46 protein-coding genes and 3 pseudogenes (2 of these 49 running past the window's edge) are annotated in these 57,671 nt (G+C 47.2%); 38 read left to right on the top strand and 11 right to left on the bottom strand.

Features of this window, described 5'->3' with window-relative positions:
* The 21 genes and pseudogenes from WH43_RS07685 to pssA all read left to right on the top strand — a co-directional run.
* On the top strand, window positions 1-914 hold the 3' portion of the coding sequence (locus tag WH43_RS07685; protein ID WP_286049565.1) for an ExeA family protein. 19 nt of this gene lie to the left of the window's left edge; the window shows 914 of its 933 coding nt (coding positions 20-933); its start codon lies off the left edge, out of view; its stop codon occupies window positions 912-914.
* Window positions 911-2,155 (top strand): tetratricopeptide repeat protein, encoded by a 1,245-nt coding sequence (locus tag WH43_RS07690; protein ID WP_053424054.1) that lies wholly within the window; start codon window positions 911-913, stop codon window positions 2,153-2,155. Before WH43_RS07685 ends, WH43_RS07690 begins: the two co-directional genes overlap by 4 nt.
* 4 nt (window positions 2,156-2,159) lie before the next feature.
* Window positions 2,160-3,905, top strand: a complete 1,746-nt coding sequence (locus WH43_RS07695; protein WP_053424055.1) for a GspE/PulE family protein — start codon at window positions 2,160-2,162, stop codon at window positions 3,903-3,905.
* On the top strand, window positions 3,905-5,122 hold the full coding sequence (locus WH43_RS07700; RefSeq protein WP_053424056.1) for a type II secretion system F family protein: 1,218 nt from the start codon (window positions 3,905-3,907) through the stop codon (window positions 5,120-5,122). Before WH43_RS07695 ends, WH43_RS07700 begins: the two co-directional genes overlap by 1 nt.
* Window positions 5,123-5,227: 105 nt before the next feature.
* The gene (locus WH43_RS07705; RefSeq protein WP_053424057.1) at window positions 5,228-5,881 is read left to right on the top strand and encodes a prepilin-type N-terminal cleavage/methylation domain-containing protein; all 654 of its coding nucleotides are present in this window, start codon (window positions 5,228-5,230) and stop codon (window positions 5,879-5,881) included.
* A gap of 37 nt (window positions 5,882-5,918) precedes the next feature.
* Complete coding sequence (locus WH43_RS07710; protein ID WP_053424058.1) at window positions 5,919-6,461, top strand: prepilin-type N-terminal cleavage/methylation domain-containing protein; 543 nt, start codon at window positions 5,919-5,921, stop codon at window positions 6,459-6,461.
* 10 nt (window positions 6,462-6,471) lie between these two features.
* On the top strand, window positions 6,472-7,005 hold the full coding sequence (locus tag WH43_RS07715) for a pilus assembly FimT family protein (protein WP_082335716.1): 534 nt from the start codon (window positions 6,472-6,474) through the stop codon (window positions 7,003-7,005).
* The gene (locus WH43_RS07720; protein WP_053424060.1) at window positions 6,996-7,625 is read left to right on the top strand and encodes a type IV pilus modification PilV family protein; all 630 of its coding nucleotides are present in this window, start codon (window positions 6,996-6,998) and stop codon (window positions 7,623-7,625) included. The genes WH43_RS07715 and WH43_RS07720 overlap by 10 nt, the downstream gene beginning before the upstream one ends.
* Window positions 7,625-7,699, top strand: a pseudogene (locus WH43_RS21060) (prepilin-type N-terminal cleavage/methylation domain-containing protein); the annotation flags it as partial. The gene WH43_RS07720 and the pseudogene WH43_RS21060, both read left to right, overlap by 1 nt.
* A gap of 33 nt (window positions 7,700-7,732) precedes the next feature.
* Window positions 7,733-8,485: a hypothetical protein gene (locus WH43_RS07725; protein ID WP_053424061.1), complete on the top strand. Its 753-nt coding sequence runs from the start codon at window positions 7,733-7,735 to the stop codon at window positions 8,483-8,485.
* Window positions 8,475-8,927, top strand: coding sequence for a pilus assembly PilX family protein (locus WH43_RS07730; RefSeq protein WP_053424062.1), 453 nt, complete (start codon window positions 8,475-8,477; stop codon window positions 8,925-8,927). Before WH43_RS07725 ends, WH43_RS07730 begins: the two co-directional genes overlap by 11 nt.
* Before the next feature lie 24 nt (window positions 8,928-8,951).
* Window positions 8,952-13,520 (top strand): DUF6701 domain-containing protein, encoded by a 4,569-nt coding sequence (locus WH43_RS07735; RefSeq protein WP_053424063.1) that lies wholly within the window; start codon window positions 8,952-8,954, stop codon window positions 13,518-13,520.
* A gap of 203 nt (window positions 13,521-13,723) precedes the next feature.
* A pseudogene (locus WH43_RS07740) lies at window positions 13,724-14,766 on the top strand (rod shape-determining protein).
* 14 nt (window positions 14,767-14,780) lie between these two features.
* Window positions 14,781-15,668: a rod shape-determining protein MreC gene (gene mreC / locus WH43_RS07745; RefSeq protein ID WP_053424064.1), complete on the top strand. Its 888-nt coding sequence runs from the start codon at window positions 14,781-14,783 to the stop codon at window positions 15,666-15,668.
* Window positions 15,668-16,150, top strand: coding sequence for a rod shape-determining protein MreD (mreD, locus tag WH43_RS07750; RefSeq protein WP_053424065.1), 483 nt, complete (start codon window positions 15,668-15,670; stop codon window positions 16,148-16,150). The genes mreC and mreD overlap by 1 nt, the downstream gene beginning before the upstream one ends.
* Window positions 16,151-16,158: 8 nt before the next feature.
* Window positions 16,159-16,722, top strand: a complete 564-nt coding sequence (locus tag WH43_RS07755) for a Maf family protein (RefSeq protein WP_053424098.1) — start codon at window positions 16,159-16,161, stop codon at window positions 16,720-16,722.
* On the top strand, window positions 16,719-18,188 hold the full coding sequence (gene rng, locus WH43_RS07760) for a ribonuclease G (protein ID WP_053424066.1): 1,470 nt from the start codon (window positions 16,719-16,721) through the stop codon (window positions 18,186-18,188). The genes WH43_RS07755 and rng overlap by 4 nt, the downstream gene beginning before the upstream one ends.
* Window positions 18,188-22,162 (top strand): YhdP family protein, encoded by a 3,975-nt coding sequence (locus WH43_RS07765; protein WP_053424067.1) that lies wholly within the window; start codon window positions 18,188-18,190, stop codon window positions 22,160-22,162. Before rng ends, WH43_RS07765 begins: the two co-directional genes overlap by 1 nt.
* The gene (locus tag WH43_RS07770) at window positions 22,155-22,994 is read left to right on the top strand and encodes a carbon-nitrogen hydrolase family protein (RefSeq protein WP_053424068.1); all 840 of its coding nucleotides are present in this window, start codon (window positions 22,155-22,157) and stop codon (window positions 22,992-22,994) included. Before WH43_RS07765 ends, WH43_RS07770 begins: the two co-directional genes overlap by 8 nt.
* A complete protein-coding gene (gene tldD, locus WH43_RS07775; RefSeq protein ID WP_053424069.1) occupies window positions 22,991-24,430 on the top strand; it encodes a metalloprotease TldD in 1,440 nt (479 codons plus the stop codon). Before WH43_RS07770 ends, tldD begins: the two co-directional genes overlap by 4 nt.
* Window positions 24,431-24,523: 93 nt before the next feature.
* Window positions 24,524-25,867 carry a CDP-diacylglycerol--serine O-phosphatidyltransferase gene (gene pssA / locus WH43_RS07780; protein WP_053424070.1) on the top strand — a complete coding sequence of 448 codons (1,344 nt, stop codon included), beginning with the start codon at window positions 24,524-24,526 and terminating at the stop codon, window positions 25,865-25,867.
* 27 nt (window positions 25,868-25,894) lie between these two features.
* Here pssA and yjgA read toward each other — a convergent pair.
* A pseudogene (gene yjgA / locus WH43_RS07785) lies at window positions 25,895-26,421 on the bottom strand (ribosome biogenesis factor YjgA).
* Window positions 26,422-26,708: 287 nt separating this feature from the next.
* Here yjgA and pmbA point away from each other — a divergent pair.
* Window positions 26,709-28,055 (top strand): metalloprotease PmbA, encoded by a 1,347-nt coding sequence (pmbA, locus tag WH43_RS07795; protein ID WP_053424072.1) that lies wholly within the window; start codon window positions 26,709-26,711, stop codon window positions 28,053-28,055.
* 234 nt (window positions 28,056-28,289) lie between these two features.
* Entirely contained in the window at window positions 28,290-28,820 is a 531-nt protein-coding gene (locus WH43_RS07800; protein ID WP_053424073.1) for a hypothetical protein, read from the top strand.
* 176 nt (window positions 28,821-28,996) lie between these two features.
* On the opposite strand, the gene WH43_RS20470 is transcribed toward WH43_RS07800, so the two are convergent.
* The 3 genes from WH43_RS20470 to WH43_RS07810 form a co-directional block, all read right to left on the bottom strand.
* Window positions 28,997-29,509 (bottom strand): M3 family metallopeptidase, encoded by a 513-nt coding sequence (locus tag WH43_RS20470; protein WP_353504798.1) that lies wholly within the window; start codon window positions 29,507-29,509, stop codon window positions 28,997-28,999.
* Window positions 29,509-31,179: a M3 family metallopeptidase gene (locus tag WH43_RS07805; protein WP_286049568.1), complete on the bottom strand. Its 1,671-nt coding sequence runs from the start codon at window positions 31,177-31,179 to the stop codon at window positions 29,509-29,511. The genes WH43_RS20470 and WH43_RS07805 overlap by 1 nt, the downstream gene beginning before the upstream one ends.
* A gap of 216 nt (window positions 31,180-31,395) precedes the next feature.
* Entirely contained in the window at window positions 31,396-34,632 is a 3,237-nt protein-coding gene (locus WH43_RS07810) for a bifunctional diguanylate cyclase/phosphodiesterase (protein ID WP_053424074.1), read from the bottom strand.
* 408 nt (window positions 34,633-35,040) lie between these two features.
* Between WH43_RS07810 and rnk the strand changes: the two genes are divergently transcribed.
* From rnk to WH43_RS07845, 6 genes are all read left to right on the top strand, one after another.
* Window positions 35,041-35,910, top strand: coding sequence for a nucleoside diphosphate kinase regulator (rnk, locus tag WH43_RS21065; protein WP_082335718.1), 870 nt, complete (start codon window positions 35,041-35,043; stop codon window positions 35,908-35,910).
* A 109-nt stretch (window positions 35,911-36,019) separates the two neighbouring features.
* Window positions 36,020-37,048 (top strand): FAD:protein FMN transferase, encoded by a 1,029-nt coding sequence (locus WH43_RS07825; protein ID WP_286049569.1) that lies wholly within the window; start codon window positions 36,020-36,022, stop codon window positions 37,046-37,048.
* 40 nt (window positions 37,049-37,088) lie between these two features.
* Window positions 37,089-37,478, top strand: coding sequence for a hypothetical protein (locus WH43_RS07830; protein ID WP_053424076.1), 390 nt, complete (start codon window positions 37,089-37,091; stop codon window positions 37,476-37,478).
* 45 nt (window positions 37,479-37,523) lie between these two features.
* The gene (locus WH43_RS07835; protein WP_053424077.1) at window positions 37,524-38,837 is read left to right on the top strand and encodes a TolC family protein; all 1,314 of its coding nucleotides are present in this window, start codon (window positions 37,524-37,526) and stop codon (window positions 38,835-38,837) included.
* Window positions 38,834-40,075: an efflux RND transporter periplasmic adaptor subunit gene (locus WH43_RS07840; RefSeq protein ID WP_053424078.1), complete on the top strand. Its 1,242-nt coding sequence runs from the start codon at window positions 38,834-38,836 to the stop codon at window positions 40,073-40,075. The genes WH43_RS07835 and WH43_RS07840 overlap by 4 nt, the downstream gene beginning before the upstream one ends.
* A 9-nt stretch (window positions 40,076-40,084) precedes the next feature.
* A complete protein-coding gene (locus tag WH43_RS07845; RefSeq protein ID WP_053424079.1) occupies window positions 40,085-43,204 on the top strand; it encodes an efflux RND transporter permease subunit in 3,120 nt (1,039 codons plus the stop codon).
* An 83-nt stretch (window positions 43,205-43,287) separates the two neighbouring features.
* Here WH43_RS07845 and WH43_RS07850 read toward each other — a convergent pair whose 3' ends face one another.
* Entirely contained in the window at window positions 43,288-44,355 is a 1,068-nt protein-coding gene (locus WH43_RS07850) for a pectate lyase (RefSeq protein WP_053424080.1), read from the bottom strand.
* Between the two features lie 264 nt (window positions 44,356-44,619).
* Here WH43_RS07850 and WH43_RS20485 point away from each other — a divergent pair, with 264 nt between their 5' ends.
* The 4 genes from WH43_RS20485 (at window position 44,620) to WH43_RS07860 (ending at window position 46,925) form a co-directional block, all read left to right on the top strand.
* Complete coding sequence (locus WH43_RS20485; protein WP_286049570.1) at window positions 44,620-44,871, top strand: hypothetical protein; 252 nt, start codon at window positions 44,620-44,622, stop codon at window positions 44,869-44,871.
* Window positions 44,862-44,996 carry a hypothetical protein gene (locus WH43_RS20490; RefSeq protein WP_286049571.1) on the top strand — a complete coding sequence of 45 codons (135 nt, stop codon included), beginning with the start codon at window positions 44,862-44,864 and terminating at the stop codon, window positions 44,994-44,996. The genes WH43_RS20485 and WH43_RS20490 overlap by 10 nt, the downstream gene beginning before the upstream one ends.
* 60 nt (window positions 44,997-45,056) lie before the next feature.
* On the top strand, window positions 45,057-45,971 hold the full coding sequence (locus WH43_RS07855; RefSeq protein WP_286049572.1) for a GGDEF domain-containing protein: 915 nt from the start codon (window positions 45,057-45,059) through the stop codon (window positions 45,969-45,971).
* A gap of 87 nt (window positions 45,972-46,058) precedes the next feature.
* Window positions 46,059-46,925, top strand: coding sequence for a hypothetical protein (locus tag WH43_RS07860; RefSeq protein ID WP_053424081.1), 867 nt, complete (start codon window positions 46,059-46,061; stop codon window positions 46,923-46,925).
* A 5-nt stretch (window positions 46,926-46,930) separates the two neighbouring features.
* Here the strand turns inward: WH43_RS07860 and WH43_RS07865 are convergent, their stop codons facing one another.
* A complete protein-coding gene (locus tag WH43_RS07865) occupies window positions 46,931-47,809 on the bottom strand; it encodes an SMP-30/gluconolactonase/LRE family protein (protein ID WP_053424082.1) in 879 nt (292 codons plus the stop codon).
* 156 nt (window positions 47,810-47,965) lie between these two features.
* Window positions 47,966-48,841, bottom strand: coding sequence for a dioxygenase family protein (locus WH43_RS07870; RefSeq protein WP_053424101.1), 876 nt, complete (start codon window positions 48,839-48,841; stop codon window positions 47,966-47,968).
* A 199-nt stretch (window positions 48,842-49,040) separates the two neighbouring features.
* Between WH43_RS07870 and WH43_RS07875 the strand changes: the two genes are divergently transcribed.
* Window positions 49,041-50,561, top strand: coding sequence for a S41 family peptidase (locus tag WH43_RS07875; protein WP_053424083.1), 1,521 nt, complete (start codon window positions 49,041-49,043; stop codon window positions 50,559-50,561).
* A gap of 39 nt (window positions 50,562-50,600) precedes the next feature.
* Here the strand turns inward: WH43_RS07875 and WH43_RS07880 are convergent, their stop codons facing one another.
* The 4 genes from WH43_RS07880 to WH43_RS07895 all read right to left on the bottom strand — a co-directional run bounded on the left by WH43_RS07880 (window position 50,601) and on the right by WH43_RS07895 (window position 53,038).
* Window positions 50,601-51,086, bottom strand: a complete 486-nt coding sequence (locus WH43_RS07880) for an arsinothricin resistance N-acetyltransferase ArsN1 family B (RefSeq protein ID WP_053424102.1) — start codon at window positions 51,084-51,086, stop codon at window positions 50,601-50,603.
* Between the two features lie 216 nt (window positions 51,087-51,302).
* Window positions 51,303-52,409, bottom strand: coding sequence for a phosphoribosylaminoimidazolesuccinocarboxamide synthase (locus tag WH43_RS07885; RefSeq protein WP_053424084.1), 1,107 nt, complete (start codon window positions 52,407-52,409; stop codon window positions 51,303-51,305).
* A gap of 100 nt (window positions 52,410-52,509) precedes the next feature.
* Entirely contained in the window at window positions 52,510-52,803 is a 294-nt protein-coding gene (locus WH43_RS07890; protein ID WP_053424085.1) for a type II toxin-antitoxin system RelE/ParE family toxin, read from the bottom strand.
* A complete protein-coding gene (locus WH43_RS07895; protein WP_053424086.1) occupies window positions 52,796-53,038 on the bottom strand; it encodes a type II toxin-antitoxin system ParD family antitoxin in 243 nt (80 codons plus the stop codon). Before WH43_RS07895 ends, WH43_RS07890 begins: the two co-directional genes overlap by 8 nt.
* 429 nt (window positions 53,039-53,467) lie before the next feature.
* Between WH43_RS07895 and WH43_RS07900 the strand changes: the two genes are divergently transcribed.
* The 4 genes from WH43_RS07900 to WH43_RS07915 form a co-directional block, all read left to right on the top strand.
* Window positions 53,468-54,301, top strand: coding sequence for an alpha/beta fold hydrolase (locus WH43_RS07900; RefSeq protein WP_053424103.1), 834 nt, complete (start codon window positions 53,468-53,470; stop codon window positions 54,299-54,301).
* Window positions 54,298-55,191: a diguanylate cyclase gene (locus tag WH43_RS07905; RefSeq protein WP_053424087.1), complete on the top strand. Its 894-nt coding sequence runs from the start codon at window positions 54,298-54,300 to the stop codon at window positions 55,189-55,191. The genes WH43_RS07900 and WH43_RS07905 overlap by 4 nt, the downstream gene beginning before the upstream one ends.
* A gap of 105 nt (window positions 55,192-55,296) precedes the next feature.
* Entirely contained in the window at window positions 55,297-57,012 is a 1,716-nt protein-coding gene (locus tag WH43_RS07910) for a class I SAM-dependent methyltransferase (RefSeq protein WP_053424088.1), read from the top strand.
* Window positions 57,013-57,101: 89 nt separating this feature from the next.
* Window positions 57,102-57,671: the 5' portion of a nuclease-related domain-containing protein gene (locus WH43_RS07915; RefSeq protein WP_053424089.1), read on the top strand. Its footprint extends 456 nt past the window's final position; the window shows 570 of its 1,026 coding nt (coding positions 1-570); its start codon is at window positions 57,102-57,104; its stop codon lies beyond the right edge, outside the window.

Genomic DNA, 57,671 nt, shown 5'->3' on the forward strand with positions numbered 1-57,671 from the left:
TTATGTTGTATTTACGCCACTTTGGTTTACAGCAGACCCCATTCAGCCTGACGCCTAACACGGCGTTTTATGTCGATTTGCCTCAGCATCATGAAGCGTTAGAGGTACTGACTACAGCCTTGGATGTAGGGGAAGGGTTTATCAAGGTGACGGGTGAGGTTGGCACGGGCAAAACTATGCTCTGCCGCAAGCTGATGAATGAAGCTGCAGACGATTGGGTGATTGCTTACATTCCCGACCCTTATTTGTCTCCACTGGAGTTACGCTGGGCTTTTGCCGCAGAGCTTGGATTAAAGCAGGCTGATATGATAGATAATCAGCAGTTAGTTCAATTACTACAGCATCGTTTAGTAGCGCTGGCTGCTGAAGGCAAAAGAGTGGTACTTATTATTGATGAAGCGCAAGCTTTACCTGACGATACACTGGAAGCCCTGCGTTTGTTAACGAATCTGGAAACTGAGCAGCGTAAATTACTGCAGGTCGTATTGTTTGGCCAGCCAGAGCTGGACAAACGCTTAGCCAGTTATAAATTTCGCCAATTACGCCAGCGCGTCAGTTTTTCCTATTTACTGCGAGGCATGACCTATGACGAGGTGCAGGCTTATGTCAGCACTCGTAGTGAGATAGCGGGTGTCCGCCATCCGCTGTTTTCACCCGGAGCATTAAAAGCTATCTGGAAATACAGCAGAGGGATCCCACGTTTAGTGAATGTATTAAGTCATAAAGGCCTGATGTTGGCTTTTGGCGAAAATAAGCTGCAGGTCGATACCAAACACTTACGTTATGCCGCAAAAGATACGGAAGATGTGCAACAGCACAGCTACGTTTTAAGTGATGTACTGCGTGGACTTTTAGTCTCAGTGCTAGTGGGCGCTGCCGCTGCTGCCTGGTATTTCAGGGAGTTGTGGATATGAGCGTGATCAATAAGATGCTGCGTGATTTAGATAAACAACAGCAGCAACAACAGCACAACGGTTTTAGCCGTGTTAAAGCTCAACGAAAATCTCAGTGGCTTGTATGGGTTGCGGTTCCTTTGGCTTTATTGGCAGGCTGGTGTGGCCAGGCCTGGTATATGGAACGTTTCTCCATTGATACTGAATTAGCTCCCACAGCTTCTGATCTGCAAAAAGGTCAGGTTCATCCGCTTGCTGCTGGTACTGAGGCAGTGCCACAGACGAACAGTCTGGCGGATGTGACCGATGTCTCCGCTGCTGCTACAGAGCAAGCGGTCAGCCTGCAGGATGTGGTGGCCGAGCGTATCTCACCAGAAGCCGCTGCTCAGCTTGCGAAGACTACAGTCGCTGCGCCTGACGCCGCAGCTGAAGCCGCATTACAGCCTTTTGTGAATCAGCCTGTCGCTGAAGAACGAGTCGTAGAAGTGGTTTTGGCTGAACCTGTTCCTGCGGCCAGCAATGAAACTTCGTTGGCCTATACAGAGGCAACAGACGAAGTGCAGGTCAACGAATTCGACCAAAGCGGAGACTTTACCTCAGAGTCTGAAACTGCTATCGAACCTGACTGGAACTATATGCCACAAGCTTCAGATAAACCCCGCTCTCTGGCGATTGAAAAAGTACAATTAAGCCCAGAACAGCAAAAAGACTTACTGAAAGATAAAGCGCAAAAAGCTGAAGCTATTGGCAAGCTCACTCAGGCAACGGAGTTGTGGCAGCAGATACGCCAGCTTGAACCTTCCCGCAGCGAAGCTTATTTCGAGTTATCCCGTCTGGCGCAAGTTCAGCGCAATGATGTTGCCGCTGTGCAGGTTCTGGAGCAGGCTCTGGCTTCTGGCATACAGGATCCAAAACTCTCTATGGCGTTGGCGGCGTTAGCGCTAAAGCAACAGGACTGGGCCAAAGCTTTAAGTTATTTGCAATATGAACCTGATATTTTTAATTACACTGACTTTTATGCATTAAAAGCCGCTGCCTTGCAAAAAACCAGTCAACATCCTCAGGCTGTGCAGGTGTTTCAGCAATTGGCTCGTCAGCAACCTGAACAGGCACGTTGGTGGTTGGGAATGGCACTAAGTTACGATGCGATGTCACACTCTGAACAGGCATTGCATGCGTACCGTCAGGTGGCTGTAAATGGTGTCGGTTTATCGGCCCAGAGCCTGGACTATGTTAAAAAACGCATCGCGGCGTTAGAGTGATTTTATGTTAAAACCCAGACTGAAAATGCGGCTTGGCGATTTGTTGGTGCATGAACATATCATCACCGAACAGCAATTACAGCAAGCTTTAGCGCAGCAGCAAAAAACAGGCCGTAAGCTGGGTAGCAGCCTGATTGATATGCAGTTTTTAACTGAAGATCAGTTGCTGCAGTTTTTATCCCAGCAACTCAAAGTGGACTTGTTGGATATTAACCAGCAGCAAATTGACCCCAAAGCTGTGGCTTTGCTGCCCGAGGTGCATGCCCGTCGTTTCCGCGCTTTAGTGTTGGAAGACCGGGGCAGTTCTGTGTTGTTGGGTATGAGCGATCCGGCCGATTTGTCTGTACTTGATCAGATTGCGCCTATGCTGGCGCCAAAAGACATTTCTATCGCCATAGTGCGGGAAAGTCAGCTGATCAGTGCTTTTGATCGTTTGTACCGCCGTACCAAACAAATTGAAAGTTTTGCCACTCAGCTCAAAGAGGAATATGCCGAAACCGATATTCTGGATTTTGGTGCCTCAAGCGATCCAACAGACAACGACAACACTATTGTTAAACTGCTGCAATCTATTTTCGAAGATGCAGTGCAGGTAAGGGCCTCGGATATTCATATCGAACCGGATGAAAAGCTGCTGCGCATTCGCCAGCGGGTAGACGGTGTGTTGCAGGAAAACGTCTTAAAAGAAGTCAGCATAGTGCCGGCTTTGGTTTTGCGTTTAAAGCTGATGGCGCAGCTGGATATTTCTGAGAAACGCTTGCCGCAGGATGGCCGTTTTCAAATCAAGATTAAAGGCCGCACTATAGATGTGCGGATGTCGACTATGCCTGTGCAATATGGTGAGTCGGTGGTGATGCGTTTGCTGGATCAGTCGGCAGGTTTACTGACGATGGAGCAAACCGGTATGCCGGATGCACTGCTTAAACGTTTGCGCCGTATACTAAAAACCCCTCACGGCATGATTTTGGTCACAGGCCCTACTGGCTCGGGTAAAACCACCAGCTTGTACGGCATGCTCAGCGAACTGAACAAAGAAGGTAATAAAATTATTACCGTAGAAGACCCGGTGGAATACCGTCTGCCCCGTATCAATCAGGTTCAGGTCAATCACAAAATTGGCCTGACCTTTAGCAATGTATTAAGAACCAGCTTACGCCAGGATCCCGATATCATCATGGTCGGTGAGATGCGTGATCAGGAAACGGCGGAAATTGGCTTACGAGGTGCCTTAACAGGTCACTTAGTGTTATCCACTTTACACACCAACGATGCCATCAGTAGTACCTTACGTTTAATCGATATGGGGGCTGCTGAATATTTAGTAGCCAGCGCTTTGCGGGCTATTCTGGCGCAGCGGCTGGTGCGACGTTTATGTTCTCATTGTAAAAAAAACTACACACCGGATTCTTCTGAAATCAGTTGGTTACAGCATAAACATATCACACCGAACCAGCAGTTCTGGCGTGGTGAAGGCTGTCAGAACTGCAACTACACGGGGTATTCAGGCCGTATCGGCGTATTTGAGTTACTGGTGATGAACCGTGAATTGGCGGATGCATTGCGTCGCAGTGATGCCGAAGGTTTTGCCATCGCTGCCCGCAACAACGAAGGCTTCCGGCCTTTGGGGGATATGGCGCTGGATTATGCCATGCAGGGCCTGACAAGTATTGAAGAAGTGATTAAAGTCTCTGAATACCTGGAACTGGAAGAGCCTCTTGTTACGGATGTTGCAGAATGGGACGCTAACTAATGGCCACCTTCAGCTACACAGCCAGAGACAGGCAAGGCCAGTCTGTCAACGGTAGTATTGAAGCCAGTAGTGAAGCCGCTGTGGCTGATCTGTTGTTACAACGTAGCCAGATCCCTATCAAAATACAACTACAGGAAGAGAAACAGGCCGGTACAGCTATTGTCTGGCCCTGGCAGCTGGTCAGTATGACCGAGCTGATTATTTTCTCGCGTCAGATGTACTCGCTGATGAAAGCTGGTATTCCTATTATCCGCGCTATTGTTGGTTTGGCCGAAAGCACCAGTTCTGCCGCGTTGAATAAGGTGTTGTTCGATTTAGCCGAGCAGTTAGAAAAAGGCCGCACTTTATCTGCGGCTATGGCGCAGCACCCGAAAATATTCAGTCGTTTGGTGGTGTCCATTGTGCATGTGGGTGAAAATACCGGTCGTTTAGACGAATCCTTTTTGCAACTTTCCAGCTATTTTGAGCAGGAGATGGAAACTAAAAAGCAAATTAAACAAGCCACCCGCTATCCAACTTTTGTGCTTTTTGCTATTGCTGTTGCCATGGTGCTGATGAATATGTTGGTGATACCACAATTCGCCACCATGTTTGCCAAATTTAATACGGAGTTACCATGGGCGACTAAGGTGCTTCTGGCCAGTTCTAATCTTTTTGTCAATTACTGGCAATGGATGCTGGCTGTGCTGATAGGCCTGGTGTGGGCGCTGAAACTTTACTTGCAGACGGAGAAAGGCAGCTATCAGTGGAGTTACTGGAAACTAAAAACGCCTTTGATGGGGTCTATTATTGTCAGGGCCACATTAGGACGCTTCAGCCGTAGCTTTTCTATGATGCTCAGAGCCGGTGTACCTTTAACTTCAGCTTTAACGCTGGTCGCCGAAGCGGTAGATAATGATTATATGGCAGAAAAAATCCGCGAGATGCGGAAAAATATTGAGCGTGGCGAAAGCTTGTTGCGGGTGGCGGTACAAAGTGAATTATTTACGCCTTTAGTGCTGCAAATGTTAGCGGTAGGCGAGGAAACAGGCCAGGTTGACGATATGTTGACTGAAGTCGCATCTTTTTACGAAAGAGAAGTGGCGTACGATCTAAAGTCACTGACGGCAAAAATTGAGCCTATTTTAATTTGTATCGTCTCGGGTATGGTGCTGATTTTAGCTTTAGGCATTTTTACCCCGATGTGGGATATGCTCAACGCATACAAGGGTAGTTAGTAAATAATCGGTAAAAATGAAAAAAATGTAAGACAAGTTCATAATAGTGAGTAAAATAGACGCAATTAGCGATAAACTAACAAATAAAGATATGGAGTTAATAAAATGAGACGACAGAGCGGTTTCACTATTATCGAAATTATCATTGTAGTGATAATTCTGGGATTATTGGCAGCAACAGCATTGCCACGTTTTTTGGATGTTACTGAGCAGGCTGAACAGGCATCCATTGATGGTATCGCAGGCGGCTTCGCATCTGCTGTTGGCTTAGTGCGTGGCCAATGGGAAGTAGAGGGCCGTCCTTCTGCTAATGGTTCTACTGGCGCGGGAAATGACCCTGATACAACTAGCGTGTCTATTGATAACGTGCGTATTTTGGTTGATGGTACCAGTACTGCTGCAGGTATTAGCCGGGGTTACCCGACTGGGGCCGCAGATGATGATAACGGTAGCGAGATTACCGATATTACTAATGCGCGTTGTCAGGAAATACTGAATGTCATTTTACAAAACGGACCAGCTTCTGTAGTGGCAACCAGTGCTACAGCCCCGACTCTTCAGGCGATTCGTGATTCTGCGGCTACCTTGTTTGTACAGGAAGGCGCTGCAAGCACATCTCCTAGCTCTGCAAATGTGTGTTTTTACTACCAGGTGGCAGGTATTAATGCGAGACCGGCTCCTGGTGACGAAGCTAATCTGAATGGCTTTAAATATAATCCAGCGACGGGCAGCGTCGTTGTATTCAAGAACAAAGCTTAATTTATAAATTTTAATTACTAAATTATAGGGAAGAAGTATGAAATCTATCAATAAAACTCAACAAGGTTTTACCTTAGTTGAACTGATTATCGTAATCGTCATTTTGGGTATTTTGGCGGTGACTGCAGCACCAAGGTTTTTGAATTTCCAAGGTGATGCGAAAGCGTCAGTGCTGGATGGCGTTGCAGGTAGTTTGAAGTCTGGTTTAAAGATAGTGGAAGGCAAAGCTATTATTGCTGGTTTAAATAAAGCTGTTTTAGCTTGTCTTGATGCTAATAGTAATGTCGTTATAGCGGATGCCGGCACAAGCAATGATGAATGCGATACTAACGAATTCAAGCTCACCTACGGCTCTCCAGCACTTGATACAGCGAGCGTAACAGCTATTGCCGAGTTCAGTGATGGTATTGCAGTTGCTCTTGAGCCTTCGACTGGCGGCGCAACGCCTGTGGCGGGAACCAAAGTTTTTATTGCTAATAATGCTGCAGATCTGGCTAACTCAGATTGTCGTGTCGAGTATACGCCGGCAACGAGCACTGAAGCTGCCTTAGTGGAGGTCAAGAACTCTGGTTGTAACTAAGACATAAGCGATGAAGTATTCAATGCAACGCGGCTTTACATTGATTGAGCTGATTGTTGTGATGATACTGATTGCCATTCTCTCGGTCACAGCTTTACCTAAGTTTTTGGGTAAAGCTGGCACCGAGGAAATTACAGTTCAGGATCAATTAATAGCTGTGCTGCGTTTGATGCAAAATCGGGCCATGCAAAATACCGATCCTAATGCCTGCCATCAGGTACTTTTTACTGCTTCGCAGTTAGGTTCCGCAGCACTAAATCCTTGTAGCACCACATCTTCTTTTAGTCTTCAGCAGCAAAACGATGCCGATCAACTGCTTCTTTCAGGCAGTGACATTAGGTTAAGTTTATTTAACGCCAGTAATGGTGGTGCAGAACTTAGTCCTCCTTTGCGTTTTCGTTTTAATTCACTTGGCAAACCTGTGGAAGATACTAATTTATCTCAGGCTTTGTTTAACGGTAATGGTGTCCGTTTTGTTATTCGGGGCGTTACTAATGCCGCAGTATGTATTGAATCTGAAGGCTTTATTCACACATGCACCTAAAGCCCTTTTCTTTACCCAAAGGTTTTACTCTGATTGAAATCATTGTGGGTATAGTGGTGCTCGCTATTGCCTTGCTGGTGATTACAGCGAGCTTGGGGCCTCTCTATAAGCAAAGCGCAGATCCCTGGCACAGAGTCCGGGCCGCCGAGCTGGGTCATAGCTTTTTAAATGAAATTCTGGCTCGCTCTTTTGATGAGAATTCAGACCGGGCTGGTGGTGAATATCGTTGTGATGCCAGCGCAGAGCAGGGCTCTGTATCTTGTACTACACCAGTGCTTGCTGCGGGCTCATTAGTTTTCCCAGCAGATTGTAGTGGAAGCAGTTGTGAAGACCGTCAGAGTTTTGATGATGTCGATGATTTTGATGGCTTTAGTTCTGATGGCGCTGCTATCGCAAATATTATTGATAATTCACTGTTGGCCAGTTACCGCAATTATGGAGTCGCTGTCAGAGTGGGCTATGACGGTGACAGGGATGGCATCATCAATAACCAAAACTGCACTCTAGCTCCTGATCCTTATCAGTTTTGTCTGGAGCGACAACTCAAACTTATAGTGGTAAGTATTACAACACCCTCTGGTGAAACCATAGATTTTTCTGCCTACAGGGGGAACTGGTGATGGTGAGCGCTTCGCGGGGTTTTAGTTTAGTTGAGCTGATATTGGTCATTATTCTTTTGGGGATAGTTTCTACGCTCAGCCTGGGATTTCTGCGAAACGGAGCACAGATGTATGCGCAATCTGCCGACCGCGAGCGTTTATTAAGTCAGAGCAGGTTTGTGATCGAACGTTTAACCCGTGAGCTACGTAATGCGTTACCCAATAGTGTCCGTATTTCCAGCGATGGACGTTGTGTTGAGTTTATTCCGCTGAAGTTTGCCGGACGTTATACAGAGCTACCAGGTGTTAACGCCGCAACAGCTTTAGACATGACGTTTTTTAGTGGCCAAAGTAACAGTGTGACGAATTTTTCCTCTTTGATTGCTGAAGGTGATTTCATCACTGTGTATCCCACACAGCCTGAGCATTATTACAGTAAAAACAGAACATTAGAGCTCAAAGCTGCAACAGCTGTAGATGAAAGCTCAGGTCAAAGAGTTAAACTGGAATTTAACTCGGCAACTCTAATAGGTTTTCCTCAGGCTTCACCTAATCAGCGCTTTTTTGTCTGGGACTTTCCTGTTCGTTATTGTTTAGTGGCTAAACCTGCAGCTACTAATATCTATCTACATGATGTGTATAGATTTGATGATTACGGGCTTCTACAGCAGTTGCCACAAGTGAGTGATTTGGATAGTGCAGCAGGCTCTTTGATGGCCACTGATGTTTTTTTCAATCCGAACCAGGGCCTTAAGCCATTTTCCTATGAAGATGGAGTACTAAAGCGCTCTTCGGTTGTCCATGTGGTTTTAAGCTTTAGCAGTAATTTTGCGGATGATCTGTTTTTTAATCAGGAGATCCATATTCCCAATGTGCCCTAATCACCTGGCTTCTTCATTAAAAAAACAACAAGGATCCATGCTGATGGTCGCCTTGTTTATTGTGGTGGTTATGGGGCTACTTGTCGCTGCATTAAGTCGGTTAGTTATTAGCAGTTCAAGCATGGTCTCAACTGAAGTTTTAGGCATCAGGGCTTTCTTTGCCGCTCAAAGTGGTTTAGAACTGGGTTTAGCTGAGCTTTATCCCTTACAGCGAAAAACGTCAGCTTCTGATGACACAGCGATAAGTGAACCTCTGGTTTGTCTGGACAAAGAGTATAATTTTTTTGTTCTAGGTTTAGCTCAATGTAAAGCAGAAGTCAGCTGCGTGGAAAGTAATGATACAAACGCAGGCCGCAGGCATTATTACCTGACCAGTATCAGTCGTTGCGGTGAGGGCAGTTATACAAGTTCAAGAACTCTGGAAATGGAAGTGTGGCAGTGATGTGTTGTTTCAGGGCAGTGAATTATGAAATGTAATGCAGTAGCGACTTCTGTCCACCTGTTTTTTCTGCTGATTGTTTTAACAATGCTAAGCATGTCGCAGGCGAGTGCGGCGACCTATAACCTTACTCCTCCAAACCGGCCGGCATTGTGCAGTGGTAATCAGGGTAGTTGGAATGGCACTACTTATACATGTACCTGGAATCAGCCTTTTTCTTTGCTGCAGGGTGATGTAATTACATCCAGTACAGCAATAACCATTCATTCTAACAATGGAGTGAATCTGACTGGTGTTACTTTAGGTAACAGCACTAACCCTATAACTCTGACTGCCGAGAGTGGCAGGACTATTCAGCTGAATAACTCCGTTTTATATAGCTCAATTGGTGGTGGTAGCACTCAGAATGTTGTTTTAACAAATAATACCATTGTGCATGGTAGTATCAGTGTCAGTGGGACAGTTCAATCCACTAATTCAACAGTGATGGGCACTGTTACCTCAAGCAACGGCGCTGTAACTTTTTCCGGTGGTCAGGCATTTGGCCATATAAATGTGCAATGCTGTAAGGTTACAGTCTCAGGCGGCGCTGTTATCCATGCCGGGATCCTGGCGGGTAACAACGGTATCAATATAAGTGATAGTACGGTAACAGGTGACTTAAGCGCAGGGAACAACGAAATTATTCTGACCAATGTCACTATGCTGTCAGGTAATATCAGCGCTGGCTCAAACAATGTCACTATTAACGGTGGTGATATCACGGCCAATGTCACTAACTCCAATAGAGTATTTGTCAATAATGGCGCTGAAGTGCATGGGAATTTGCAGGCTCGTTATCTGGTGGAAGTCAATGACAGTACAATCTACGGTGATATTGAAACCACGGATAATTTCCCTGAAGGGTTACACCATGTAAAACTAACAGATTCAATTGTCTACGGTAATGTCACAGTAAGAACTGACTGGGGAACCATTACAGGGAACTGGCCAGATAGTGCTATCTACGGTGATTGTGATTATAAATCTGTTACACCCTCCCTGTGCCAGACAGCACCGCCGCCAGCTGCAGATGCGTATTGGAAGTTCGATGAAGCGCAATGGACAGGCGCATCGAATCAGGTGCTTGATTCCTCAGTCAACCTTAGGCATGGTACTGCGCGTTATGGTGCTGCCACTTCTGTGATTGATCCCTCACCTGCATCTTGTACCTTTGGTTCTTTCCTGCGCGGATCGTCGTCGTCGAATAACCCCCATGTTTATGTTGAGCGGAATGCTTATTTTCATAACGCCGATGATTTTGGTTTTGCCTTGTGGCTAAAAATGAATGCGTCTCAGCAGTCGGGTAGCCGGCAGGTGATTCTGGCTTATGGAGATGAAGACGGCGTAGAGGACGACGATGACGGACGTTTTGAGCTATTACGCACTTCTGCAGGACGGTTACGTTTTGCCGTGCGGATGCAAAGCGAAGACTTACGTTATGTAGAAGTGAATGGCTCAGGCATATTCGACGGGCAATGGAAACATATTGCTGTAAGTTACAGTAAACAAAATAAGCGGCTGCGTTTGTATGTCAACAATGTATTAGTTAGCAATACGCCCAATGCAACTATAGGTAATGGCAACAGCGATCGCACGCCTAATGATGGGGATACCGGCTTATCTATTGGCGCTTTGCCAGACGGAGACAATGGCATTCGTGGTCAGATTGATGAGGTAAAGTTTTTTGCTCATGAGCCTACTGCGGCAGAAATTCAAGCCATGTACCAACAAACTGCCAGCTGCACTAACGAATGCTTCAATGAAAACTTCACCAGCGATACCAACTGGTACCTGACTCAACGCAACAGTACCTCCCCTTCACTCAGAACATCGCCCAGTCGGTTGCGGTTAACTGAAAACATAAAAAATCAATCGACCTCTATTACCTTTAAACGCAGTTTTCCTGCTGCTGGTAATAAAATGACCATAGAATTTGACCACTATGCTTATGGTGGTGGTACGAATGGCGCTGATGGTATTGCGTTGGTTTTATCTGACGCTTCAGTCACTCCGATTCCTGGTAGTTATGGTGGCAGTTTGGGCTATGCGCAGCGCACTAATGTCAGCCCAAGTCAAAGTGGTTTCGCTGGCGGCTGGCTGGGGATAGGCTTTGATGAATACGGTAGCTTCTCTCAGGCAACAGAAGGGCGGGTTGGCGGCACTTCGGCCCGACCTAATGCTATAGGAGTAAGGGCTGCGAGCAGCACCAGTTACGGCTGGCTGGGTGGTACTACGACATTGTCTCCGGCACTCAGTGCATCGGGCAGCAGCCTGGGCCGTGGTGACAGATACAGAATTACTATAGATTCCACAGCCTCAAGTTCAACCGCTGTTGCCTTTCAGCTAGAGCGTCGTCTTGCTGGCGGAACTACTTACAGTACTTTATTAACTTCTACAAATTTATTAGCCTTAGGCCAGCCAGTTCCACCTGCCAATTTATTGCTGTCTTACACTGGTTCGACGGGCGATAATACCAACTTCCACGAAATTACCAATATCCAGGTTTGTACTCAGAAACCTTCTACGCCTATAGAGTTAGGCAATCAAGTACATCACTTTGAATTAGTGTATGCGAATAAAGGCCTGACTTGCGAAGCCGAAACTATTGAAATTAAGGCCTGCGCTAATAGTTCTTGTAGCGTATTGGCAGCAGGCCCGGTGAGCACTACGATCAGCGCAAGTAACGGCGGTACTTTTGTTGGGGGAAATAATCTTACATTTACAGCTAGTACTACAGTTTATTTACGCCAGACTAATCCAGGTGACACCACACTGTCACTGACTGGAGCGCCTAATCCTGCGGTGTGCAGCACCTCTGGCTGTAAAATTAACTTCAGTAATGCAGGATTTAAGTTTTATCGGGATAAAACATCAACGGCAGGCATAGCAAATCAGATTGCAGCTGTTCAAGGCGGCGGCTATTTACGAGCGGTTAAAACTAATACTGATACTATGACTTGTGAAGCCAGAACTACAGGAACCCGCAATGTAGCTATGTCTTTTGACTGCAGTAATCCGATAAGTTGTGTTCCTGGCCAGACTCTTACACTCATAGATAATACTACTTCGGCAACGACCAGCACGATCTTCAATGGTTCTGAAGAAGGGAACACTAAAAACGTTAGTCTTACCTTTGATAATCAGGGTTTTGCCCCCCTGGGTATTGAGTACAGTGATGTAGGGCAATTAAGGTTATCTGCATCTCTGTCGTTACCTGCAGCAGGTAATAATCCTGCTGTTACTTTGAGTGGTTTTAGCGATTTTGTGGTTCGTCCTTATCGTATTAATGTCACTAACGCTTTATTTTCAGATACTTCTGACCCTACAAATCCTGTTAATACAATAAATCCGCAAAGCCTGGATACTGGGCCAGGCTTTATTGCAGCGGGAGAACCTTTCCAGCTTGATGTTTCTGCTGTGAATGCACTGGGAGCCGTCACTCCTAACTATGGTAATGAGACTACCGCTCCCGAAACTGTTGCCGTAGAATTTGGCCAATTGGTGCACCCTGCCGGAGGCGTCGATGGAACTTTCACTCAAGGCGCTACTTTTACCAAAATAACAAACGGAATGTTCAATAGTTCCGGTTTCGGTTGGAATGAAGCAGGTAGTTTCAGTGTGTTGGCCAGAGTTGCGGATAATGATTATTTAGGCACAGGTTCAGGTGCTGCTTTTAGCAGTGTTCCTTACATAGTGGGGCGTTTCTATCCGAAGCATTACAGCTTGGCCAGTTCCACCCTTGAGAATAGCTGTGCAGCGTTCACTTACATGGGACAACCTGCGATAAAACTGGCTTACGAACTTCAGGCCAGAAATTCTGCTGGTGAAATTACTCAGAACTACGGTCCAGCTTATGGCGTGCTCGCTGTGCCTTCTGTGGTGCTGGAAAATGCTGACAACGGTACAAGCCTCAGTAGCAGAATTAATGTTCCGGCGTCGAGTTGGGTAGCCGGGGAATATAAGTTGATGCATACCGATCTGAGCTTTAGCAAGCCAGCTCTACCCGACGGCCCTTACTCGTCGTTAAAAGCTGGTATTCAGATTACTGATGCTCTGGATGGTAGGAGCTTAGAGGTAAAAGATATGGACCCGACCAGTGCAGGGGCCTGTGGCAGTAGCTGTGTTGCTGAGGCTCTCAGTGGGACTCTGGATATGCGTTATGGCCGTTTTGCACTGTTAAACGCTTCAGGCCCTGAAGACGAAGACTTGCCTATCGTGTTGCAAAGCCAGTATTGGAATGGCAGCCGGTTTGAGCGCAATTTAGATGATAATTGCTCCCTCTATGCAGCAAGTAACTTAAATGTAACAGGCATTACCACCTTAAAAGGCGGCACGTCCGGAACTTTGGTCACAGGACAAAATCCGTTTTCTGGTATTTTCATTCCAGCGCCAGGAGTGCCCGGTACTGCCACTATGCAATACCAGATCCCACCAGCGCTCAATTATCTGCAGTTCCCGTGGAATGGCGGTACGGTACTCACAAACCCTGCAGCAGAAGCTCAGTTTGGTCGGTATCAGGCAATAAACGCCAAATCTTCTGGCAGGAGCGACTGAACTAAAACTAATTCAGTGCTGACAAAACTTAAATTCATCTGCCTTGTCTGATGACGAAACAATTGGCTTTTCAATAGCTTTGGTTTAATTTGGTAAAAACTAAAGATAAAGCTATTTTCTTGGCGTTTTGTTACTTAAAATAAGCACCATTTCGTCGGGCACCTTGTGTCACCACCTCTTAGTTAAAAGGATTAGTCTGTTCCATGTTAAATAAATTGCGTGGTCTGTTTTCAAATGATCTGTCGATCGACTGGGGACAGCCAATACACTCATTTACGTAAAAGATCAGGGTATCGTATTAAACGAGCCTTCAGTAGTTGCTATTCGTCAGGAAAGAACTGGCGGACCAAAGAGTGTTGCGGCCGTTGGCCACGCCGCCAAGCGTATGCTTGGCCGTACTCCTGGCAATATCAAAGCCATTCGTCCTATGAAAGACGGTGTAATTGCCGACTTCTATGTGACTGAAAAAATGCTGCAGCATTTTATCAAACAAGCACACAGCAACAGTTTTCTGCGTCCAAGCCCACGTGTACTGGTGTGTGTGCCTTGTGGTTCTACCCAGGTTGAACGCCGTGCTATCCGTGAATCTGCTCAGGGTGCTGGTGCACGCGAAGTCTACTTAATTGACGAGCCAATGGCTGCTGCAATAGGTGCAGGTTTACCTGTATCTGAAGCGACTGGTTCTATGGTGGTCGACATTGGTGGTGGTACTACTGAAGTTGCTATTATCTCTTTGAACGGTGTGGTGTATTCCTCATCAGTTCGTATTGGTGGTGACAAGTTTGACGACGCCATCATCAACTATATTCGTCGTAACTACGGCATTCTGATTGGTGAAGCCACAGCTGAGCGTATCAAAACAGAAATTGGTTCAGCTTACCCAAGCGACGAAATTCTGGAAATTGAAGTCCGTGGCCGTAATCTGGCTGAAGGTGTGCCTCGCAGTTTCACTATGACCAGCAACGAAATTTTAGAAGCTTTACAAGAGCCTTTAGCTGGTATCGTTTCTGCCGTTATGGTGGCTTTAGAACAGTCTCCACCAGAGCTGGCTTCTGATATTTCAGAGCGCGGCATGGTGTTAACAGGTGGTGGCGCATTATTGCGTGATTTAGACCGTCTGTTGATGGAAGAAACCGGTATTCCTGTGGTTGTAGCTGACGACCCGCTGACCTGCGTTGCTCGTGGTGGTGGTAAAGCTTTAGAAATGATCGACATGCATGGCGGTGATGTGTTTAGTTACGACTAACAAGTCAGTCCTGAATGAAACCTATCTTTGAGCGTGGCCCATCTCTGCCATTACGACTGTTTCTTGCAGTCTTGTGTAGTGTTGGGCTAATGACGCTGGACAGATTTACCGATAGTTCCACACAGTTGCGTAGTTATTTAACCGCAACTGTGAGTCCTTTGTATTATCTGGCCAATTTACCTCAAGCCATGTTGTCTGATGCCTCCGAGCAATTTATGTCTCACCAGCGTTTACTGGAGCAAAACCAGAAGCTGCGTGAAACTTTGCTGCGGCAAAATACCCAGATGCAGCGCCTGCAATTTTTACAGCAGGAAAATGACAAACTGCGTTCACTGTTAGGCTCAGTGCCTGTGGCTGATAGCAAACGTCTGGTTGCCGAAGTGCTGGCTGTGTACAGTCATCCGTTCAGTAACCAGATTGTGATCAACAAAGGCAGCAACGACGGCGTAGTGGCACAGCAACCTTTAATCGATGATTTAGGGGTTCTGGGACAAATTGTCAGTGTGGGGCCTACCAGCAGCCGTGCTTTACTGATTTCTGATACTACTCATGCTATCTCTTTGCGGGTCGAGCGGAATGGCGATCACGTAGTGGCTGAAGGTTTGGGCCAGTCGGATGAAGTAAAGCTGATGCATATTCCGCACAGCGCAGATATTCAGCAAGGCGACAAGCTGATCACCTCGGGTTTGGACGGTATTTTCCCCGAAGGCTATCCGGTGGCTGAAGTCGTACGAATTAGCCGTAATGCGCAGCAGCCGTTTTTGCAGGTATATGCCCGGCCTTATGCTCAGCTTGATCGTATTCGTTATGTGTTATTAGTCTGGCCTAAAGCTAAACCGGAAATTGACGAGCAAATCGCCCCGCCTGATGCTGAAGCGTCCGCTGTGGCAGGAGATTTCTGATGGAAAAGTCACATCGTTTGTATCTGGTGTATTTATCTCTGATGTTTTCGCTGGTATTGGCTGTGGTGCCTTTACCCGCTATGGTGAAACTATTCCGCCCCGACTGGCCTTTATTGGTATTGTTTTACTGGGCTTTGGCTTTGCCATTTCGAGTCAGTATAGGTACTGCTTTTGTCGTTGGTTTTTTATTGGATGTGCTGGTCGGTACTGTGCTTGGCGTCAACGCTTTAGCTTACTCTGTCATTATTTATTTCTGTTCTGCACACCATTTGAAAATCCGTAATTTCTCCATTTTGCAGCAAAGTTTAGTTATAGCGCTGTTTTTAGCGTTTTATCATTATTTTATCTTTTGGCTCAGTCATTTCTTAACTGGCGTGGTCTTTACTATGGCCTATTTATGGCCTGTAGTGACTGGTGCTGCGGTCTGGCCTTGGATCTTCTGGTTATTACGCCGTATCCGTCGCCAGTTTAAAATTCATTGAGTGTCTTTATGATAGCCCTTGCTTCCGCTTCCCCCCGTCGCCGCGAATTATTAGGCCAGTTGCAGCAGGATTTTGTGCTGGTCAGTGGCACTATTGATGAAACTCAATTAATGGGCGAAACCGCCGATCAGTACGTACTGCGTTTAGCGGAGCAAAAAGCTCTGGCTGGCTATCAGAGTCAACAGCTACCGCTGCCGACTCTGGGTGCAGATACTATAGTGCAGGTCGATGACTTAGTTTTAGGTAAACCTGTGGACGAGGCTGATTTTCAGCGCATGATGAGATTATTGTCAGGTCGTAGTCATTGGGTAAAAACTGCTGTTGCTATTGCGACAGAGCAGGGAGTCATCAGCACGACAGTCGCGACTAAAGTCTGGTTTAAACAGCTGTCCGAACAGGAAATACTCTGGTATTGGAATACAGGCGAGCCGGCTGATAAAGCCGGTGGTTATGGTATTCAGGGACTGGCTGGTCAATTTGTACAACGCATCGATGGCAGTTACTTTGCCGTAGTCGGTTTGCCTTTGTATGAAACAGCCCAGTTGCTGCAGGCTCTGAAGGAGCAGCGATGAGCGCAGAATTATTGATCAACGTCACCCCAAGTGAAACCCGGGTTGCTTTGATTGAAAACGGTGTCTTGCAGGAAGTGCATATTGAGCGTCAGGCCAAACATGGTCTGGTCGGCAACATTTATATGGGCAAAATCAGTCGCGTTTTGCCTGGTATGCAGGCCGCTTTTGTCGACATAGGCCTGGATAAAGCCGCCTTTTTACATGCCTCAGATATTGTCACTGCAGGTTTAAACATAGCGGACGCTGAACTCAAAGCGGGTCCGGTAAAAGATATCCGTTTGCTGGTGCACGAAGGCCAGTATTTGCTGGTGCAGGTGGTGAAAGATCCTCTCGGCACCAAAGGCGCCCGTTTAACCACTGATATCACTTTACCCAGTCGTCATCTGGTGTTTATGCCTGGTTCGGCTCATGTTGGTGTTTCTCAGCGTATTGAAAGTGAAGTTGAGCGTCAGCGTTTGAAAGATATTGTCAGCACTTGTCTGGATGAAACTGGTGGCTACATAGTTCGTACTGCAGCTGAAGGGGCAGGTGAAGATGAACTGCTGCACGATGGTAAGTTTTTACAAAAGTTATGGGCCAAAGTTTTAAAACGTAAGAAAAATGCCCGCAAAGAAACCATGTTGTACGAAGAGCTGACGCTGGCTTATCGTATTTTGCGTGACTTTGTCGGCTCTGATCTGGAGCGGGTGCGAATCGACAGTAAGCTGACTTATCAGCAACTACATGCTTTTACTGAAGAGTTTGTGCCAGAGATGACAGCCAGACTGGAGTATTATCCGGGCGAGCGGCCTGTGTTTGATTTATTCGATGTAGAAAATGAAATCCAGCGCGCGCTGGAACGTCGGGTTATGCTGAAAAGTGGTGGTTATCTGATGATCGACCAAACCGAAGCCATGACCACTATAGACGTCAATACCGGTGCTTTTGTTGGCCATCGTAATTTAGAAGAAACCATTTTTAACACCAATATCGAAGCCACCCAGGCCATAGCGCGTCAGTTGCGATTACGCAATCTGGGCGGCATTATCATTATCGATTTTATCGACATGCAAAGCGAAGAGCACCAGAAGCGCGTGTTGCATAGTTTAGAAGTGGCTTTGGGCCGGGATAAAACCAAAACCAATATTCATGGTTTTTCTGCGCTGGGTTTGGTGGAGATGACCCGCAAACGTACTCGGGAGAGTTTAGAGCATGTGCTTTGTGGCGAATGCCCTGTTTGTGAGGGGCGTGGTAGTTTAAAAACAGTCGAAACTGTCTGTTTTGAAATATTGCGGGAAATAGTCCGGGTGAACCGTGCTTATGTGGCAGATAAATTTGTAGTCTATGCATCACCTGCGGTAAAAGATGCATTGATAAATGATGAATTTCATAGCATGGCTGAACTTGAAGTTTTTATTGGTAAACAAATCAGTGTCGTGATCGAACCTCAATACGGTCAGGAACAATTTGACGTGGTGATGATGTAGTGCGAACAGTAAAACAGGCCTGGTTGTATTGCTTACACAAGCTCTGGATCTTTTTTGCTATCTTCGTGGTGTTGATGGCCACCTTAGTCTCAGCCTTACGTTTTGGCTTGCCGTATGCCCCTGGTTATAAAACCGATATTGAGCAGTGGATCAAAGCCGAATACGGCACTGAAGTAAGGATTGGCGCTTTATCTGCTGGCTGGCAGGGCACCGGCCCCGCTTTGGTGTTACAGCAATTGGAAGTTCTCGACAGCAGTTATCAGCCGCAGTTAACAGTCCAGGAAACCGGTATTCGTTTAGATTTCTGGCGTTCGCTGCGCACCATGAAACTCAGTGCTGCTCATTTTGAACTGACAGGCTTAACCTACAGAGTGGATGCTCAACGTTGGCTAGGCACTGGGGTCGCCACTCCTACGGATAACCAACAGCTATTTGATGCCTTGCAGGATCTGTTTTTTAAACAGCTACAACATTTCTCCGTGCTCGATAGCCAGCTGGTGTTTCACAACACCCAGGACGAGGATATCCGCTTGGATATCAAAGCGCTGAACTGGCAAAACGAGGGGGAGCGTCATCAGGGCTGGGGCGAGCTGTCTGTGGCTGATGTCACGGCCAATACTTTGTCTTTTATCATTGATTTAACAGGCGAACCCTCTAAAGCTCAGGGCCAGCTGTATCTGGCCAGCCAGCAATTGGATTTATTGCCATGGTTTCAGCAGTTATTACCTCAAACCCGCAAGCTTAACAGCGCCAAACTGAACTTTGCCGCCTGGGGCGATATTAAAGCCGGCAAGTTACAACAAATAGATGTGGCTTTATCCGACAACAACGTTGGCTGGCTGAAAGATGGCGTCTGGAATAAAGTTGCTTTGTCTGACGGTTATCTGCGTTGGGTGCCTATGGCTAAAGGCTGGAACTTAAGCTCAAGCCCTATGACGCTGAGTAACAGCAGTCAAAGCTGGCCAGGTTTACAGTTGCAGCTGAGTCAGAATGAATTGGGTTATCAGGCCTCGTTACAACATCTGCAGTTAGGGGTTGCTCGTCCTTTGCTGGAACTGTTTTCTGATGGGTCCGAGCAACTGCAGTCTCTGCTTGCTTATCAACTGGATGGTAAAATTGATCGAGTGGATCTGGTTACAGAACGTGATCAGTGGTACTTGTCCGGTCAATTTAATGAATTCTCTTCAGCACCAGTGGCTGATGTGCCTGGTGTCAAAGGCTTTAACGGCCGTTTTGTTGCGTCCCCTCATTTTGGCTGGCTGGGCTTAAAAGCACAAGACGGTGCACTGCAGTGGGGAGAGGCTTTTAGCAAAGACTGGACGTACAAAGGCGCTGAATTAGAGCTGGCCTGGCGCAAGCGCGCTGGCAACTGGCAAATCTTAGTGCCTTACTTAAGTTTGTGGCAGGACGCTTTTAGCCTCGAGGCTGAACTAGTGGTCAATCTGGACGATAAACCTGACATGGATTTAGTTGCAGAGCTGCATGGCGTACCGGTGCAAAACGCAGAACAGTTTTTCCCGAAATTTTATATGCCGGAGTCTGTGATTAATTACCTGAAACCAGCGCTGGTCTCGGGGGATGTCAGTTCAGGGAAAGTATTATGGTCCGGTGATTTTTCTGCTTACCCTTATGCTGAAAAAGACGGTGTATTTCAGGCAGTGGCTGAGGTGACCAATGCTGAGTTTTTATTTGATGAAAACTGGCCCAGTTTAACGGATTTGTCGGCTGAACTGTTTTTTGAAAATGCGGCCATGCTAATCAGCAGCAAATCTGGTTATCTGGTGGATGCGCCTGTAGAACAAGGGGTGCAGGTTGGTATTCCTGATTTATATAACGCCGATAAGCTGATCATCGATATCAAACAACAATTGCTGGCGGAACAAGTCACCACCCTAATGCAGGCTTCACCTTTGCACGATTCTGTTGGGGAAACTCTGGCTTATTTAGGCGTCACAGGTCCAGTTAAAGGTGACGTGCGTCTGAGCATTGGCCTGAATGAACCAACAGTAGATATCAAAGGTGCTATCGACTTTGAGCGCAATGGAGTGGCTTTGTCGGCTCCAGCTTTAGTTGGTGAAAACCTGACAGGTCGGCTCTCGTTTCATAACGACATTTTGACAGCTGATGATTTACAGCTCTTTATCAGTAATATTCCTGTGCAGTTTGGCTTTCGTGGTGAGCAGCAACAAGATAACTACAAGGTGTCTTTGTTAAGCCAGGGTTTGCAGAATAGTCAGGAACTGCTATTGAGTTTAGCACCTCAACTGGAGCACTTTGCAGCAGGCCCTCTGAACTGGCAGTTTAAGCTGGACTTGTTGTTAGCAGGTGAAGGCTATACCTATCAGGCTGATTTAGCCTTGGATTTGACCGATACCGAATTACTGCTGCCAGCGCCTTTAGCGAAAAAGTCAGGCCAGGCGGGCACTGTATTCTGGTCGTCCAGTGGTAGTCAGGATAATTCAGTCATCGCCTTAACTTATCAGGATTTAGTATTTTTTGACGCCAGTTATGTGCATGAGCAGGGGCAGATAGGTCGTGCCCATTTGAGTTTAGGCGACAAAGAAAATGCCGGTTTTGCCGATGGTTTTACCATCAGTGCCAATCTGGATAAAACCGACTTTATGCCTTGGTTTGAGCTGATTCGTCATCAAGTCAGTCAGCAATCGGATGAAACCGGACTCTTGCCTGCTTTGACTTCCGTCAAAGCCAAAGTAAATACGCTGAAGGTGACGGACGAGATAAGCTTTGATCAGGTACAACTGCAGCTGAAGCCGGAAGCCAATTCTTGGGTCGTGGACATCAATTCCACTCAAACCAAAGGCCAGTTACAGTTTGCAAAAGACTTGATGGCGCAGGGGATAGAAGCCAATCTGGAGTTTTTGAAATTATTCCCTTATGACCCGTTGAAAGCCGAAGCTGAAGCCTTGGCTGCTGCCGAATCTCTGGCAAAGCTGACGAAAGAGCAACAAATTGCCAAAGCGTTGGCTGATGTGGTGAAACCCGAACCTATGCCATGGCTGGCCGACTTACCACCTATCAAACTGGATTGTAAAAGTTGTGTGTTTGGGCCTTTTGATTTAGGCCAACTGACAATGCAAACCGAATCTGATGGCGAGCGCTTAACGATTCAGAGCTTTGAATCACGTTACAAAAAGCATCAGTTAAGTATCAAAGGTCAGTGGCAAAAAGATACGGAAGCAGGTGTCACCACATTATCAGCTAGCTTAATCAGCCCTGATTTTGGTCAACTGATGAAAGATTACCATTTAAGCTCGGCCGTAGCAGGCAGTTCTGCTGAAGTTCGCATTGATGATTTAAGTTGGGCTGGTGGGCCTACCCAGTTTAACTATGCCACTTTAGGCGGCAAACTGAACTGGCAGTTGGGGGAAGGCTCTTTGTCCGAGGTCAGCGACAAAGGTGCACGTTTATTGTCGATATTTAGTTTGGGTTCTTTGGTGCGTAAGCTGAAGCTAGACTTCAGGGATATTTTCTCCAAAGGCTTTTTCTACACTGAAATGAAAGGTGATTTACAGCTGGATAAAGGTGTGGCCCATACCAACAATACCATGGTGGATGGTGCAGCAGGTAAAATTGAAATTCAGGGTTATGCCGACTTAGTCACCCGTCAGCTGGATTATCAGATGGCATTTTTACCCAAGATCACCTCAAGTTTGCCTGTGTTAGTTGCCTTATTGCAGTTTAACCCTGCGACCGGTTTGGCAGCTTTAGCTCTGGACGAAATTGTGGAATCGGCTGAAGTCATTTCAAAAGTGAATTTTGTCGTGACAGGTAACTTTGATCAGCCTGAAGTGGTTGAAGTGGCTCGTCATACAACTGAAGTTGAAATTCCACGTTCTGATTTGTTAAAAGCCGAACAGGAAAAACGCTTACGTTTGCAGCAGGAGCAAGAGTCGCAGCAACAGCCTGCCAAGCCTGCCGCCAACAGCAAAACCAAGGACAAAGCCAATGGCTAACCTCTGGCGTTTATCTGCAGTACAACTGACCAGTGGCCCTGATGCTTTAGCCAATCTGGCCAAAGTGGATCAATTACTGGCACAGTTACCTAAAGCAGAACAGCATCTGGCGGTCTTACCCGAAGGTGTGGCCGTATTTGCCGGCCCTGATGGTTTAAATCTGCAACTGGCGGAAACCTTAGGCGCAGGCACTTTGCAAAGTGCTTATGCGACTTTAGCAAAAAAATATCAGCTGTATTTACTGGTTGGTACTTTGCCAACCCGTACTTCTGATCCAAAGCGTTTTGCCGCAAGTAGTCTGTTATACAGCCCTGAAGGTGAATTACTGGCGGATTATCAGAAAATTCATCTGTTTGATGCCTTAGTCAACGACAGTAGTCAGCAGTATTTGGAATCAGCTACTACTATGGCAGGTAAAAAACTAACTCTGACCCAGCTGGGCGATTTAAGACTGGGCATGCTGATTTGTTACGATATGCGTTTTCCAGGTTTAGCTCAGGCTTTAGCGGCTCAAGGCATGAATGTGATGGCTGTACCTTCGGCTTTTACTACTGTGACAGGGGAAGCACATTGGCATACCTTGTTAAGAGCCCGTGCCATAGAGACCCAGAGTTTTGTCGTTGCACCTGCTCAGGTAGGCACTCATATCAATGGTCGTCAGACTTATGGCCATAGTTTAATTATCGACCCTTGGGGCCGCATTCTGGCCGAAGCCGATGGCAGCAGCGAAATGGTGCTGAGTGTCGAAATTGATTTAGATTATTGCCAGCAGCTGGCAGAGAAAATGCCGGTAAGGCACCACAACAGATTTCAAAGTGAGTTCAAAGTATGAGTAAGGTCGAACATAACCTGTTAAGCGCCAGTGACTTAAGCGCCAGTGATTTACAGCAAAGCTTAGGCTTTTTATTTGCGCACAAGCTGGATTACGCTGACTTATATTTTCAGTCCAGTGTGCATGAATCCTGGGGTTTGGAAGATGGTTTAGTCAAAGACGGCTCTTTTAACATCGAACGGGGTGTGGGGGTTCGCGCCATCAGTGGTGAAAAAACCGGCTTTGCATATGCCGACTCTATTTCTGCAGCTGCCTTAAAACAAGCGTCAGAAGCAGCTCGTGGTATAGCAGCTGTAGGGCAACAAGGCACTGTACAGGTCTTTAAGCAGCAAACTCAACCAGAAATTTATTTACCTTGTGAGCCACTGCAAAGTCTGGATAACACTGCCAAGGTTGAGCTACTCAAGCAGATGGAAGTTTATATCCGTAGTCTCGATAGCCGTGCTGAACAGGTCGCTGTGAGTTTGTCCGGTGTGTATGAAGAAATATTGGTAGCTGCCTCTGACGGCACTTTTGCAACAGATATCCGTCCTTTAGTACGGTTAAACTGTTCAGTGCTGCTGCAACACAATGGTCGCCGTGAACGCGGTGGCAGCGGTGGTGGCGCTCGCACTGACTATCAGTATTTCCTTGAAGATGTGAATGGCTCACCGCGTTGGCAAGGGTATGCCCGCGAAGCCGTGCGTATGGCTCAGGTCAACTTAACAGCTGTAGACGCTCCAGCCGGCACTATGCCTGTGGTATTAGGCTCTGGCTGGCCTGGCGTGCTGTTACATGAAGCCGTTGGTCATGGTCTGGAAGGGGATTTTAACCGCAAAGGTTCCTCTACTTTTGCGGGTCGTATTGGGGAGCAGGTTGCATCCAAGCACTGCACTATTGTCGATGACGGCACTTTGGCTCATCGCCGTGGTTCGCTGAATATCGACGACGAAGGTACTGCCAGCCAATACAACGTGTTGATCGAAAACGGCATTCTCAAAGGTTATATGCAGGATAAGCACAACGCCATGCTGATGAACGTGGCGCCAACAGGCAACGGCCGTCGAGAGTCTTTTGCCCATTTGCCTATGCCTCGTATGACCAATACTTACATGCTGGCCGGTGAATATGACCCACAAGAAATTATTGGCAGCGTGAAAAAAGGCATTTATGCACCGAATTTTGGTGGTGGTCAGGTGGATATCACCTCAGGCAAGTTTGTATTCTCAGCCTCAGAAGCTTATCTGATTGAAGATGGTAAAATTACCACCCCTATTAAAGGCGCAACTCTGATTGGTAATGGCCCGGAGGCGATGCAGCAGGTGTCTATGGTGGGTAACGACCTGACGCTGGATGCTGGTGTTGGGGTCTGTGGTAAACAAGGCCAAAGCTTGCCTGTCGGTGTGGGTCAGCCGACCTTAAAACTGGATGCGATGACGGTAGGTGGTACGGCTTAACCTGCCTTGCCGTAAAAAAGGCTGTCCCTTCAAGCAGTTTTACGGCAAGATCCCACTCTTAAAATTAAGCGCTGACTGAGAATTTCGCCTGCTATGTTACAAACTTTGTTAAACAGACGTCGTCTGGCCAAATTGCCAAAAACAGATCTGGTGGCTGAAACCGTTTCTGTATTGTGGTCAGCTGCCGATTACAAAAGCACAGTGCTTGATTTGATCCAGCGTGCTCAACATCGTATTGTGATCACGGCTTTGTATTTGCAGGCTGATGAAGCAGGTGAGCAAATTCTGCGGGCTTTATTTGCAGCTAAACAGCAGAAACCTGATTTACAGGTGACTGTGTATGTCGACTATCACCGCGCCCGTCGTGGTCTGATTGGGCAGGAAGGCGCCCGCACCAACAACGATTTTTATCGTGAGATTGCCAAAGACTACGACTTGCCTATCCAAATTATTGGCGTGCCGGTGAAAAAGCGTGAGCTGTTTGGTGTACTGCATTTGAAAGGTTTCGTGTTTGATCAAACCCTGCTGTACAGCGGTGCATCACTGAACAATGTCTATCTGGCCGAACAAAACCGTTACCGTGCTGACCGTTATTTAGTGCTGCAAAATCAAGTGATGACAGACGCCATAGTGCAGGCGCATCAGCAATTATTTGGCGATGAGGAACAAACGCCTGAACTCTTAGACGATGAAGACTATGTCAGTCAGGCGGTGAAACGTCAGTCACGTTTATGGCTCAAACATGCCAAAGCCACCCGTTATCAGTATGCGGATAAAACCGATTCAGCTTTACGTGCTTCCTTGCTGATGGGCCTGGGACGGCGTAATAACGAGCTGAATAGTACAGTGCTTGCTTTGCTTTCTGTGGCACAACAGGACGTCTTAATTTATACCCCTTATTTTAATCCGCCTGTGGCTTTGGCTCGTGCGCTACGTAAATGTTTAAAACGTGGTGTCACAGTGACCATAGTAGTGGGCGATAAAACTGCTAACGATTTTTATATTCCGCCAGGTCAGCGTTTTAGCAAAATTGGTGGTCTGCCTTATTTCTACGAAACCATTTTGCGTAAGTTTGTCCGCGCGAATCAAAAATTCATCGATGCAGGTTTATTACACGTCAAACTGTGGAAACATGAAGACAACAGCTACCATCTGAAAGGCTTGAGTGTAGATGGTGTCAAACATCTTTTTACAGGCCATAACCTGAATCCTCGTGCTTTTGCTCTGGATTTTGAAAACGGTATTTATGTCGAAGACGAGTTGCAGCAGTTAAAAACTCTGCTGGAGCAGGAAAAACAGGTCATCACAGCCCATGCCACTGAAATTGTGCATTATTCAGAAATTGAAACAGTACGCGATTATCCGGAAGTAGTGCAAAAGCTGTTAGGTCAGTTGCGCCGTATAGGTGCGGATTTAGTGGTGAAACGGTTGATATAAAAATGGGGTCATATTTGACCCCATTTTTTAATCTTCTAAAATAGCCGGTTTAATCAGCTGGAACAATTCACGGAACGCCTTAGGTGGCAAACCTTTTTCCTGTTCTCTTTTGGCATTACGAATAAGCGCACGTAACTGCTGTACGTCCACTTCGGGGAATGCCTCAACAAATTCAGTTAAGGCGTCCGGGTTAGCAATCAATTTATCGCGCCAGGTTTCTACTAAGTGAAACTTACGGGTCGCTGCCTGATTGGTATTACGCAGCACGGCCAAAGCACGCTCTATAGGCTCCAGATCACGGGTACGCATTAAACGACCAATAAACTGGATATGGCGGCGCAATGCTTCGTGCTTTTTCACCAGCTTATCAGCCAGCGCTAAAGCGTCTTTTAACTCTTCATCTAAATCTAACTTAGCGCGGGCAGCAGGCTTAACGCCACCAGCTCTTCGCCCAGCTTTTGTAACGCAGTCATTTCTTTTTTGACTTGGGTTTTACTCTTACCATGCTCAACATCCCAGTCGTCGCCATGGGTAAAGTCGGTCATATCGGCCATAGAATTCTCTTACCATCTTATTTAATGTGGCAAGTATACCTGATCTCCCGAGCAATAGCAGCGGCGCCCTTCGTACTTGAAGCCGCAGCGGCGTTAACCGCACTCCTAGCCCCAGTCACATAGACAACTATGCTCCTGGGATCTCGTTCGCTTGTCGCCTTGCTGCAACTCCAATTACTTTGGGCCGAGTCGTCCAACATCTAGGCAGCTGTGTTGACCACCCCTGCGTCCAATTATTGTGGAACTATGGTAAGCTGAGCGTAAAATTCTGGTAGGTATAAAAACAGATGAGTCAAACCGAAATAACAATCTGGCAAGAAATCGCCGAAGTCAAAGATGCGGTCAGCCAGGTGCTGGCGCATGCCAAACAATTAGGTGCAACCAGTGCTGAAGCATCGATGAACCGCACTCGCGGTTTAAGTGTCGAGACCCGTCATGGTGAAGTAGAAACCGTCGAGTTTAATCAGGACGGTGGTTTAGGCATCAGCATTTATGTCGGCCAGCGTAAAGGCTCGGCGTCTACCGCTGACTTAAGCCCCGCTGCGTTAAAACGCACTGTAGAGGCTGCTATTGATATAGCCCGATACACCTCTGAAGATCCACATGCAGGTTTAGCTGATGCGGCCTGGCTGGAATTATCGCCGCCGGATCTGGATTTATTCCATCCGGCTTCGGTCTCTACCGAACAGGCTATTGAATGGTGTAAAGCTTCTGAAGAGGCTGCTTTTGCTTACGATGCGCGGATCACCAACTCGGAGGGCGCATCCTTTTCGTCACATCAGGGCTTAAAAGTTTATGGCAATAGTCATGGCCAGTTAGTTGGTTATCCAAGCAGCCGTCACAGTTTAAGCTGTGTGGTGATTGGTGAAGATGGCGATGATATGCAGCGCGACTACAGCTACACAGTGGCCCGTGAATTAGGTGCCTTATTGGACCCGGCTCAGATTGGCCGTGAAGCGGCGATGGAAACAGTACAACGCTTAAATGGCCGTAAGCTCGGTACGCAAAAAGTACCAGTTATTTTCCGTGCTGATATCGCCAGCAGTATTTTTGGTCATTTGGTTTCCGCCATCAGCGGCGGCAGTATTTACCGTAAATCCAGTTTCTTGCTGGATAAAGTAGGCCAACCAGTGATGTCCGACAAAGTCACTATTATTGAGCGCCCGCATTTAAAACAAGCTTTAGCCTCCAGTCCTTTTGATGGCGAAGGTGTGAAAACCCGCGATTTAACAGTGCTGGATCAAGGCGTATTAAATACCTACCTGACCACCAGTTATTCAGGCCGTAAGTTAGGTTTGCCAAGCACGGGTCATGCCGGTGGTATCCATAACTGGTTAGTGCAACATGGGGATGCCGACTTAGCTCAGCTGTGCCGTGATATGGGCACGGGCTTGTTGGTGACAGAACTGATGGGGCAGGGCGTCAATACAGTCACAGGCGACTACTCGCGTGGTGCTGCAGGTTTCTGGGTTGAAAACGGTCAAATTCAATTCCCTGTATCCGAAATCACTATAGCTGGTACTTTGCAGCAAATGTTTATGGATATTCAGGCCATAGGCAAAGACGTTGACCCTCGTGGTGGCGTGCTGACAGGTTCTGTATTGATAGGCCAGATGCAAATCGCTGGTCACTAATACCCGTCGTCCTTGAAGCTGCAGCTTTGTTGACTGCGCCATTTCGCCCCAGTCACATAGGTTAACTATGCTCCTGGGGTCTAACTGACTTGTCGCCTCCCTGAATCTTCAAATAACTTGGGTATATGTTGTGGTCAGAGCCTTGGCTCTGACCTCTTTTACTTCACCTTGATTTTTTTGAACTTTTCCCCCAGCTATAGCCACAAAGCATCAGTTCTTTTTCCGGAGTTTGTTATGAAATCTTTGTATTTTTTAGTACCTGCCACTTTGTCTTTTTTACTGACCAGCTGTGGTTACTTAGCTGGCGATGAAAAACAGCAGTTAGAACAAGCCTGGCTGGCGAAAGATCAGCAGCTACAGCGGGCGGTAGAACAAATCCGTACTCAGGGTTTAGAAGCTGTAGCCGCTGGCGCGGAAGCAGGCTCTGTCGCTTCTTGTGTGGCTACCACTTTAGCAGCTGATCCGGTTGGTCGTTTAATCAGCGTGGAAGGTGCTTTGGTGGAGTCGGCCAAGGTGTCACAGTTACTGGCCGATTTACAGCAGGTGATGGAGCAGGAAGTCACGCTTGATCAAGTTGCAGGCTTATTACAACGTGGTGCTGATGCAGCGGCTTACGCTAAAACCTTAATTGAACAACAAGGTGTAGAGCAGGCGTTGCAGACATTAAAGCAGATGGCCATTGCCAGTCAGCAGTTTGCCCAGCAAGATTTAGGGGCACATTTACAGCAGTTATTAGCCAGTTGTCCTACTAAGCAAGCGGAATAATATAGCGCGGGTATATGATCAGATATGCTCGTCACACTGTTCCCTGCAGTTGTGACATACCGTCCTTCCGTGGACATCGTTACAACAATGCTCCCTGCAGTTGTGACATACCGTCCTTCCGTGGACATAAAAAAGCCGCTCAGTGAGCGGCTTTTGTGTCTTGAAATCAGCAGAGCTTAGTTAATACCAGTCTTTAAACCACGACGGATTAACAGCGCATCTGTGGTTGGTTCCTGACCACGGAAGGCTTTGTAGGCTTCCATTGGGTCTTTGCTGTTACCAATAGACAGAATATTTTTACGGAAGTTAATGCCGTTTTCCAGCTTTAAACCACCCTGAGTTTGCACATAGGCAAAAGCGTCAGCAGCCAGAATCTCACTCCACATATAAGCGTAGTAACTGGCTGAATAGCCACCAGAGAAGACGTGAGCGAAGAAAGTCGACTTATAACGTGGTGGCACAGCAGCCAGATCCACACCGTGTTTCTTCAACGCTTCAGCTTCAAACTTCTGTACGTCCTGCAGTGGTGCATCGGCTGGCAGAGAGTGCCATTCCATATCCAGTAGGGCAGAAGACATATATTCCAGTGTGTCATACCCCTGGTTGAAGCTGCGTGACTTCATGATTTTTGCCAAAAGTTCAGCAGGGATAGCTTCGCCTGTTTTGTAGTGTTTGGCGTAGTTGCCAATTACATCAGGGTGAGCTGCCCAGTCTCCTGGAAAGTCGACGGGAACTCAACGAAGTCACGGGATACTGAAGTACCAGCTAAAGCCGGGTAGGTCACGTCGGAGAATAAACCATGCACTGCATGACCAAATTCATGGAACATAGTGGTGACATTGTCATAGCTCACCAGCGTAGGTTCACCGGCTGGGCCTTTAGGAATGTTCATCACGTTTACAACTACAGGCTTCTGATTTAACAGCTTGCTTTGCTCGACAAAAGAACTCATCCAGGCGCCACCACGTTTGCCATCACGGGCAAAGTAGTCCGCATAGAAAATAGCCATGCTTTTGCCGTCAGCGTCAAACACTTCATAAGCTTTTACATCCGGGTGATACACAGGTAAATCCGGACGGGCCTTCATGGTGATACCAAACAGTTTGTTCATTGTGTAGAACATACCGTCGTTCAGGACGCGTTCAAATTCAAAGTACTCGCGCACTTGGGCTTCGTCTAAATCGTATTTGGCTTTACGTACTTTCTCAGCATAGAACTCCCAGTCCCATGGTTGTAATTCAAAGTCACCGCCGGTTTCTTTGATCATGGCCTGAATAGCTTCAGCTTCTTTTTTGGTATTTTCTACGACAGCAGGCACCATAGAACCGAACATATCCAGTACAGCTTTAGGCGTTTTTGCCATAGTAGGTTCTAACTGGTAAGTCGCCCAGTTGTCATACCCTAGCAGCTTGGCGCGTTCAGCACGCAGTTGCGCTAAACGGGCAACGATAGGCTGGTTGTCTGTTTCACCTGAAGTACCGCGGTAGGCTGAGGCTTCCCATACTTTTTTACGTACTTCACGGTTTTCCAGTGAAGCTAAAGCTGGCTGACGAGTGGTGTTGGTAATTTCGATAATAAATTTACCTTCTTTACCTTTGGCTTTCGCGCCTTCTGCCGCTGCTGTGATTTCAGCTTCTGATAAGCCTGATAATTCTTCTTTGGTATCCACATAAACCGCGATTTGATCTTTCATCGCCATCAGGTTCTGCTGATATTTGTTGGTCAGCGTGGACTGCTCTTCGTTTAAAGCACGAATTTTAGTTTTTTGCTCTTCGGTTAAGTTGGCACCGGCACGAACAAAACGCTCATAATAGTCTTCAACTAAACGAGTGGCCTCACCGTCTAAACCTAAGGTGGCACGGGCGTCATACACTGCTTTTACCCGGGCAAATAGCTGAGGATTCAGGTTGATATTGTCTGAATGCGCAGCAAATTTAGGTGCCATTTCAGATTGAATTTTCTGGATCTCATCATTACTGATGGTGCCTGTCATATTAAAGAAGGTGCTAGTTACACGAGTTAACAACTCACCACTTTTCTCCATAGCGACAATAGTGTTTTCAAAAGTTGCAGGCTCTTTATTGTCAGCAATAGTCAGGATCTCAGCCATATGCTGTTTGATGCCTTCTTCCATAGCTGGCTGATAATGTTCAACTTTAATTTTGTCAAATTCAGGCGCTTCGTATTGCAGCGTACTTTTTACTAACAATGGATTGGTCACCGCAGCTTGCTCCGTTGCTGGTGCAGCAGCTTGAGTTTGTTCAACTGCTGCTGTGGTTTTTGCTTCTTCCGCTGGCTTGGAGCAGGCACTTAAAGCGACTGCTGCGCCGATAGCGCTGGCAATTAACGTCTTGCGCATGAATATTTCCTTCTGGGTATCTTGGTTGCTTTTTTGTTATGGAATCACAGTAAAATCATTACCTGTTAACTGGTTGAGTATGCCAAAAGCAGTGCTGAAAAGACAGGTTTTGCAGTAAATGGCAGATTTAGTGGGATAAGTGGCGCACAGCTGCGGCAATAGCTTAGCCAGGATTAGTGTTTTGTACCCGAAGTGCTCTATCCATTGAGCTCAGCCTCAGAATGCTTTGCTGGTTGGGTAGGGCTTTGCCTGCTTAGTATGGGTGTTGAAAAATAATTCAAACTGCTCCGCACTTAAAGGTTTACTGAAAAAGTAGCCCTGAATTTCATCGCAGTATTGGGCACTGAGGAAGTCTTGCTGCTGTTGTGTCTCCACGCCTTCCGCTATGGTGCGCATGCCCAGACTGTGAGCCATCTGCACTATAGCTTTCACAATAGCCTGATCATTAGGGCTAACCTGCAGCTCTCTGATAAAGGACTGATCTATTTTCAGCCGATCCACAGCAAAGCCCTTGAGATAGCTCATCGAGGAATAGCCAGTACCAAAATCATCGATCGATAAAGAGAAACCTGCAGCACTGAGCTCCTTCATAATCAGACTAGCCGCTTGAGGATTTTTTAAGGCCACAGCTTCTGTCAGTTCCAGCTCTATCTGCTGTGGTTTTACCCCGGCTTTTGTCACCAGCTCAATCACATGTTGAACAAAACCCGGTTGCGCAAATTGCAAGGCTGAAATATTCACCGCCAGCAGCAGCTCTGTGATCCCTACTGACTGCCATTGCTTCAATTGTCTGGCAGCATGCTCCAATACCCAGTCACTGATGGGACCTATCAAGCCATTGTTTTCTGCAAGTGGAATAAATACGGCCGGAGAGATTTCACCAAATTGCGCGCTGGTCCAACGTAGCAGAGTTTCGGCCCCTACAATGCGGCCGGTTTGCAGGCAGACCTGAGGCTGGAACACCAAACGTAATTCATGACGGCTGATAGCGTGTTTCAGGGCGTTGTCGAGTGCCAGCGAGCGGGCGCTGTCTTCCTGCATATCAGGAGCAAAAAAGCGGAAACTGTTTCGCCCGTCTTGTTTCACTCTGTACATGGCGGTCTCAGCACAAAGTCTCAGTGCATCAAAATCTGTTGCATCATTCGGATACAAGGCGATGCCAATAGACGCATTGATCAACAAATCATGTTGTTCAATCAATAAAGGCTCAGCCAGCGTGGCCAACAAACGCGAGGCCATAGCTGTGGCTTGCATCTGCGACATTTCGGGAAACAACAAGGTGAAATGATCCCCGGATTGGCGCGATAATGTATCCTGATCATTCAGTGGTACCCGCAGACGTTGTGCTATTTCCCGTAATACTAAATCTCCGATCGCCTGACCCAGAGCATCGTTAATCACTTTAAAGTTATCCAGATCCAAATACATAAGCGCCGTCGTCTGGCCGTCAGATAGCTGCGCTGACTCACGCTCCTCAAAGCGTTGCCTGAGCAAACTGGTATTAGGCAAACCAGTTAACTGATCAAAGTTGGAGAGTTGCTGTAGTCTGGCTTCAATTTGTTTACGGGCGGTAATATCCTCTTTGTGCGCCAGGTAGTTAACAATTTCACCTTGTTCATTACGAATAGGATAGATATAAGCTGACTCAGTGAACAGAGAACCGTTTTTGTGCCTGTTAATCAACTCGCCGTTCCACAGCTCGCCAGCTTTGAGCTTGCTCCACATTTGCTTATAGGTTTGTTCAGGGGTATAGCCTGACTTCAGGACGCGCGGATTTTGACCTATGACTTCTGCTTTGCTGTAACCACAGTTTTCAACAAAAGCTAGATTAACGTATTCAATGCAGGCATTGGCATCAGTAATGATGATAGGAAAGGGGCTTTGATCGACTGCCGCTGAGAGCTTCTGAATTGTGGCATTCTGACGTTTGCGTTCTGAGATATCGCGGGCTGAGGCATAAATCAGGGTGCCATCAAATTTGATTCGCCACTCCAAAGTACAGGACCCGCCCTCCTTCATTTTCCATTGAATTTCAAAATCCAGCACATCATTATTTTGTTGCAGTTGCACTATGGCTTGCTGCAATTTGGTTTGGTCCGTAGCGTCGACAAAATCAAGCAAAGAAGAACCGAGCATTTCAGTCGTGCTAAAACCTGTCAAAGGCTGCCAGGCCTCATTCAGCTGTAGCAGGCGGCCTTGTTGATCGCAAATACAGAATAGGTCCAGATTAGAGCTGAAGAAATAATCCAGCTGCTGCTGTTTTTGTTTCAGTGATTGTTCTTGTTCGACTAAGTCGGTCACATCTCTGGATAACACTAAAAACCGGGTGGGTGTGATATTGGCTTTGATGGCGACAGAGAGTTCAAAGTAACGCTGTTGGCCGTTCAGATGCAAAGCAATACGACGGCCACGGCTGATGCTTTCGGTTTTAGCTTGTTGCAAGCTAGCAAAGCAAGTATCTGCGGCTTCAGGAGTCATGACATCCCTGATATTTCTCCCCAACAAACTGTGTTCAGGTGCAAGCAGTTTGGAGGTTTCTCGGGCATGAACTTCTAAATAGTTGCCTTGCGCATCCAGCTCAAAGAGTAAATCAGGCAAAGCGTTTAAGGTGGTACTGAGCTGGATCTCAGACGCTTTTAGCTTCTGGTAAGGCAACTGAACTGTTTCAACAAACAAGGCTTTATATAAAAAACCATAAGCAAGAATTTTATAAAGATGGCCAAGCAGGTGATAAGAATCAGACATAGTGGTATACAGTGTAAAAAAGAATTCACTCATAGCCATAATACAGCTGGCGGCGAACAGCCCTGCAGTGTGGACCCGCCTCTCTGTCCGCATACTGGAGAGATTCAGCAAAGCAATCAATAAGTAGCAAAACATCAAGCTGTATTCAAAGCTGATTTTAAAGTAGGTTAAGCCAGTTTTTTCGTTGAAGGTAGCAGGTACATAATCTGGATAGAACAGAAAAAGCAGATGAAGTGCAGTGACTAACAGTAAAACCAACAGCGAAATTAGATATTTCAGACTACGGTTCTTGAATGCCGGAATACGCATCATAAATAACGCACCCAGCAAAGCGATCGCAGCAAAGGTGCGACCTGCTAACCAAAAATTTATACCTTTTTCCGCACTGGATGGAGTAACAAAGTCAGGCATACCCACAAAAGAGAGCAGGTGCGATAAGTCCAGCAGAGCGACGCCCAAAAACCAGGCTGATAACCAGATAATACGGGGCGATTGCAGAAATTTTTGGGTGTTCCAGCCGATGGCAAAAATCAGCACAGAAACGCAGACTGCTATCACTTCCAGGATGATATGCAATGATAGGTAATTAGCAAGACCGGGCGAATAAATCAGCGTGGGGTAGAGCAAGACAGTACACAATATGACAGCTAACAGCATCACGACCCGAAAGGCTTGCCGGGACTCAGTCAGATGACTTGGATGGACCATTGTGCACCAAAGATTTTAATAGTATGGCCTGAGTATAAGAGCTTACTAAAGAATATGGCCAGAAAAAACTGACTTGTTTGATAGTAATGGCTATATGTCAGACTTGGCTGTAAGCATCTCCAGACAAATAACAGTTCGCTGCTGCGCTTGTTGCGACAAGTCTAGCTTTTGCCTTCAGCCCAACTGTGGCTTTGAGTTTTGTCGCCAAATGCGATATGGTATCCAACATCGAATTCCTATTTTCATCGCAAACAAGACGGAGGTGATGTTGTTTAAAACTGCAATAAAGTCGCCGTCTTATCACGCCGCTTTTTTTACCGTCTTCCATTTCTGAGCCGGCTCCATACTGATGGGGTCGGCATAGCTGTTATTTTCTTATTTTTAACTGCTTAAATTCCGGAGTCTGGAATGACCTTATTCAAAAAACACGCATCGGGTAAAACCGATGTTTCGGCTTTATTTTTAATGGCCAGTACGGCTATTCAACCGCTGCCGCCCTGGCAATTGCAACAGCTGTTACTCCAGCTGGAATCTGTCGCAAAAGGCAAACGCAAAGCCTTAAGTGAAACTGGTATGTTGCCCGGCTGTTCAGCTCGTTTGCTGGATTTATCCGATCAAACCGAAGTCTGGCTGACGTTGGTCTATCCACAGCAGGCCAACCCGGAACAGGGCTTTATTTCAGTGTTATCGCCTTTGGGTGCAGCTTTACTTGGCAAAAATGTCGGTGAAGTAGCTGAAGTGAAGCTATTGCGCCGTCCATTACGTTTTTTGTTATGTGATCTGATGTCGGTGAAACAACCACCGGCTTTCCTTCCTTCTGTACAGGAGAACTCCATGAAACATCCGTTGCCACAACAGGCATTGTCAGAACATGCTTTACCTCAACTCGTGTTGTCCAGTCTGGATCTGGACAGGTTGGATCAATTGTTAAACACTTTACCTGCCACAGACCCAGCTCGTTTATTACTGGAACAGGAGCTGGAGCGGGGCGAGATCGTGGAGCCTGAAGTTATACCGCCCAATGTGGTGACTATGAATTCGACAGTGCGGATCCGTCTGCCAAAAACAGGCGATGAATCCTGCCTGACGCTGGTGTATCCAAAAGATCTGGACGCAAGCGGCGATAAAGTCTCTGTATTGGCTCCGGTAGGCTCAGCTTTACTTGGTCTTTGTGAAGGCGATCAAATTCATTGGCCTATGCCATCCGGCGATATTCAGCCGATCCAAGTGCTGCAGCTGGTCTACCAGCCAGAGCGAGCAGGGCAATTCCACAGGTAGAGATTTACCGCTAGTGGGATGGTTAAACCATAACATCAGATAAGTGCAACCTTTCGGTCAGGTGCTCTGTGGGATAATAACCACAGAGTAGCCCTGAAGGAAACACCCCTTGAACACCCTATCTGTCTTGAATCTGAAACACGCCATTTTCGCCTTTTTTGTCTTAGTCACCCTAGCGTCCTGTACAAAACCAGAGGCCGAAAAAGTGATGCTGCAAGGTAAAACTATGGGGACAACTTACCATGTTTCCTATGTAGCTCAGCCAGGGATGCCAGATCAGCAGCAGGTACAAGCTCAGATTGAGCAAGTGTTAAAAGAGGTGAACCAGGTAGCCTCTACGTATATCAAGGATTCTGAGTTGTCGTTATTTAATCTGAGTCATTCCACTGCGCCGCGCGAAGCGTCAGACATGCTGCGATTCTTATTTGGCGAAGGGATCCGATTGGCTCAAATGACAAATGGTTATCTGGATATAACGGTAGGTCCTTTGGTTAATCTCTGGGGCTTTGGCCCTACGCACAGGCCAGAGAAAGTGCCGGATAATGTTGCTATCGCTCTGGCCAGAACACAAACAGGAGTGCAGTATTTACAGCTGGAGGGTAGTACTGTTCGTAAAACTAAACCGGAACTTTATGTCGATTTATCCACTATCGCCAAAGGTTATGGCGTTGATTTGGTGGCACAGGTACTTGAGCAGCTGGGGATCCACAACTTTCTGGCTGAAATTGGCGGCGAAATCCGTATTAAGGGTACTTCACTGGAAGGCAAAGACTGGACTGTTGGTTTGGAAAAACCCGTGGCTGAGGGTCGTGTGTTACAGCGACTGCTCCGGCCAAAAGACAATGCTGTGGCTACCTCAGGCGATTACCGCATTTTCTTTGAAGAAAATAACCAGCGCTATTCTCATTTAATCGATCCTAAAACAGGCAAACCTATTACCCATATGATGCTGTCTTCTACTGTCATTTATCCGTCCTGTATGACGGCTGATGGACTCTCCACTGCTTTTATGGTGATGGGCGTTGAAAAAGCGTTAGCACTTGCCAATCAACAGCAAATAGCTGCTTTGTTTATTGTTAAAAACCAAGAAGGCGAATTCGAAGAACTCTACTCACAAGCCTTTGAAGCCTATTTATAACCCCGATTTGAACGCTTGAGTTAGCGCAGGGTTTAAGGCTATGATGATAACAATTCTTATCGAGGGCTTTATGCCAAAACTCATTCTTCGTTTTGTGTTGTTAATGCTGATTATGCTTAATCACGCCGTTTCGGCCTGTGAAAGCATTGTTATGCATTTACCAGCGGAGGATCACCCGTTTTCTGTGCTGGACAGTTCTAGTCACACACAACATCAGCATTGTTCTGTTGAAGAGAGCGAAGATGAAGCTGCAGAGCACAAGGATGGCCATCATCAAACTCACGCCCATGTTGCCTGCTATATAGCCGAACTTTATTCAGTATCTGCAGCTCCTGTGGTGCATAAATCATCAGGCATAGCTCAGTATGCTTTAATTACCACCACGTACAGCCCGCCAGTACCGCCGCCTAATCCGTCACTATTGCTTTAAAAGTTATATTTTCAATTTTATTTCAATAACTTACTGGATTTAGTCATGACTATAAAAATCAGCCATGCGGCTCGTATGCTGCTGGCTTTATGCTTGCTATGGGGTATTCCTGCCCTGGCGACCGAACTTAGCCTTGCGCAAGCGCTACAACGTACCTTAACGCATAACCCCGGCTTGCAATTGTATCCCTATCAGCAGCGGATCAACGACGCCGCTGCTATTAGCGCCGGGGTACGGCCTAATCCTGAACTGCAAGTGGAACTGGCGGATGTGCTGGGCACGGGCGACAGCAGTGGTGTGAAAAGTGCCGAGCTGACCTTAAGCCTGAGTCAATTGATTGAACTGGGTGATAAACGCCAGAAGCGGCTTGAACTGACTCAGTGGCAAAGTGAGCTGACAGAACGACAATACCAGCTGGATAAAGTCGATGCGCTGGCGGCAACCATGCGAAGCTTTTTGCAGCTATTGCATCAACAGGCGCTGCTGAACTGGGCAGAGCAAAAAATTGCCATGGAGCAACAGGCTCTGAACCTTGCCAAAGAGCGAGCACAAGCGGGCAATGTCAAAGACGCAGATCTTAGCCGCCTGGAGCTTAAAGTGCTGCAAAGCCGGATGGAGCATAAAAGTCTGTCCGCGACAAAACAGCTGAACTTGCGTCTGTTGGCCAGTCATTGGGCTGACCAGCCTGACTTTGACGCCGTCTCAGGTGATTTAACTCTGCTGCCGGCTTTGCCTGCGCTCGCGGATGTGCTGACGCAACTGCAACAAGCCCCAGAGTTGCAATGGTGGCTAACGCAGCAGCGGGTGTTGGAGAGTCAGTTACAACTGGCCAAAGCTCTGGGACAGGCAGATTTAACCCTTGGCGCAGGAATTCGCCGCAATCAGCAAACTAACGATAACGCTGTGGTGCTGCAGCTCAGCCTGCCGCTGCAACTGGAAAACCCGCAGCAGGGGACTTTGCTCGCCACTCAAGCCGCAACAGAACAAGCCCAGCTGCAGCAACAACAGACGATGCAGCAACTGCAATTACAAACAGAGCACAGCTATCTGCAATTGACGCAATTGAGTGAACAAATCAAGGATTACCAGAAAGCCGTGCTGCCACTATCACAACAAGTACTAGAGCAGATAGCGGCGGGTTACCAGCTAGGGATATTTGATATGACGGATCTACTCTCAGCGCAGCAGGAGATCCTGCTGGCCAAACGCCACCTGATTGACCTGCACTACGCTCTGCATTTGCAGCTATTAGAGCTGGAACGCCTGACCGGCTTACCTATGGTGGTGAATGCGCCGCAGGCTTTACTTCAACAGCGCAGCGCTTCCTCTCTCCCTGCACAACAGGAGCTTACTCAATGAATATGTCAGTATTTTTCTCCATGCTATACCTGAGCCTCACACTGGTCATCAGCCCGGCCGCCTTTGCCAGTGGTGAACATCATGATGACGAAGCGGAGCATGCGCACAGCGAAGCGGCCAAAGGGCCACATGGTGGGCGTTTATTGACTCAAGATGACTTTGCTGTAGAAGTCACTATTTATGAAACCGAAGTAGAGCCAGAATTCCGGCTGTATTTGTACAAAAACGGCGAGCCTGTCAAAACCACAGCACTGAAACTACAAGTCAGGTTACAGCGTTTAGGCGAACCGGCAGAGCTTGTCCAATTCAGTCCAGAACTGGATTACTGGCTGGGTGATACCGTGGTGCGGGAACCTCATTCCTTTGCCGTGCAAGTCGACGCCAGTTATCAGGGCAAAAACTACCAATGGCAGTATGACTCCTTTGAGGGCCGTACTACCTTATCAGCGCGGTCAGTGGAAAAAGCCGGCATAGAGCTGGAACAAACCCGGCCTGGCCAAATCCACACTCAGTTGCATTTGTTTGGGGTAGTTGCCCCTGTACCAGAGCAACAGGTTCAGGTGGGTGCTGCTTATGCCGGGATTGTACAGCAGATTGCGGTTAAAGTCGGTGATAAGGTAACTAAAGGCCAGTTGGTGGCCAGTGTTCAAAATCCCAACAGCTTAAAAAACTACGCTATTTTTGCGCCTCTATCCGGTGAAGTCACGGCCAGCTATGTCAGTGTGGGGAGCAAAGTTGCAGAGCAGCCTCTACTCGAAATCAGCGACTTTTCATCGGTTTATGTCGAAATGTCGGCTTTTCCTTCGGATACAGAACAGCTCAAGTTAGGGCAACAATTTTTAGTGCAGGATTTGCATGGTCACCAAGCTGCAGTCAGCCAAATCAGCTACATAGCGCCACAAATGACGGGCGGTCATATAGCCCGCGCCCGTGGTGTTTTAACCAATCCTGACGGCCATTGGCGGCCTGGAATGCATGTGAAAACCGATGTGACAGTAGCGACAGTGGATGTGCCTTTGGTGATCAAAAAATCAGCCCTGCAGTTATGGAATGATAAGACGGTGATTTTTATCAAGGTTGGGGATGTGTTTGAGATCCGCATGCCTGAAATTGGCCGAAGCGATGACACTCAGGTCGAAGTGCTATCCGGTGTACCGCTGGGGGTTGAATACGCCACCACTCACAGTTTTATCCTCAAAGCCGACGTGATGAAGTCTGGCGCCAGCCATGATCACTAAGGACTTGTCATGATAAACAGCTTATTAAAAACAGCGCTGGCAAGGCCTGTGCTCATCATGCTGCTGACCTTGTTATTAGCAGCAGCAGGGCTTTGGCAGGCCATGAAGCTGCCGGTGGATGCTGTGCCTGATATCACCAATGTGCAGGTACAAATCAATACTGCTGCCGAAGGTTTTTCGCCGCAGGAAACCGAGCAGCGTATTACCTATGCCATTGAAACAGCGATGGCGGGCTTACCCGGATTGGAGTACACCCGTTCCTTATCCCGTTATGGTTTGTCGCAAGTCACAGTGGTTTTTACCGAAGGCACAGATATTTACTGGGCCAGACAACAAGTGGCGGAGCGGCTGCAAAACGTCAGAAACGAACTGCCAGCCGATATAGATCCAGAAATGGGGCCCATAGTCTCAGGCCTTGGCGAGATTTTTTCCTATACAGTGAAGGTTTTGCCTGATGCGAAAAAAGCCGATGGTTCCGCTTACAACCCTGAGGATTTGCGCACTATTCAAGACTGGGTGATCCGGCCACAACTGCTGAAGGTGCCGGGTGTGACAGAAATTAACACCATAGGCGGTTATCTCCGCGAATATCAGGTCTCTCCTGATTTAGTCAAGTTACTGGCCTTTAAACTGACGCTGGATGATTTGGCCCAAGCGCTGGAACAAAACAACAGCAATGTGGGTGCTGGTTATATTGAACGCAATGGCGAACAGTGGCTGATCCGGTCACCAGGCCAGCTGAAATCGCTGGAAGACATCAGCCAACTGGTGATCGCCAAACGCGACGACGGCCCGGTTCGGGTGAAAGATGTGGCCGCTGTCGCTATAGGCAAACAACTGCGTACTGGCGCGGCCACTCAGGATGGTAACGAAGTCGTACTGGGCACAGTGATGATGCTGGTCGGGCAAAACAGCCGCACCGTATCGCAGCAAGTAGCAGCCCGGCTGGATGAAATCAACTTACGTTTACCTTCTGGCGTGGTCGCAGAAGCCAATTACAACCGCACGACCTTAGTGGATAAAACCATCAAAACAGTGGAAACCAACCTGCTCGAAGGCGCTGTGTTGGTGGTGGTGATCCTGTTTTTGTTTCTTGGCAATGTGCGTGCTGCGTTGTTAACGGCTTTAGTGATCCCACTGAGTATGCTGTTTGCCATCAGCGGCATGGCGGCGAATAAAATGAGTGGCAACCTGATGAGTTTGGGCGCCATCGACTTTGGCCTGATTGTCGATGGCTCCGTCATAGTGGTTGAAAACTGCTTACGTCAGCTAGGTTTAGCTCAGCATCAACAAGGCCGCTTACTGACGCTAAAAGAACGTTCTGCCGTGGTGCTCCGGGCAACCAGAGAAGTGATGACCCCAGCTATGTTTGGTGTCTTTATTATCATGCTGGTGTATCTGCCGATTTTTGCCTTAAGTGGGGTTGAGGGCAAAATGTTCCAGCCTATGGCCTTTACCGTGATCGCGGCTTTGTTAGGCGCTTTGGTTTTGGCTATTACCTTTGTTCCGGCCGCTATTGCCTTGTTTGTCAGTGGTAAAGTGTCGGAAAAAGAAAATGCCCTGATGTCGGCGTTACGCCGCAGCTATCAGCCTCTGTTGGCCTGGTCGATCAAAATGCCGCTGTTGGTGTCTGGCCTGGCGATACTGCTGCTATTCAGTGCTTTATGGTCGGCCAGTAAAATGGGCTCGGAGTTTTTGCCTCAACTGGATGAGGGCGATATCGCCATGCATGCCTTGCGGATCCCCGGTACCAGTCTGAGCCAGTCGGTGCATATGCAGCTGCAATTGGAAGCCGAGATAGCGACCTTGCCGGAAGTGGCGCGGGTGTTCTCAAAAATTGGCACGCCAGAAGTGGCGACCGATCCTATGCCGCCTAATGTTGCCGACACCTTTATCATTCTGAAAAACCAGCAGGACTGGCCCAATCCGGCCAAAACCCGTGCTGAATTTGACGAAGAACTGCGCCAGTTAGTGGAGCAAATTCCGGGTAATAAATACGAGTTTACCCAGCCGATCGAAATGCGTTTTAACGAGCTCATTGCTGGGGTGCGTACCGACGTTGCTGTGCGGGTCTATGGTGATGATCTGGATACGCTAGCCGAAGTGGGTGAACAAGTCGCTGCTGTGCTTGCTGCAGTGCCGGGCGCTGAAGATGCCCGGATGGAACAAGCCACAGGCTTACCTTTATTGTCGATAGAGCCGCAGCGGGATCATTTAGCTTTGGTCGGCATGGACGTGGCGCAAATGCAGCAGTTAATCCAAACCGCTATCGGCGGACGGCAGGTTGGGTTGATGTACGAAGGCGATAAACGCTTCAAGCTGATGCTGCGTTTACCGGAAGAGTTACGGCAAGACCCGGCGGCTTTGGCGCGTATTCCTGTCACTTTGCCTTTGGATGACTCGCCTGAACTAAGGTATGTGCCGCTGGGTGAAATTGCCACCATTAAGGAAATTACCGGCCCCAATCAAATCAACAGGGAAAGCGGTAAACGTAATGTGGTGGTGACTGCGAATGTCACAGACCGCGACCTGGGCAGTTTTATCGTCGAAGTGCAGCAACGTATGCAGCAATTGCCTCTGCCGGAGGGATACTGGCTGGATTATGGCGGTACGTTCAAGCAGTTACAGTCAGCAACAGAGCGTTTAAGCATAGTGGTGCCTCTGACTTTGTTGCTGATTATTGGCCTTTTGTATGGTGCACTGAACTCAGTGCGGGACACTTTGGTGGTCTTTAGCGGTATACCGCTGGCGCTGACTGGTGGTGTCTTTGCGCTGCTGCTGCGCGATATGCCGTTGTCTATCTCAGCCGCTATTGGCTTTATTGCTTTATCAGGTATAGCGGTACTCAACGGCATAGTGCTGGTCAGTTTTATTCGCCAGTTGCGTGAGCAGGGCATGGAGTTGTTGGCTGCATTGGAGCAAGGCGCATTGTCGCGGTTAAGGCCTGTCATGATGACCGCTTTGGTCGCCAGTTTGGGTTTTGTGCCTATGGCCTTTAATACTGGCACAGGCGCTGAAATTCAGCGGCCTTTAGCGACAGTAGTCATAGGCGGTATTATCAGCTCCACCTTATTAACCTTGCTGGTGCTGCCGGCTTTGTACCGGCTGGCGAATTTCAGAAAAGCTTAAACAGAACATCAATCCCAGTACATCAACAAAGCAGGGACTTTTGACTAAAGTCCCTGCTTTCTTTATCGCTTAGCTTTACTAAATTACAGCTTAGTCACGTCCGATTTGCTGACATTACAGCTGGCGCTGTTCCAGTATTCTTTATCTTTTACCGATTTACCCTGACCTTTTTTCACACCGGTATAGTGTTCACAGACCGGCGGTTTGCCTGCTGCATAGTCTTTAATTTTCAGATTACGGATAGTCGCCACATCTTTGTAGTTGCTGTTAACCCCGGCAATACTGCCAATTTTGCCGTTAATGGTCACACCTGAAATCGTCAGATAACGTGGGCCACCATTGTCAGTGCAGTCTCCGCACGAACGCCATAACTTACCGTTTTCGCCGGTTAGCGTGAAGTTACCTGTCAGCACTGTGGTACTGTTTTTTGAGTTCTGCTGAAACACTTTATCGGGTTTACCTCCGGGGCCATTGGCACTGTTAAAAGCCATACCGCCTTTGACTGTCATCGTCTTGCCATTATTAGTGGCAGCATCTTCACAGATATCCTCCCAGACGACGTTTTCAATGGTGCAATTGCCGCTACTGCAATGAATGCCATCAGCGCCGCCGCTGGCTGAAATACGCAGATTTTTCACTGTTGCGTTCTTCAGCGTGATCACAGGTTTTTGACCTTCAGCATCGCTGGCACAACTACTGCCCACAGTGATACCGCCGCAATCTATAGTCTCGTTTTCAAAGGTAGCTCCCGCTTTACAACGACTGGCATTGGCGATAGTCGCAAAAGGCTGAAAGCTCAGTGCTGGTAATGTGGCGGATAAGTTTGAAATATGTTCCTGACCATCGGCATCTATTACTTTAAGCCAGTACCAATAATCCTGCTCAGGTTCAAAGCTGCTGTCCTGTGCTACTTGCTGGTAAGGGTCTAATATGGCAATACGTTCAGCCTGTTCAAACACACTGCTGGTGCTGCGGTAAATTTCCTGTCGGGCCACAGTTTTGACGTCGGTAGACCAACTCAGGTAAGTAGTGTTGGCTTTTTTAGTCAACATCAGTGTGGTGTTTGGCTCGCTTTGCGCTGTAACAGACAGCGACAAAGGCAATAATAGGGCACAGGATAATACTTTGATCGAATGGCGTAGTAAGTTCATAGAACCTCCGGTTGTTGTGTTCCTTGTCACATTAGTGCAGTTGTTTACAATAAATAAACTTATTTGCAACCAAAATGCTCTTGTTTCCATGAGTGAAACTTTTGGCTGAAAAAGTTGTAACTCTGACGGGAGATCTTTGACTGACCTGACTTTTTTCTCCAAATCTTCTGTTTAGCGTTAAGATATAAGAACTATTTAACTGCATCACAAAAGCAGATGCGGGGTCTCGGCGCTGAATTGTGCTCTGCTTTTACGGAAGTCTTTATGCAACAATGGTTTAATGCATCCTTACAGCGAAAGATCAGTGGTTTACTGGTGGTGCTGCTGTCGTTTTTATTTGTCGTCATTCTTTACTCCATTTATAAACTCAAGCTGATTGATGCCGAGATGCATGAGGTAGCGGAAATTGACGTGCCGCTGACCGAGATGGTCAGTGAGCTTGAAATGATGCAGTTAAAGCAACATTTGTTGATTGAGCAATTTCGTTTAAGAGGCGATCAGCCAAAATGGCGTTAGAACCAGAGCAGGCTTTTGCAGCGCAGCGCGATGGATTGAGGCTGATACTATCGAAAGCCGAGCTGGTGCTGACCAAAAGTTTGCAGCAACATCAGGTGCGTTTTGCAGCAGTCGAGCATCAATAGATTCTGGCTAGTATTGAACAGTATCATCAGCAAAGTGACAGCTTTGAACAACAGCTGAAGTTGGCTTTACAGCAAGGACATACTGCAGAGGAGCAATGGCTGAAGTTTGATAAAGAAGCGGCCAATTTAGATCAAAGCATCGTGGCTATATTACGGCAGATGGAAAAGCTAACGCTCGAAGCCAGTCGTTATACCGATAAGCATGAAAATGAATTTATGTTGGTTAACACAGGACTAGGGCTTTGTGCCTTTGTTATAGGTTTGTACCTGACCTTTTATATTTTGCAGATATTTCGCCAGCGTATTGGTCGTATTCAGGCCGAAATTAAAAATGTGCATCAATCCATTGAACAGGGAGAACCTATTGCCAGCCCTGTATTCCATGAGCCACAGCATCGAGATGAACTGACGGAACTTGAACACGATTTAAAAATGATGGTGCAGCGTTTATCTGTAGAGATCAGTAACAGGCAGGAAATAGAGCAACAACTGATGGCGCTGGCGACACGAGATAAATTAACCGGCGCTTATAACCGACACAAATGGGATGAGCAGTTAAGTATGGAGCTCAGTCTGGCTGAGCGGGGCAGCGTATTTAGCATTGCGCTTCTGGACGTCGATTTTTTTAAAAAGGTCAACGATCAGTTTGGTCACCATGCAGGCGACAAAGTGTTGCAATCATTAACCGAACACATCAGTAGGCGTTTGCGTAAAACTGATAGCTTGTTTCGTTTAGGTGGTGAGGAGTTTGTGATTTTGTTACCGCAACAAAAAGCTGAAGCGGCCTGCCAGTTGGCCGAAATGCTCAGGCAACATATCGCCTGTCTGGATGAGCCTGATTTGCCAAAATTTACCGTCAGTTTTGGGGTCACCCAATATCAGCCGCAGGACGATGAAGATTCTATTCTGAAAAGGGCCGATCATGCTTTGTATCAGGCCAAGGACATGGGACGGAACAGGGTGCAGTTGGGTTAAAGATCAGCGCTTTCAGCAGTTTCTTTAGGGAGAGCAATAAGTGGTCAAACTCAAGCTTTAAGTATGGGTAATCGCAGGAGAATTGCTTTGTTTACAGGAAGAACATATTACTTTTTAGCGCTGTTGCTGTGCTGTTGCTGCGCCAGCGCTGCTATCCATGTGACATCGCAGCTGGAGTTTCATCATTACGATCATGAGACGGTACAGCTGTTTAATAAAGGCACTTATCAGTCTATTAACACTGAAACTAACTATCTTTTATTTCAACACTTTTCGACCCCGGTCACAGTTCTGGAATTTCCTCTGGCTCGTACCGAGTATATGATGAATAGCGGAGCGTCCATTTGTACCATGGACAGGGTCAAGAACAACGACAGAGATGCTAAATATTTATTTTCCAAGCCTGTGAATTTCTATCTGGGCTACCGCTTATTTCAGTTGGCTGAGCTGCCAGCTGTTTCACCACAGCTGCTCACTCGTAAAGGGGAAGTGCGGAGCATAGTGCAAGTGCTGTTATCTATGCCAAAAGCAAAATTATTGGTGCCTGAGTATTTCTCTTTTGGTGATATTTTGGATCAGCAGTTGCACCAATTGCCTGAACACCAGCTGCTAAAATTTTCAACTACGCACTACCATAGTAATTTTCTGGGCATGTTTGGTTCGAAAAGAGCAGAGTTTGTCATTGCTTATCCGACCGAAATGAGCATTTTTATGAACAACAAACCAGGGCTGAAAATACGTAGCTACGGTATCGCAGATTCACCAGAGTTAATTACCGGACATATGATGTGCACAGACACCGCCAGGAACAGACTCTTTATCCAGGCAGTCGACAAGGTTTTAACTGTGCTGTATCGGGAAAAGAGCTTCTTATTGGCTCATACCCGTTATCTGGACGAGCAGAGTGCGAAGCACATCAGCCAGCTTATTCGTCAGTATGCGGCTGAGCAGTGATTACGCTATAGCTTCAGCTGAAAAGCCTGAACTGAGTTACCGAAAAATGTCGGGATATACAAGGTTTTAGTCGCCTGATCCCAGCCAATATCTGCTGTATTCAGTTTTAAGGCTCTGGTATCGAGCAACTCTGTTATCTTGCCATCAGCGGATACGTAATAGACTAAACCTGCCCAACAACTGACAATAAAATCCCCATTGCCAACAGGCTCTAAACCATCCGCTCTCTCTGCGAATCCCACCGCTACTGGTGTAATGGCTTTGTTAGGATCCGCTAAATCGACTTTCAGCAGCTTATCGCCTGCTGCAATATACAGCTGTTCATCTACAACTTTTAAACCGTTGGCTGCAGCTACGTGCTCCAGCCAGATGCTGATCTCATTTTGCTCCAGCTTATAAATCCGGTTTTTTCGGGTGTCAGAAATATAAAGCCTACCTTGTTTATCTGCAGTTACATCATTTAAAAACACCGCGTCCGGAGCTGTAATTTTCTGCAATATTTTTGCTGAAGCTATATCCACGACCACCACTTCAGTTAAATCAGCGATATAAAGTTTGTTCTGAAACACAGCCATGCCTTTCGGGGCATTTAAGCCACGCAACCAATCTTTGTTCCGGACACTGCCGTCAGTATTTAAAACGGCGATACCGCCCATGCCATCTGCTGCGCTGCCCTGGCCATCAATTTCTGATACAAACAACAAGCGGTCAGTATTTCCGTTAGTTTGCTGCTGATACCAAAGCACAGATTCTGGCACCCGTAAATCTTTGCTGTGCCATAAGGCTGTTAATCCGGGCTCTGAAGAAATTATTTCCTCAGAGAACGCTACTGGAGTCATTAAGGCTGATAACGCAAAAAAAATCAGAGGGATAGAGCCTTTCATTGTTATGGTCCGGTTCATCAATGCAATGGTACTACCATACCCAGAGTGGTGTAAAAAGGCCAATATGGAATAATAAAGTGCAGAAAAACGCAGAACTCTGTTTCAGATATGGAATTCTAAGCCGGGCCGGTGCAACACCATGCCCGACCTTATTCTCTAGCTGATCTGAATGGTTTTATAGGCCAACAAAGAGCCGTCAGAGTTTTGCTGATAATCAAACAAAAATTCATCGTAGCTACTGCCAAAGACGGTGTCGCGACTAGTGCTTAATGTGGTGTCCTGAATACCGCGGCTGCTGTAGTCGGCATGAGTGGTACAAATTTCTGCAGTAAAGGCATCAGGGAAACAAAACTGCGATACCACTTCATCGTTATTGTTATTGCGTACTCTGAAGTGAATATGAATAGTGCGGCCTGAGTACCAACCAGGGAAGCAGGATTTAAAATTGACTCTGCCGCTGCTGTCGGTAATTTGTGTGCCTCTGAACCATTTGGAACGCAAGGCTTCGCTTTCATTGCCAGTACAAAAGGAGCTGGAAAAACCGCTGCTGTCGCTGCTGCCACTGGTATCTCCCGAATAAATACCTTCAACATCACAATGCCATACTTCTACTTCCAGTCCGGACAGCGGATTACAACTGGTATCTATAACTCTTAAACATAGCTGCATAGGCAAGCCAGTTTGTTCTTCAGAAATATCATCCAGCGTATCTGCTGTGAAGTAACAAGGGCCTTCGGTTAAGTTTTTGGTTAAAGCGACTGTACAGGCTGTGCCGAGCGTAAACAGGCTGTCGTCCGGGAAATTTGCTGTCATAGCGGCAGTACCTCCACTGGCCCAACTGGTGCTGCTGCCTGTTGAACCCCCAGTTGAACCACCGCTATCAGAGGAACCTGTGTCGTTGCTGGCTGTTTCAGTGCTGTCAGAGTCACCACCACAAGCCACTAAACCAATTAAAGGAATACTGGCCAGGCCTAGTCCAAGCTGTTTAATAAAACGTCGTCTGGACGGGTTCTTTGATACTGCATTCTTCATGGCGGTCTGCTCCTCTGCTTTTGAGTTCATGGACTATGACGGCGCTGGGTAGAGCAGGGTTCAGAGATAAACTTAACTTTACCTTTGCAGATAAAAGCTAACATTTCCTGATGGGGATAAAGCAGGAGTATAGAAAACCAGCTTGATGCCTGAAAGCTCTTAGGTTAAGGTTTTTCTTTTATTTACAATAAGGTAACTCATGGATTGTGTTAGAAATACGGCAGTTTTTGCAGTGGCAGTGGCCCTTTGTACTGCTGCATTACCTTTTGGTCTTAAGGCGGCTGAACCACAAGTAGTGCTGCCTGCGACAGCTCAGGGCTGGGCTGAACTTGCGTTGCAGGATATTGAAGCGGCTTATCAAATTACAGCTGAAAACCATCCGGGTATGGCTGATGCGCAGAATCCAAACTTTCACCGTCAGTTGTTGCACGCCAAAACCAATGCGCTGCTGCTGGTGCCGCAAGTGAACAGTGTCTATGGTTACGAAGCTGTGATTGACCGTTTCAGTGCCAGTTTACAGGATGGTCATGCTGGTGCTTTTGCTGTGTTACCCGACTCAGTGAAACCTATAAGACGCTGGCCTGGATTTAATGCCGTATGGCGTGGAAACGCCTTGTGGGTGTATCACAGCGAACAGTCCGGTGTGGTTGCAGGAATGCAAATTGTCTCCTGTGATGGCAAGCCAGTGGAACAACTGATGAAAGACAGGGTTTTTGCTTATGCAGGCCAGGTGGGGCAGCCTGGGCACTGGTGGTCTTATGGCAGCAGATTGATGCTGGACGATGGTAATCCGTTTAATCAGCCTTTAAAGCACTGCCAGTTTGTAAAAGCCGATCATCAAGTGGTTGAAGTCAGATTAAACTGGGCGGACCGCCCTGGATCGGCCATGCAGCACGTAGAAGCCGCTTACAACGGCGACACGCTGCCTATAGGTTTAAGCTGGCAGCAGAAGGATATAGCCTGGATTGCGATGCCAACTTTTAGTCCTGAACCGGACGAAATCAAACAGTATGAAAGCTTGTTCATAAGCCTTGAGCAACAGAGGCCAGCTTTGCTGGAAGCTAAAGCCATAGTGCTGGACTTGCGCCATAATCAGGGAGGTTCTTCTTACTGGAGCAGACAGATCGCAGAGCTTTTATGGGGCAAAGAGCGGGTAGAACCGCTGCGCACTGCCTTGTTCGGCCGCACTGAAGTCTGGTGGTTTGCGTCCCGTGGCAATACCGACTACGTGAAATCTTTATACGATGTACTGAAAGAGCAAGGCCAAACAGAATCATTACCCTGGATACAAGCTGTAGGGCAGGGCATGCAAAAGTCGCTGGATTCTGGTAAGGCATTTTACGTTGAAGGGGATGGGAACAACACTGATGAGACACCAGCTCAAGCGGCGCAGCCTGTTGTTCTGCCTGCTCTGCAGACCCCTGTTTATGTCATTATGCCAGGCCAGTGTGCCAGTGCTTGTCTGGATGCGGTGGATGTATTTACCTTATTTGAAAATACTAAGCTTGCTGGCGCAACCAGCAGTGCGGATTCCACTTATATGGACGTCAGGGTTCAGCCCGTATCTTCAGGTTTAGCTAAGGTGATTATTCCAAACAAGGTGTATGTCAACAGACCCAGAGCCAATGGTCAGTATTATACTCCGGCTTTAGCTCATAACGAGTTGGACTGGTCGACACAGGCGCTGTTAAAGAAAATAGCGGCAGATGTAAAAGATTAATATTTTCTGCTGCTTCACCTGAGGATTTTAGGTGGGCTACTAAAGCAACTTCTGCCAGTAGCCCACATCGCGCCACTGCTCAAACTTAAAGCCAACTTGTTGAAAGTGGCCGCATTTTTCAAAGCCAAACTTTTCATGTAGCGCTACGCTTTTGTCATTCGGCAAAGTGATACCGCCAATGACCAGATGCAAACCTAAAGCTTTAAGCTCAGTCAGTAACTGCTGATACAACTGACTGCCAATGCCACGAGCTGTTATGCCATCTTTAACATACACAGTGCTTTCTGCTGAAAATCGATAGGCCGAGCGTACCCGCCACTTGGTCGCATAGGCATAACCCAGCACTTCACTGTTTTGCTCCAGTACCAACCAGGGCAAGCCATCTGCTTTTACCTGCTCAATGCGTTCAGCCATTTGTGAAGTGCTAACAGCCTGCTCTTCAAAAGTGATGACGGTATTGAGCACATAGTGGTTATAAATGGCTGCAATAGCTGCAGCATCGGCTTGGGTTGCCTGGCGGATCATCGGTATCTCCATTAAATACACTGTTTTGGCTGCTTCAGATACAACAATGCCAGTCATGAGACTGGCATTGCAACATAGCCTTCGTACTTGAAGCTGCAGCTTTGTTGACTATGGCGCTCACCTCAGTCGCATAGTGGCCTATGCTCCTGAGGATTCGCTTACTTGTCGTCGCGCTGCAACTCCAATTACTTTGGCTATGGCGTCAAGGTCTTACAGCTATTCCGCTATCAAACCATAATCGCGGCCTAACACCTCAATTATTTCGGCTTTAGGATTAGCTGCTAACTCAATTTTACGGCCTGTAACTTTTTCCGCTATGCCAAGGTAAGTGCGTGAAATATCCATCATTACGTCAGTTGGCAAAGCGTTGTCGCGGGCCAGCGCTGCGCGCTCTGGCATCCGGTCTTTGTTCAATAAAATATCCGGATCAGGGAAGTTGCTCAAAAGCCACTGACGGAAGCCTTCTTTTGATTGCTCGACAATGCTGCCGTTGCGCCAGCTGGCGCCATCCCAAATCCGTGAGCTGTCAGGTGTGCCCACTTCGTCCATATAAATCAGTTTGCTTTGGCCATTGGCGTCGTTGACATAACCAAATTCAAACTTGGTATCGACGAACATCTGATCCAGTGCAGCCAGAGCGTCGCTTATCACGCCAAAACCTTGTTTTAACAGAGTTTCATAAAGGCTAATATCAGATAACTGTTCAAAACCAAAAGCAGCGCTATGACGTTCAATATCAGCGCGGGAAATGTTTACATCGTCTGCTTCCGGTACACCTTCCAGGCCAGTCAAAATACCCTTGGTGGACGGAGTAATTAAAATCTCTGGCAGTTTTTGATCTTTTTGCAGGCCTTCAGGCAGGGTAATACCACAGAATTCACGTTCGCCTTTGCTGTAAGCTCGCCACATAGAGCCGGTAATGTACTGACGGGCTATGGCTTCAATTTTCAGCGGACGGGCTTTTTGTACTATCCACACCAGAGGGTGCGGAATATCCAGAATATGGCTGTCAGCCAGGCCATGTTGTTTAAACAAAGCAAACCAGTGATTCGATATAGCGTTTAAGGCCGCACCTTTGCCAGGCACACCATTTAAACCATTTTCGCCATGCCAGATGCAGTCAAAAGCACTGATGCGGTCGCTGATCACCATAATGGCCAGCGGCGTGTCTGCTGCTACAGGGTAATTTTTTTCCCGGATCAACCGCGCGCTGTCAGCTGCAGTCAGCCAATACACACTGCGAACTTTACCTGAATGAACAGGTAAATCTGTACGAATAGGCAAGTCGTCATTGACCGCCAGGACCTGAGTTGCAAGAGTCATCTTCACTTCTTCTGTGGCTGAAAAAAGGCGCGGTGGAGTTTAACAGAAAGTCTGGGTGAACTGAATCGGCGCTTTGATGGCTTTGTGGGTAAAATAACGGCTATAGCTCGAAGAAATACTTCAGAGGTTCCATCTGTTGATGCAGTATTCTGATGACAAAAATATCTTTTGCACGTTTTCGGTAAAAAATGGCGTGCCGTTGGTGATCATGCCGACGCACCCCAACGGCTATTTCCGGGCAGTCATGGCCCATAAGTGGAGAACTGTACAGAAGGTTAAAGGTGTTTTCCAGTTGGCTGGTGTATAGGTCTGCCTGACGAACACCAAAGTTAAGCAATGTATATTCGTAGATAGCCGTGAAATCTTCCACAGCAAGCTTAGACAGTTTATACATTGTGTTTCCGTTTTAGCTCTGCGGCTATGTCTTGCAGACTCAGATCACTTTCTCCGCTCTTCTCACCAGCTTCAATAGCATTTCTCAGTGCCGTTATCTGATTTTCTTGCTGTTCCAGCAAGCGCAAGGCTGACCGCACAACTTCACTAGTTGAACCATATCGCCCGGATTCGATCAGTTTTCCTACAAAATCATCCAGTTGAGAACCTATAGTAATGCTCGTTGTTCTGGCCATAAATAACTACTGCTGTGTTAATAGATAACACTAGCCTAGCATCGCCAAGGGCTTGCTTCAAGTGAGGATTTTTATTCCTGAATATGATGAAAGGATGGTCGCCTGAATTATTCAAAATAAATGCGTTCGTGGTTATTCCGCTATTTTTTGTTGGGGTAGGCAGCAAACTTACACGAACGCATAAATAACCTGGCGTTACAGTGTTAACTCCAGACCCAACACCACAGTGCAAGGCATTAAAAGGCCCTGCCACAGAAAAGTCAGATCAGCCGAAAACAGCTACTTACAGGACAAATGACTGTTTTGTATATCTTTTTTTTACCATACTAAAGGAGTAATTTGTCTGGCCATATTCTATGGCTGTATTTGCCCGCGCATTGTCCCGGACCAGATCAATGCCATTTAAGCATGCACGACATGGAGTTTTTTATGCCTGCCAATGACGACGTCATCCAGAGAAACAATGTTCAGATAATAGGCTCTGGTCAGCAGGTGATGTTGATGGCGCATGGTTTTGGTTGTAACCAACTGATGTGGCGTTTTCTAACCCCAGAGCTGAGCAGTCACTACAAAATAGTGCTGTTTGATTATGTGGGGTCGGGGGGCTCTAACCTTGCTGCGTATTCCAGACAAAAGTACGCCGATCTGGAAGGGTATGCCCAGGACATCGTCGATATCTGCACCAGGCTGGATTTACGCAATGTAGTGCTGGTTGGCCATTCAGTCAGCAGTATGATTAGCTTAATTGCCGCCCGACAAATTCCAGAGCGCATTCACAGTCTGGTGATGGTCTGCCCGTCGCCTTGTTTTTTGAATCATCCACCAGATTATCTGGGTGGTTTTAATCAGAGCGATTTAACAGAGCTGATTGATCTGATGGATAAAAACTATATCGGCTGGGCGCAGTATCTTGCACCTTTAGTCGCTGGTAATGCCGAGACAGACTTTGTTGCTCGGGAGCTCAGTGAAAGCTTTTGCAGCACCAATCCTATTACCGCCAAAAATTTTGCCAAGGCGACTTTTTTCTCCGACTACCGTGCTTTATTGCCACTGAATACTCACCCTGTGTTGTTGCTGCAAAGCCAAACCGACGCTCTGGCCTCTTTGTTTATTGGCCAATACATGCAAAAACACCTGCCACACAGTCAGTTACAGGTGGTACAGGCAAAAGGCCATTGTTTACATATGACGCATCCAAAGCAGGTTGCAGAGCATATTCAACACTTCATGCAGTCCTTACAACAAGGTAAAAGCGCAGTATGAAGACTGAATTTGCCTTGGACGATTTCCCTGCTGGTTTAGTGGTCACTACCTTGGATGATCGCGAAATTCTGTTTGCGAACCGGTATTTCTATCAAATCAGTCAGCAACAACCTCAAACTGGTGCCCGTATTGGTTTAGTTTTTACTGCGGCGTCTAAAATTATTATCGAAAGTTTTGTCATGCCTATGCTGCTGCATCAGGGCTATTGCACCGAAATTCAGTTAAGCCTTCAGATGACGGCTGCTGAGCCTTTGCCAGTGCTGGTGAATGCCCGTGTTGTTGAAGGTGAGCGCAAATTGCTTTACTGGGTAATCAGCACAGCACAACAGCGCGATAGCTTGTATCAGGAACTGGTGAACCTGCGAAATGATTTAGAACAGCGCGCCGAAAAGCTGGAGGTTTTGTCACAAACCGACGAACTGACAGGTTTGCTGAACCGCAGAGCTTTTGTTTCCAGAGCTACGACTCTGCTCAAACAGGGGCTACGTCATAAAATGTCCTATGCCTTCTTTATGATCGACATAGACAACTTTAAACAAATCAACGACCAGCATGGCCACGATGTTGGCGACGAAGTACTGCATAAAGTGGGGCAGCTGCTTGCGAAAAACAGCAGAGAGAACGACGTTCTGGCCCGGATTGGCGGCGAAGAGTTTGCTATTATCACGCTGAATCAAAGCCATGAATCCCCCATCCTCTTTGCCGAAAGAGTACTGACGCTACTTCGGGCTGAAAAAATACAGGGTATCAACGTAACCGTCAGCGTTGGTCTGGCTGTTTCAGCCAAAGCCAGTTTTGAGCAGCTATACAAAGGCGCAGATATTCTGTTGTACGAAGCAAAAAACCAGGGCCGCAACAGGCTGGTGTGGCGGGATATTGATGGGGAGTGACCACGCTGGATCAGTCATCTGATTTTGGGGCTTGGCTTTCAGTAACAGCTTTGTAATAGTGGCTTTATTCTGACGTCAGCCATAGACAAGGATCCAAGCTTAGGCATGAGCAGTACTATCGATATTTATCATCAGGTCGCTGAAGGTTTTGCCAGTCAATACAATGCATTAAAGCCTGAAGAGGTGCATCAAAGCTGGCGCAGTTTCTGGCCCGCAGCCGATGCTCTGGTGCTGGATATTGGTGCAGGCAGCGGCCGCGATGCACGCTGGCTGGCGCAACAAGGCTGTGAAGTGTTTGCGGTGGAACCTGCCAAAGCTTTACGTGAGTTAGGGCTGCAACTGACGGGGACTTTAGATGGTGCCCAACACAAAGCAGTGCACTGGCTGGATGACCGCTTGCCGGAGCTAAAAACTGTGCTGCAACTGGGGTTAAAGTTTGACCTGATTTTAGTCAGTGCCGTTTGGATGCACCTGACTCCAGCCGAACAACAGCGTAGTTTTCGTAAATTATCTAATCTGTTAAAAGCCGGAGGCCGCTTAGTCATCAGCCTGCGCCACGGCAATTTTACCGATGGCCGCGCGGCTTATCCTGTCGATATTCACAGCATAGAGCAGTTGTGCGTACAGCATGCGCTTGAGTTGACTTACCAGCAACAAAGCGCTGATGGGATGGGGCGTGAAGATGTGCAGTGGCAGACTGTGGTTTGTACTTTGCCGGACGATGGCAGCGGCAGCTTAAGCCAGGTGCGGCATATCATTTTAAATTCGTCCAAATCCTCTACTTACAAACTGGCGCTGCTACGAACTTTGGTGCGTATTGCCGATGCGCATCCGGGCGCAGTGCTCGATAGCAGCAGTCAGCAAATTATCTTGCCTGTCGGCTCAGTGGTGCTGTATTGGATCAGGCAATTTAAGCGCTTACTCGATGGCTATAACCTGCAACAAAACTCAGATCCGGCCAAGCGGTTAGGGTTTCAAAAAGCCGATGGCTGGGATTCACTAACGCATTTAACCGCAGACGATTTTGCCATAGGCGCTCTATTTACCGGCCCTGATGCCAAAGCGCTGCAAAAGTTGTTTAGTCATTGCATCGACACTATTCAGCAAGGCCCTGTCACTTTTATCTACCAGAAAACAGTGGATAATCCGCTGTTTGCGATAGAGAAAAAACGCCGTGTGATAACTGATTCTGTGCTGATCGACAAGGATTTCCTCGCTAGCTTTGGCCATTTTGTGATTCATCAGGACAAACTCTGGCACTGCTTGCGCCACTACGGCTGCTGGATTGAGCCTTTATTAACCCGGCAATGGGTGGATGAAATGGCCAAATATCAGTTGAATAAAGCACAGGCGCTGCCGCTTGAAACCTACTATTTAAGCCTGCAATGGCTGGAACAAAAACGCGAAACTGCAGCAGTGCGCGACAAAGTAACCAAGCTGCAACAACAAGGCGAGCAAGTGCTGTCGGTTTGGAGTGGCAGCACACTGAAGCAATTCGATATAGATCACTGCCTGCCGTTTTCCTACTGGCCCAATAACGATCAGTGGAATTTATTGCCCTGCACAGCGACAGAAAACCGCAGCAAAAGCGATCGCCTGCCAGGCCGTGATTTACTGCACCACAGCCGTGGCCGCATTAATAACTGGTGGCAACAAGCTAACAGCACGACAGCCGAACAACGCCGCTTTTTCACCGAAGCAAACTTATCTTTGCCGGGTTTAAGCAATCAAAACCACGACTTTGAACAAGTATTCGAGGCCTTACAGTTTTTGGTATTTGGGGTAAAACAGCGGTTGCAGGTGGGGGAGTGGCTGCTATAGCCAAAGTGTATGGATTGATTTTCGGGATTGAAATTCAGGCGTTTCTGTTATAGGTTCTCTTTGAATCATGGATGTTGTGGTAAATCAGGATGATTGTAAAAGACAAATTGCAAAAAGCCGCCGCTGGCATGCGTCAGAAAGCTGGAGATCAGCAAGAACAGGATGTAGCTTTTTACCTGCGTCGTGCTTTTAAAGACGAAGACAGGGTGAGAGTGTTTCATGACCTGCAGCTGTGTTACGACGGCGAATTCGCCCAAATTGATCACCTTATTGTCTATACCTTCGGTTTTATTGTGATTGAATCTAAAAGCATTAAAGGCGAAGTGCGTGTGAATGCGCAGGCCGAATGGTCACGCAGCTATCGCCAGCAATGGCAGGGGATGCCATCTCCTATCAAACAAGCTCAACTGCAACTTAGAGTATTGCAGGAAGTGCTTACCAATAACGATAAAAAGATACTAGGCCGCATTCTGGGTATTCAACAAGGTTTAGGTGGCCGTTGTTATCACGTGCTTTGCGCTATTTCCAGCAACGCTATTATCGATCGCTCCAAAGCGCCAAAAGATGTAGCAACTAAACTTGTTAAAACCGAGTTTATCGCTGATGCGCTAAAAGACCTAATGCGTTTGCCAAAACTCCTGCCCACAGCTTTACGTGTG

The sequence above is a fragment of the Rheinheimera sp. KL1 genome, assembly GCF_001275035.1.
Lineage (GTDB): Bacteria > Pseudomonadota > Gammaproteobacteria > Enterobacterales > Alteromonadaceae > Pararheinheimera > Pararheinheimera tangshanensis.

What these genes read in the sequence shown, in the direction of transcription:
- WH43_RS07690 (WP_053424054.1), top strand. Translation starts at nt 911, where the DNA reads ATGAGCGTGATCAATAAGATGCTGCGTGATTTAGATAAACAACAGCAG.
- WH43_RS07695 (WP_053424055.1), top strand. Translation starts at nt 2,160, where the DNA reads ATGTTAAAACCCAGACTGAAAATGCGGCTTGGCGATTTGTTGGTGCAT.
- WH43_RS07700 (WP_053424056.1), top strand. Translation starts at nt 3,905, where the DNA reads ATGGCCACCTTCAGCTACACAGCCAGAGACAGGCAAGGCCAGTCTGTC.
- WH43_RS07705 (WP_053424057.1), top strand. Translation starts at nt 5,228, where the DNA reads ATGAGACGACAGAGCGGTTTCACTATTATCGAAATTATCATTGTAGTG.
- WH43_RS07710 (WP_053424058.1), top strand. Translation starts at nt 5,919, where the DNA reads ATGAAATCTATCAATAAAACTCAACAAGGTTTTACCTTAGTTGAACTG.
- WH43_RS07715 (WP_082335716.1), top strand. Translation starts at nt 6,472, where the DNA reads ATGAAGTATTCAATGCAACGCGGCTTTACATTGATTGAGCTGATTGTT.
- WH43_RS07720 (WP_053424060.1), top strand. Translation starts at nt 6,996, where the DNA reads ATGCACCTAAAGCCCTTTTCTTTACCCAAAGGTTTTACTCTGATTGAA.
- WH43_RS07725 (WP_053424061.1), top strand. Translation starts at nt 7,733, where the DNA reads ATGTATGCGCAATCTGCCGACCGCGAGCGTTTATTAAGTCAGAGCAGG.
- WH43_RS07730 (WP_053424062.1), top strand. Translation starts at nt 8,475, where the DNA reads ATGTGCCCTAATCACCTGGCTTCTTCATTAAAAAAACAACAAGGATCC.
- WH43_RS07735 (WP_053424063.1), top strand. Translation starts at nt 8,952, where the DNA reads ATGAAATGTAATGCAGTAGCGACTTCTGTCCACCTGTTTTTTCTGCTG.
- mreC (WP_053424064.1), top strand. Translation starts at nt 14,781, where the DNA reads ATGAAACCTATCTTTGAGCGTGGCCCATCTCTGCCATTACGACTGTTT.
- mreD (WP_053424065.1), top strand. Translation starts at nt 15,668, where the DNA reads ATGGAAAAGTCACATCGTTTGTATCTGGTGTATTTATCTCTGATGTTT.
- WH43_RS07755 (WP_053424098.1), top strand. Translation starts at nt 16,159, where the DNA reads ATGATAGCCCTTGCTTCCGCTTCCCCCCGTCGCCGCGAATTATTAGGC.
- rng (WP_053424066.1), top strand. Translation starts at nt 16,719, where the DNA reads ATGAGCGCAGAATTATTGATCAACGTCACCCCAAGTGAAACCCGGGTT.
- WH43_RS07770 (WP_053424068.1), top strand. Translation starts at nt 22,155, where the DNA reads ATGGCTAACCTCTGGCGTTTATCTGCAGTACAACTGACCAGTGGCCCT.
- tldD (WP_053424069.1), top strand. Translation starts at nt 22,991, where the DNA reads ATGAGTAAGGTCGAACATAACCTGTTAAGCGCCAGTGACTTAAGCGCC.
- pssA (WP_053424070.1), top strand. Translation starts at nt 24,524, where the DNA reads ATGTTACAAACTTTGTTAAACAGACGTCGTCTGGCCAAATTGCCAAAA.
- pmbA (WP_053424072.1), top strand. Translation starts at nt 26,709, where the DNA reads ATGAGTCAAACCGAAATAACAATCTGGCAAGAAATCGCCGAAGTCAAA.
- WH43_RS07800 (WP_053424073.1), top strand. Translation starts at nt 28,290, where the DNA reads ATGAAATCTTTGTATTTTTTAGTACCTGCCACTTTGTCTTTTTTACTG.
- WH43_RS07805 (WP_286049568.1), bottom strand. Translation starts at nt 31,179, where the DNA reads ATGCGCAAGACGTTAATTGCCAGCGCTATCGGCGCAGCAGTCGCTTTA.
- WH43_RS07810 (WP_053424074.1), bottom strand. Translation starts at nt 34,632, where the DNA reads ATGGTCCATCCAAGTCATCTGACTGAGTCCCGGCAAGCCTTTCGGGTC.
- rnk (WP_082335718.1), top strand. Translation starts at nt 35,041, where the DNA reads ATGACCTTATTCAAAAAACACGCATCGGGTAAAACCGATGTTTCGGCT.
- WH43_RS07830 (WP_053424076.1), top strand. Translation starts at nt 37,089, where the DNA reads ATGATGATAACAATTCTTATCGAGGGCTTTATGCCAAAACTCATTCTT.
- WH43_RS07835 (WP_053424077.1), top strand. Translation starts at nt 37,524, where the DNA reads ATGACTATAAAAATCAGCCATGCGGCTCGTATGCTGCTGGCTTTATGC.
- WH43_RS07840 (WP_053424078.1), top strand. Translation starts at nt 38,834, where the DNA reads ATGAATATGTCAGTATTTTTCTCCATGCTATACCTGAGCCTCACACTG.
- WH43_RS07845 (WP_053424079.1), top strand. Translation starts at nt 40,085, where the DNA reads ATGATAAACAGCTTATTAAAAACAGCGCTGGCAAGGCCTGTGCTCATC.
- WH43_RS07850 (WP_053424080.1), bottom strand. Translation starts at nt 44,355, where the DNA reads ATGAACTTACTACGCCATTCGATCAAAGTATTATCCTGTGCCCTATTA.
- WH43_RS20485 (WP_286049570.1), top strand. Translation starts at nt 44,620, where the DNA reads ATGCAACAATGGTTTAATGCATCCTTACAGCGAAAGATCAGTGGTTTA.
- WH43_RS20490 (WP_286049571.1), top strand. Translation starts at nt 44,862, where the DNA reads ATGGCGTTAGAACCAGAGCAGGCTTTTGCAGCGCAGCGCGATGGATTG.
- WH43_RS07865 (WP_053424082.1), bottom strand. Translation starts at nt 47,809, where the DNA reads ATGAAAGGCTCTATCCCTCTGATTTTTTTTGCGTTATCAGCCTTAATG.
- WH43_RS07870 (WP_053424101.1), bottom strand. Translation starts at nt 48,841, where the DNA reads ATGAAGAATGCAGTATCAAAGAACCCGTCCAGACGACGTTTTATTAAA.
- WH43_RS07875 (WP_053424083.1), top strand. Translation starts at nt 49,041, where the DNA reads ATGGATTGTGTTAGAAATACGGCAGTTTTTGCAGTGGCAGTGGCCCTT.
- WH43_RS07880 (WP_053424102.1), bottom strand. Translation starts at nt 51,086, where the DNA reads ATGATCCGCCAGGCAACCCAAGCCGATGCTGCAGCTATTGCAGCCATT.
- WH43_RS07885 (WP_053424084.1), bottom strand. Translation starts at nt 52,409, where the DNA reads ATGACTCTTGCAACTCAGGTCCTGGCGGTCAATGACGACTTGCCTATT.
- WH43_RS07890 (WP_053424085.1), bottom strand. Translation starts at nt 52,803, where the DNA reads ATGTATAAACTGTCTAAGCTTGCTGTGGAAGATTTCACGGCTATCTAC.
- WH43_RS07895 (WP_053424086.1), bottom strand. Translation starts at nt 53,038, where the DNA reads ATGGCCAGAACAACGAGCATTACTATAGGTTCTCAACTGGATGATTTT.
- WH43_RS07900 (WP_053424103.1), top strand. Translation starts at nt 53,468, where the DNA reads ATGCCTGCCAATGACGACGTCATCCAGAGAAACAATGTTCAGATAATA.
- WH43_RS07905 (WP_053424087.1), top strand. Translation starts at nt 54,298, where the DNA reads ATGAAGACTGAATTTGCCTTGGACGATTTCCCTGCTGGTTTAGTGGTC.
- WH43_RS07910 (WP_053424088.1), top strand. Translation starts at nt 55,297, where the DNA reads ATGAGCAGTACTATCGATATTTATCATCAGGTCGCTGAAGGTTTTGCC.